The sequence below is a fragment of the Embleya sp. NPDC020886 genome, from assembly GCF_044333915.1.
In the GTDB taxonomy this organism is placed as follows: domain Bacteria; phylum Actinomycetota; class Actinomycetes; order Streptomycetales; family Streptomycetaceae; genus Embleya.
On record NZ_JBIRRX010000009.1, the window covers coordinates 55,430 to 113,100 of the forward strand.

Consider the following 57,671-nt stretch of genomic DNA (forward strand, 5'->3'; position numbering starts at 1 on the left):
GTCGAGCCAGGCGCCGCGCGCCGCGTCGGCCCGCATCGATTCCAGCGCGGCGAGCAGGCCCTCCGCACGGGCCGGGTCCACGGCGCCGTCGAAGCTGCGGATGTCCTCCACCGCCCCGTCGCGCGACGGGGTCACCGGTCCCTCCGGGCCACCATCCGGAGCCTGGTGCCAGGGCACCGTCTCGCGCAGGGCGAGCCAACGTCGGAGGTGGTCCGGCGTGGGCCCGGCGGAGCGAGTGCCGTCGCCCGGTCGCAGCGACCGGGCGAGTTGCTCGGCGATGTCGTCGACCACCACCGTGTCGGGGTCGGTCCAACTGTGGAACCGCCCGCCGACGGCCTCTTCGACCAGGTCGTGGGCGACGTCGGGGGCAACTCCCCAGCGGGCCAGGAACCAGGTGAGCACCTGATGGCAGTGCCCGTGCCAACCGCTGCCGCAGCCGGTGCGGTCGATCACCTGCAGGATCAGGTTGCGGGCGGCGCGGTCCCACAGAATGCGCTGGTCCTCGACGGTGGCCAGGTCCAGTGGGTACGCCTCGAACCACTCGGCGAGGTTCTCCAACCACCCACGCCATTCGCACAGCGCCGCGACGACCCGGGCGAGTGTTTCCTCCGGGGTGGTGATCGAGTCCCGCGGGCAGCACCAGTGTCCGATCGGCCCGCCGTCGAAGTCCCCTTCGTCGTGTGCCCAACGCCAACCCACGACCCAGCGGCCGTAGTGTCGGACGAGAGAGTGCGACATGGCGTCCGCCCAATGCCTGGCCTCTCCCCCGGCCCAGGCATTCATCGCCGGGTCGACGATGTCGACCTCGGGGCGGCGTGGTATCCGCCGAGCGGGGCCGAGCGAGTGCACCACCCGCGTCGCCGACGCCTGGTCGAAGGCATGGCGGCTGGGATCCACCTCGTCCCAACCCAGCCGGCCGGGGCTCAGTTCGGGAATCACCGGGTAAACCTGCCCGGTTCGTGCGAGGAGTCGCGTTCGACGCGAGTGCCGTATCGAGGTCTCGTCATGGCCGGCATGGCGGGTTCTGCCCCCGCGCCCTTCGGATCCGAAGTCCGATGCTCTGCTGCTGAGCTACACGCCGCTGTTGTTGTGCCCACAGGTTAGGGGGAGTCGAGGCCGAGGACAAACACATTATCGGGGGCCCGGCGGTATGGCCGACGTGTGGGAACGACACGACGCGAAGCCCCGACCGGGCAGCCCTCAGCCGGCCCGGTCGGGTTCGACAACGGTCGCGTGGGCCGTCTCGGTCGGCAACTGCGCCGGCTTGGGCGGGGTTTCCGTCTTGGTCGGCAACTGCGCCGGTATGGGCGGGAGTTCCGTCTCGGTCGGCAACTGCGCAGGAGTGGATGGGACTTCGGTCGCAGAGGTGGGCTGCGGCTCGGACTGCACCGCGCGTACGTCCGGCAGAAGCAGCAACCCCACGTTCGTGGCCACCACCAATACCGCGCCCACCAGCAGCGGCGTGCTCGTGCCGATCGACGCCGCGATCGGGGCGGCGATCGCCAGGCCCAGCGGGCGGGTGGCGAAGGAGATCAGCGCGTCGAAGGAGCCGACTCGGCCCAGCGCTTCCGGCGGAATGCGGTGCTGGAGCGTGGTTTCCCACAGCGGACTCAGCACGCCCAGGCCGAACATGGCCGCGAAGTACGCGGCGGCGACGATCGCCAGCGGCGCCCGCAGCGCGAGGGCGGTCAGCGGGAGACCGTACAGGGCGGCGCCGAACGACGTGGCCACCAGCGGGCGGCGGACCGGCAACCGGGACGCGCTCAAGGCCCCGAGCAGCACGCCCACCGTGCCGACCTGGGCGATGATCACCCACGAGCGGTCACCGCCGAGTCGGTCCACCGCGATGATCGGGCCGAGGGCGAGCAGGAAGCCGGCCGCCAGATGCCAGACGCCGTGCGCGGCGACATTGGCCAGGAACCAGGGATGGCGCCGGGTTTCCGTCCACCCCGCGCGCAACTCGCCCAGGAACGGACCCTGTTCCCTGGTGCGGACGACGCGTTCGGGGCGCATCCCGCCGAAGGTGGCGGCGGACGCGACGAACAGCAGGCCGGTCAGGAGCGAGGACCAACCGGGCCCGACGGCCAGCATCAGCGCGCCGGCGGCAGCGGGCGCCGCCACCTGGGCCAGGCCCTGCGCGACGCCGAGCCGGGCGTTGACCCGCAGGCGCTGCGACTCCGGCACCACCACGACCACCAGCGTGCGGATCGGCGAGATGCCGAACGCGACGGCGGCACCGGTGAGCGCGGACAGGATCGCCAGGTCGGCGATTCGCACCGGGCCCGCGAGCAGTTCGGCGCCGATCGCCAGTTGGGCGCCGGCCCGGACCAGGTCGGCCGCCAGGATGACCCGATGCGGGGGGAAGCGGTCGGCGATCACCCCCGCCACCGGGAGCAGCAGCAACATCGGCAGCAGTTCGCAGGCCAGCACCAAACCCAGCTCGGTGCCCGAGCCGGTGTGTACCAGGGCCAGGGTCAGGGTGGTGGGGATGAGGGCCGTCGCCAGGGCGGCGAAGGTACGGCCGAGCAGGAGCCGGCGCGTGGCCGGAGTCATGACGGCCGAGGCCATGGTGGCCGGCGTCACGGCGGCCGGGGGCACGGGAGCTGGGGTCATGGCACCGAATATATTTCGTCAGCGAATCATTCGTCAACGAAGTATTGCGAGTCCAGCATAATGGCCGCATGCACGGTGAGGGCCGGGAACAGATCGGGATCGAGTCGGACGGCGAGGCCGCAGCCGAGGTCCGAGCGTCGGCCGACGCGGCCGACGCGGACGGCTCCGTCGACGAGGACGACTCCGTCGACCGGCACATCGCGCGCTGGCGGCACATGGCGCCGTTCGACGAGCGCGTGGAGGGCATCGTCACCCGGATCCAGATGCTGACCAAGCACCTGGCCCAGGTCAAGGGGCGGGCCCTCGCCGAGGTCGGCCTCCAGCCCTTCGAGTTCGACACGTTGCACCGGCTGGCCTCGCGCGGCGTGCCCTACCGGGCCACGCCCTCCGAACTGGCCGCGGAGCTGATGGTGTCGCCGGCGGGAATCACCGGCCGACTGGACACCCTGGAGGAGGCCGGTTCGATCCGGCGCATCCGCGGCACCGAGGACCGTCGCCGGGTCGACGTCGAACTCACCGACTCGGGCCGTGCCCGCTGGACGGCCGCGATGAAACTGCTCGACCGAGCCGAGCGCGCGATGGTCGGACCATTGGGGGAGACGGACCAGGACGTGCTGCTCGCGCTGTTGAAGCGCATGTTGCTGCGAGTGGAGAACGGCGGCTGAGGCACGGCCGCGCCGGCGGCGCCGTGCACCGACCGGGCCGCTCCCGGACCACGCGCCGCGCCCCGGGCGCAGGGCGTGGTCCGGGAGCGGCCCGGGGACTCTGCGATGCGGTGCTCGTCCCCGGGAACTCCCGGTTCGGCCCCGTCAGTTCTTGACGGCCCGCAGGACCACGAACTTCGGGTCGCTCGCCACGATCTCGCAATTGCCGAACAACCGGCGCAGCTTCACGTGGTAGCCCAGGTGCCGATTGCCGATCACCCACAGTTCGCCGCCCGCGCGCAGCGCCGCGCGCGAACCGGCGAACATCCGCCACGAGATGGCCTCGGTGGTGGCCCGATGGGTGTGGAACGGCGGGTTGTTCAGGACCAGGTCGACGCTCTCGGGGGCCACGTCCGTCAGACCGTCGCCCACCATGAACTCGGCACCCGCGTCCGAACCCAGGTTCTCCTCGAACGTGGCCCGCGCCGACGCCACGGCCTGATGCGACTCGTCCACGAACAACACGTCCGAGCGCGGATTGGCCAGCATCACCGCCGTACCCACCACACCGTTGCCGCAGCCCAGGTCCACCACCCGGTCGCGACCGGTGCGGCGCGGGAGGTTGCGCAGCAGGAAACGGGTACCGATGTCGAGCCGGTCGGCGCAGAAGATGCCCGCGTGGTTGGTGACCACGATCCCGGATCCCGCGCCGACGTCGGCGGGCAGCGCGTAGCTGCGCGGCCACGGGCTCGCGGTCCGGGGGAGCGTGGGGTCGGGCGTGGCGAAGATCAGCCGCGCCTTCTTCACCGCGAGCGAGGTCCGGGTCGGGCCGATGAGGCGCTCGAACAGCTTGAGCGTGGAGGTGTGGATCTCGGTGGTCATCCCGGTGCCGACGACCACCGTGTCCGCGTGCACGCCCGGCGCGAGCCGGTGGAGCTGGTCCTCCAGCAGGGCCAGGTTCTTCGGGACCCGGACGATCAGCACGTCGATGCGCTCCGGCGGCGCGTCCCGGGTGGACAGCAGCTCGACCCAGTGCGGGTCCGCCTCGTTGCGCGCCAGGTTGGCGCGGGTGGCCTCCTGGCCGAGGAAGGAGTCGCTGATCTGTACCGGCCGGGACTCGGCCAGGGCGGTGACCAGCGCACCCCACCGGTCGCCCACCACCACGACGCGGCCGGACAGGTCCGTCGGCTTGTCGTCGTCGATCCCGGCGAGGTGCCGCAGCACGTACTCGTCGGCCGCGTCCCACGCGCGCAACAGGTCGCGGGGATCCTCGGGGTAACGGGTGAGCTCGAACTCGCCGGAAGGCGCAGAGAAACGGTTCATTGTCCACCCAGCCTAGCCGGGCCCGTCAGCGGCGTCGGACCGCGCCGTCGACGTCGAAGCGGCCGGCCAGCGCGGCGCCGGCTCGATCGAGCCAGTGCGCGGCCTCGGTCCGGGCCGCGGCCGCCGACCCGGCGAGGCGGGTCAGGTCGGTGGTGGCGACGACACCGGGCGGTGGCGGCACGGCGACCGAGCCGGCGACCAGGGCCACCGGGACGCCGGCCCCGTGGTGGGCGAGGTCGAGCACCGTGCCGACCACCTTTCCGTGCAGGGAGGTGGCGTCGAAGCAGCCCTCGCCGGTGATCACCAGGTCCGCGCCGGCGAGCGCGGCGGGCAGGCCGGCGAGCTCGGCCACCCGGACGGCGCCGGGGACGATCGAGGCGTTCCAGGCGGCGGCGAATCCGTACGCCGTGCCACCGGCCGCCCCGGCGCCGGGCGCGGCCGGGTCGCCGGCCAGGAGGGCGGCCAACCGCGCGAGGCCGGCGTCCAGGCCGGCGACGTCCTCGGCGGAGGCGCCCTTCTGCGGGCCGAACACGGCTGCCGCACCGGTCGGGCCCAGCAGCGGGTTGGTGACGTCGGTGAGGATCTGCACGCCGCCGGGCGGAGGGGCCGCCAGGCGGGTCGCGTCGATCGTCGCCAGGCGGGCCAAGGCCCCACCACCGTACGGGAGTTCTCGACCGTCGAGGTCGCGGAAGCGGGCGCCGAGCGCGGCCAGCGCGCCCGTGCCGCCGTCCGTCGAGGCCGAGCCGCCGACCGCGATCACCAGGGCGGAGACCCCCGCCCGCAGCGCCGCGCCGACGACCACGCCGAGGCCGGCGGTGTGCGCTCCCAGCGGGTCGGGCGCGGCCATCAGCGGCAACCCCGACACGGCGGCCAACTCGACCACGCCCACCCCGTCCGGCAGGCGCAACCACGCGGAGTCGACGGGCCGCCCGTCCGGACCGGGCGCGCCCGGCACCGGCATCCGCACGGCTGCGGGAACGGCCCGCGCCACGGCGTCGAGCGTGCCCTCGCCGCCGTCGGCCAGCGGCAGCCGTACGACGTCGTCGTCGGGCCGCACCCGCAGCCACCCCTCGGCCAGGGCGGCCGAGGCGACATCAGCCGCGACGGTGCCCTTGAACGCATCCGGGGCGATCACGATACGCATGACGTGTTCCACTTTCCTGGTCGGCGATTTCGGGGATGGCACCAACGACGGGCCGGCCGCCTCGACCGCCGCCGCCCACGCTCGTGGGCGGCGGCGGTCGCCGTTCTTCTTCGGAGCGCCCGACGTCAGCCGAGCACTTCCGTCACATAGCGGCGCTTCATGGTGTCCACCACCGCGTCGCCGTCCGCGGCCCAGACGTCCGCGTTGAAGATCTCCACCTCGACGTCGCCGGTGTAGCCGGCCGCGTCGACCGCCGCCGCCATGGTCCGGAAGTCGATCACGCCGTCGCCCATCATGCCCCGGGCGAGCAGATTGTCGGCCGGCAGCGGCAACACCCAGTCGCACACCTGGAACGAGGCGATCCGCTCGCCCGCCCGCGCGATCGCCGTGAACAGGTTCGGGTCCCACCACACATGGAACGCGTCCACCACGACGCCCACTTGCTCGACCGGATGCGGTTCGGCCAGGTCGATCGCCTGATCCAGGGTGGACAACACCGCCCGGTCGGCGCAGTACATCGGGTGCAGCGGCTCCAACGCGAGCCGGACGCCGTGTGCACCGGCGTAGGGCGCGAGTTCGGCCAGCGCCTCGGCCACCCGCTCCCGGGCGCCCGGCAGATCGCGGTCCCCGGCGGGCAACCCGCCCACGACCAGCACCAGGCAGGCCGCCTGCAACGCCGCGGCCTCCTCGATCGCCCGGCGGTTGTCCTCGATCGCCTCGGCCCACGCGCCGGGCTCACGCGCCGTCAGGAAGCCACCGCGACACAGCGACGACACCCGCAACCCGGCGTCGTGTACCAGCTTCGCCGACTCGGCCGCACCCGCCTCGGCCACCTTGTCCCGCCACAACCCGATGGCCGGCAACCCGGCCCGTACACAACCCTGCACCGCCTCGCGCAACGACCATGAGCGCGTCGTCCACTGGTTCAGCGAGAGCCGCGCCAATCGCGGGTCGCCGGCCTCGGGCGTGGGCGTGCCGGCGGGCTTGCCACCGGGGATGTCCACCGTGCTCATGTCGACGCTCCCGTCCTGGTACCGAAGCCCGTCCCCGCCCGGCTCCCACCGTCTGTCGGCCTCACCCGCGCACCCCCGCCACCGCGAGCAGCGCCCGCATGCGGTCGGCCGCCAGGTCGGCGTCCGGGAACAGCCCGGCCGCGTCCGCGAGGCGATACGCCTGCGCCAGGTGTGGCAGCGAACGGGCCGACTGGGCACCGGCGATCATGCCGAAGGCCGGCTGGTGACCGGTCAGCCAGGCCAGGAAGACGATGCCCGTCTTGTAGTGATAGGTGGGGGCGGCGAACAGATGCCGCGACAGCGCGACCGTCGGCGTGAACAACGCGTCGTATCCGGCCGTGTCGCCCGCGTCCAGAGCCCGCAGCGCGCCCGCCGCGACCGGGGCGATCGCGTCGAAGATGCCCAGCAACGCGTGGCTGAAGTGCCGGTCGTCGCCTCGGATCAGCTCCGGGTAGTGGAAGTCGTCCCCGGTGTAGAGCCGTACACCCGCCGGAAGTTCGGCGCGCAACCGGATCTCGTGGTCACGGTCGAGCAGTGAGACCTTGACCCCGTCGACGCGGTCCGCGTGCTCGCGCACCACGGCCAGGAAGACCTCGGTCGCGGTGTCCACGTCGGCCGATCCCCAGTAGCCGGCCAGCGCCGGGTCGAACACCTCGCCCAGCCAGTGCAGTACGACCGGACGTCGCACCTGGCGCAGCAGCGCCCCGTAGACGCGGCGGTAGTCCTCGGCGCCGCGCGCGACCGCGGCGAGTTGGCGGCTCGCCATCAGCACCACCTTGGCGCCCGACTCCTCGACCACCGCGACCTGTTCCGTGTACGCCTCGATCACCTGATCGATCGTCAGGTCCGGGTCGGCGTGGTCGGTGCCCGCGCCGCACGCGATCAGCGCGTACGGATCGCCGACCGTGGCGGCCTCGGCGGCGCTGCGCCGGATCAGCTCGGCGGTGGCCGACCAGTCCAGGCCCATGTTCCGCTGCGCGGTGTCCATCGCGTCCGCGACCGCGAACCCGTGCGACCACAGGTGGTGTCGGAAGGCGAGGGTGGCGTCCCAGTCCGGTACGGCCGGGCGCCCCGGGGTGTTGTCCGCGAGCGGGTCGGCCACCACGTGTGCGGCGGCGTACGCGGTGCGGGTTCGAAAGGCCGGGCCGCCGGGGGCCGCGCCGAGGTATACCCCGGTGGGCTCGTACGGTTCCAGCGCTCCGGCCGCGGTGGGCAACAACAGGCGGGCGGTCACGCGGACTTCCCGTCCAGGACCGGCAGCTCCACCCGACGGCCCTCGGCCGACGAGCGCAGCCCGCACTCGGCCAACTGCACGCCGCGTGCCCCGGCGAGGAAGTCGAAGGCGAACGGCTCGTCGGCCACCACGTGCCGGACGAAGTCCTCCCACTGCACCTTGAATCCGTTGTCGAAACCGGCGTCGCCCGCGTTGTCCGGCACCTCCTGCCACTGGTCCCGGAAGGGCTCGGTGACCGGAAGGTCGGGGTTCCACACCGGAGTCGGCGTCGCCGAGCGGTGCTGGACGCGGCAGCGGCGCAATCCCGCGACCGCGCTGCCCTCGGTGCCGTCCACCTGGAATTCCACCAGTTCGTCCCGGTTGACCCGGACCGTCCACGAGGAGTTGATCTGCGCGACGATTCCGCCCTCGAGTTCGAAGATGCCGTACGCGGCGTCGTCGGCGGTCGCCGGGTACTCGCGCCCGCGCTCGTCCCATCGGGTGGGTATGTGGGTGACCGCCTTCGCCGTCACCGCCTCGACCCGGCCGAACAGGTTCTCCAGCACGTAGGACCAGTGGCAGAACATGTCCACGACGATGCCGCCGCCGTCCTGGGCACGGTAGTTCCAGCTCGGACGCTGGGCGGGCTGCCAGTCGCCCTCGAACACCCAGTAGCCGAACTCGCCGCGCACCGAGAGGATTCGGCCGAAGAAGCCGCCCTCGATCAGCCGTCGCAGCTTGAGCAGGCCGGGCAGGAACAGCTTGTCCTGCACCACACCGTGCTTGACCCCGGCGGCGTCGGCGGCCCGGGCCAGGTCGAGTGCGCCGCTGAGCGTCTCGGCGGTGGGCTTCTCGGTGTACACGTGCTTGCCCGCCGCGATCGCCGCGTGGATCGCCTGCTCGCGCGCCGTGGTCACCTGTGCGTCGAAGTAGATCGAGTTGGCCGGGTCGGCCAGCGCGCCGTCCAGGTCCGTCGTCCACGCGGTGATCCCGTGCCGGTCGGCGATCGCGCGCAACTTCTCCGCGTCCCGACCGACCAGGACCGGTTCCAGCCGGACCCGGGACCCGTCGGCGAGTGCGACGCCGCCCTGATCACGAATGGCCAGGATCGAGCGGACCAGATGCTGGCGGTAGCCCATCCGGCCGGTGACGCCGTTCATCACGACGCCGAGGGTGTGGGTGGTCATGGGTGGGGCCTCTCAGAAACGCGAACGGGACGGAAGCGGGTCGGCCTTCCCGATGGGAAAGCGCTTTCCCGTAAGCTAGGCCGCCACGACGATCAGGTCAAGGGAATGGAGAGCACGCCGGGCTGTAGACAACCCGCAGAGGCCGGGCTCACCCCGGCCAGTCGGGTATCCGCTTTCCAATCGCTACCATGTGCGTATGTCCGCGCCCACGCCGATCCCGACCCCCGACGCGCCCCTGCCACGTCCGACGGGCCCGGTCACCCTTCAGCAGGTCGCCGAGCGTGCCGGCGTGTCCTCGGCCACCGCCTCCCGTGCCCTGCACGGCAGCAGCGGCACCCGAATCGTGGGGGAGGAACTGCGCCGCCGCGTCCTGGACGCCGCCCGCGAGCTGCGCTACGTCTCCAACGCGCCCGCCCAGGCGCTGGCCCGGTCGACGACCAGCGTGGTCGGCGTCGTGGTGCACGACGTGGCCGACCCGTACTTCGCCGCCATCGCCGCCGGCGCGATGGGCGTGGCCCGCGAACACGGCCTGCTCGTCATGCTCGCCGCGACCTTCCGCGACCCGGAACTCGAACTGGACTACCTGGCCCGCCTCCGCGCCCAACGCGCCCGTGCGGTGGTCCTGGCCGGCAGTGGTTTCGCCGATCGCGAATTCACCCGGCGGCTGGCCGCCGAGGTGGACGCCTACCGCGCCGACGGTGGCCACGTGGTCGCCGTCGGTGAGCACGGCATCGCCTCGGACACGGTCCGCCCCGCCAACCGGTCCGGCGCCGCGTTGGCCGTGCGGCACCTGCACGACCTCGGCCATCGCGACTTCGGCATCGTCTCCGGACCACGCGCGCTGACCACCGTGCGCGATCGCCTCGACGGCGCCCGCCGACAACTCCGCTCCCTGGGCGTGCCGTTGCCGCCGGCACAGGTGATCGACGGCGGCTTCACGCGGGAGCAGGCCCGCGTCGCCGCCCGCACCCTGCTGACCCGCGCCCCCGACCTGACCGCGATCGTCGTCCTCAACGACGTGATGGCCGCCGGCGTCCTGGCGGCCCTTCGCGACGACCTGGGCCTGCGCGTACCCGACCAGGTCTCGGTCGTCGGCTTCGACGACTTGCCCTTCGCCGCCGACCTCAACCCCCCACTGACCACGGTCCGCCTACCCCTGGCCGACATCGGCGCCCGAGCGATGGACATGATCCTCACGGGGCCCACCATCGAACCCCGCACCCTCGACCTGGACACGGAACTCATCCTCCGCAACAGCACGATGCCGCCGCGGTAGGTCGGCGAACCGGCTCGCCGCCGACCCCGCTCACTGCCGGCCTTCGGGGCGGCATTCGTATCCGAGCCCGCCTGGTGCCCGTATCGGTATCAGCGTTCGCCTCCGTCGCACGCCCGCACTCGCCTCTGCGTCGACCCGAACCGGCACTCGGGCCCGCGCACTCGTATGTAGGCCGAGGCTGCGAGACATTCGAACAGGGTTGCGGCGTACAGCGGCAGCGGGTGTTGGGCCGGGGCCAAGAGGGCGGTCAGGGTTGCGCCGAGGGCGAAGGTGGTGATCTTCAGGCTTGCGCCGGTGGTGAAGATGCGGCTGCGGAGGGGGACCGGGGCTTCGCGGTGGCGGATTGCGAAGAGGGCCGTGAGTTGTGGGCCTTCGCCGACGCCGACGAGCACCATCGCGGCGATCGTTGGGATCGGGCGGCCGGTCGCGGCGAGCAGGAAGGCGCCGGCCAGGAGCAGAGGGCTGCACCACATGACGGTGTCCGGGCGGACCGCGTGCGGGCGGCGGGCGAGGAGGGCGTTGGTGGTCAGGGCCGAGGCGGCGACGACCGAGAGCAGGATCGTGCCGTGGGCGGCGGAACCGAAGGTGCGTTCACCCGCCACCGGGCTGTACGCGACCAGGATGCCTTGGCCCACGCAGGACGACATCGACGCGGCCGTGGCCCGGGCCAGCGGCGGGGTGCGAAAGACCGCACGGAATCCGGCGGCCAGGTCGGTGCCGATCGACGTGGTCGGCGTCGCTCGCCGAGCGTGGTCTCGGGGCGGGGGCAACGCCCGGGCCGAAGGCAGCGCGAGGCAGATCAGCGCCGCCGAGGTGAGCACCGCGACGTCGGCGCCGGCCAGGCCGGCCACGATGCCGGCCAGGGCCGGGCCGGTCAGGCCGGCCAGGTTGAAGGTCATCGCGTCGAACGCGGTGGCGCGGGGCAGGCTTGCGGCCGGTACGACGCGGGGCAGTTGCGAGGTCCAGCCACCGGCCAGGGCCGGAGCCGCCAGGCCCGCCGCCGCCGCGATCACCAGGACGACCGGGAGCGGAACCGGCCCCAGAGACCACACGATCACCCCGAGCGCCGCCGCATAACCGGCCAACGCGCCGGCAAGCAACAGGCCGGGTCGCGCGGAGCGATCCAACAGCACGCCGAAGACCGGGCCGCCGAGGGGCGCGGTCGCGGTGACGCACGCGAGCAGCGCCGATCCCACGGCCGCCGACCCGGTGAGCGCGTACCCGGCCAGGAGCAGCGCCGGCCCCGACATCTCGTCGCCGGTGCGTGCGGCCGCCGCCCCCACCGTGTATGACCACATCCCGTAACGCTTTGTCATCTTGTGCACGTTACGCAGGTAACTCAATCCTCCACCAGATGCGTTACATTCTCCCCGTGCCCTCGTCCCCTCCGAACCCGAACCCGAACCGAAATCCGAACCCCGACCGATCCACCCGCCACTCGATCGAAGCCGTGGCCCGCCGAACCGTGGCCCTGGTCAACGCCCTCACCGGAGACGATCCGGCGACGGACCAGGCCCCGACGACGCCGTCGCCGGAGTCCCTCGCGGCGCTCCTGCGCGCCCACGGCGAACCCGATCCCGTCGAGCTGACCCCGACCGACGTCACCGATCTGCACGCCGCCGCGGTTCTGCTGCGCACGGTCTTCGTCGCCCAGGACGTCGACGCCGCCGCGTCCGCGCTCAACCGGCTGTTGCGCCGTGGTCGAGGGACTCTGCGGCTCACCTCGCACGACGGGCGCGGCCCCTGGCATCCGCACCTGGACGGGGACGACGATGCACCGTGGGGCGAGTGGTTCCTCGCCTCGTCGTGCCTGGCCCTGACCATCCTGGTGTGGGATCGACAACGGCCGCCCGGCGGCGTCTGTGCGTCCGGTACCTGCCGGCGCGTGTTCACCAACGAGGGCAGTGGCCGGCCCCGCCGCTACTGCTCTCGTCGCTGTGCCACCCGCGAGCGGGTGGCCGCACATCGGCGGGCCCACGCGTAGACGTACCGGCCGCAGCCACACCGCGACCGCAGCAGCAACACCGGCACCGGCAGTGGCGCCAACGCCGGCGCCAGTACCGGCAACCCTTCGACCCGACACGCACCCCTCCGTTTTTGTGACAATCGGGGAGTGACGTCACCACATCCGCTCGGAGAGTTCCTGCAAGCCCGCCGTGCCCGCCTCCAGCCCGGCGACGTCGGGCTGCCGGCGGCCATCGGCCTGCGTCGGACCCAGGGGCTGCGCCGGGAGGAGCTGGCGGCGCTCGCGGGATTGAGCATCCAGTACTACACGCGCCTGGAGCAGGGTCGGGAGAACAATCCCGGCGGTGCAGTCCTGGACGGTCTCGCGGCGGCGCTGCGGTTGACCGAGGAGGAGCACGCGCACCTGTACATGCTGGCCAACCACGAGGACGAGCGGGTGTCGGCCGAGGGTGCGCCGGCGGATCGGGAGACGCGGCCGGGAATCCTCGCCCTGCTGGAGCGGGTTCGACCCTGGCCCGCGTGTCTGCTCACCCGGACCGGCGACGTCCTGGCCGCCAACCCCGAGGCGTTCGTGCTGTTCCCGGGGTTGGCCCAGTGGTCGCCCGACCGGTGGAACATGATGCGGTATCTGTTTCTGCACCCGGCCGCGCGGGACCTGTTCGTCGACTGGGAGGGTGTCGTGTCGGGCGCCACCACCCAGTTGCGCACGCTCGTGGCGGCCGATCCCCGGGATCGCGCACTCACCGCCTTGGTCGAGGAACTCACGGCGCAGAGCCCGGAGTTCGCGACCCACTGGCAACGTTACGAGGTCCGGCGCGGGGACCTCGACCGGGCGACCTACCACCATCCGCAACTCGGCGAGTTCACCCTCGCGTTCGAGGTGTTGCGGATGGAGGGCGGCCGACGCCTCCTCATCCACCAGCCGGTGGAACAGAACGAGGCGGGCCGTCGGCTCCTGCGCGAACTGTCTCGCCTCGCCGCGACGAACGACCCACCCAAAATGCCCTAGCCACACCCGAGGTCCGCTTCGATGCCCTCGCGGGGGGCAGCCGACGGAAGCCCTCGTACAGTCCTGTCGCCCAAGCCGAAGCCCTCGCCCAGCCGCGCACCACCGACACCGAAGCTCCCCCACGTTCGAAGCCCTCGTACCCCCGAAGCCCCCGTACAGCCGCACCGCCCAAACAGCCGTACCGCCCAAGCCGCCGCACCGCCGTATTAGCGTAGGCCCATGACCAAGTCGCTCCCCACCACAGCAGCGCGCGGTCGGTGGTGGTCGGGCGCCGGGGTCCTCTCCCGTACGGGGCGGCAGACCCTCATCCGGTCGTTCTACCTGCTCACCGCGCCGGTGACCGCCGCGGCCGGCCTCCTGGCCGTCCTCGGCGGGGCGGTCGTCGCGACGCTCGGTCTGCTGCTGCCCGGTGGTTCGCCGGTCGTGGCCCGCGCGATGGCCCCGGCGCGCAGGTGCGCCGACCTGGAACGGTGGCGCATCGCCAAGGTGCGGCCCCCGACGCCGGAGCGCGAACACCTGGACCCGCCGCCGAAGCCGCAGGCCCGCGGCGCCGCCGGGTCCGGTGCCGGGGCGTGGCTCGATGCGGCGCACGCGGTGGTGGCGTTCCCGGTCGCCCTGGTCACCGCGACGGTGACCGCGCTGTGGTGGTTCGTCGCTTTCGCCTGCGCCACCTGTGCGCTGCGCTACGAGTACGCGCCGCCCGGGTCGCTGCAACCGTTGTCCCTGACCGCGGGCGGCACCGAGTCGCACGTCTCGGTGAGCCTGGGTCTGTTGTCGCCCACCGATCGGGTCGCCTTCGGGACCACGGTCGGCCTGCTCCTGCTGTGTGCGCTGCCGTCGGCGATCCGGGCGTGCACCACCATCCAGGCCGGCCTGGGGCAGGCGCTGCTCTTCGACGTGTCCGCGTTGCATCGCCGGATCAGCGGGTTGGAGCAGGAGCGCGACACCGCCCGCGCGCAGACCGTCGCCGCGGTGACGGCCGAGACGACCGCACTGCGCCGGCTGGAGCGCGACATCCACGACGGTCCCCAGCAACGACTGGTCCGCCTGGCGATGGAACTGGGGCGGGCCGAGCACTACCTCGACAGCCGGCCGGAGACCGTTCGGGCGGCCCTCGCCGACGCGATCGTGCAAACCCGCGAGGCGCTGGACGAGTTGCGGGCGTTGTCGCGCGGCATCGCCCCGCCGATCCTGGTCGACCGCGGCCTGAACGAGGCGCTCGCCGCCCTGGCCGCGCGCTCCACCGTCCCCGCCGAACTCGATACGGTTCCGCTGGAGCGTCGGCCCGCCGCCGGCGTCGAGACGGCCGCGTACTTCGTGGTCGCGGAGAGCCTGACCAACGTGGCCAAGCACAGCCACGCGCACCGGTGCACGATCGAACTACGCCACAGTGGGGGAAGCTTGCGGGTTCGGGTGACGGACGACGGGGTGGGCGGCGCGGCGTCGGCCAAGGGACACGGACTGCGCGGTCTGGACGAGCGGCTGCACGCGGTCGGCGGTCGGCTGGAGATCGACAGCCCCGCCGGCGGCCCCACGACGATCATCGCGGAGCTGCCGTGTTGCTGACCCCGGGCGACGCGGCGTCCGAATCCGCACCGGATGCCATGGTCCGCCGTTCGTTGCGGATCGTCGTGGCCGACGACTCGGTACTGCTGCGCGAGGGCCTGATCCGCCTGCTCGTCGAGGAGGGTCATCGGGTGTCGGCCGCCGTCGGCGACGGCCCCGCCCTGGTCGAGGCGGTCCTCGAACACCGTCCGGACGTGTCGATCGTGGACGTACGGATGCCGCCGACCCACTCGGACGAGGGCCTGCGCGCGGCGATCGCCGCCCGCTCGCAGCTCCCCGGAACCCCGATGCTGATGCTCAGCCAGTATGTGGAGGCGTCCTACGCCGGCGAGCTGCTCGCGGACGGCTCCGGTGCGATCGGGTACCTGCTCAAGGACCGGGTCGCCAGGATCGCCGAGTTCCTGGACGCGCTGGACCGGGTCGCGCAGGGCGCGACCGTACTCGACCCCCAGGTCGTCGCCCGGTTGCTCACGGAGCAGCGTCGGGACAGCCCGGTGAGGGCCCTGACCCCTCGCGAACGGCAGATCCTGGCGCTGATGGCCGAGGGCTGCTCCAATACCGCGATCGCTCGGCAACTGGTCGTCTCGGCCAGCGCGGTGGAGAAGCACATCGGCAACATCTTCGCCAAACTCGGCCTGCCGCCCGACGACACCCGACACCGCCGGGTCCTCGCCGTTCTCACCTACCTGAGCGGCTGACGGCGGTCCACGCGCCGCGCGTTCGATCCCCGGGGCGTGCGCTTCCCCCGCCTCGGGGGTGTGGCCTGCCATACCCCCGAGTGTCCGGCCTGCTCCGGTGACCCGGCGGCGCGGGTGCGAAACCGTGGTCGGCATGACAGCGACACCACCCGACGCGGACCCGCCACGACCTCCGGCAGCCCTCGCACGAATCGCAGGCGGCCCCGATCGCACACGCGCCGCACCCGCCACGCCAACCGCACCCGCCATGCGCACCTCACGCGCCACATTCGCCACGCTCGTCGCCCTCGCCGCGGCCCTGCTCGTCGCCCTGTTCCTCGTCCCGGGCCTGGTGGCGGCGAGCGGGTCGGGCGGCGACTCGCTCGACGAGGGCAACCTCGCCGCATCCTTCCGCGCGGAGTTCGTCCGGTACTGGAATGCCGGCAACCGGGACTTCACCCCCGGCATGGAGCGGGTGGTCGACTACTGGTTCCGCTATCACGCGGCCAAGGCCGTGGTCGCCGCGCTGCTGCTGATCGTGCTCGGTGTGCTCGGCGTGCTCCTCTGGCGGGCATTCCTGCGGGCCGACGGCCTCGGGGCGGGCGGGAGGGCGGCCCTCGGGTCGGCCGGCGTCCTCGTCGGGATGCTCACCTTGTTCGCGGCGGTGGTGCTGGTGGCCAACATCCAGGGCGCGGTGGCGCCTTTCGCCTCGCTGTTGGCGATGTTGCCGGCCGGCAAGCCGAAGGGGGAACTCGCCGTGACCCTCACCCGGATCAGGGAGCAACTGGCCGCGCCTTCGGGCACGGCGGGTACGGGGACGGGTACCGGTGCGCAAACCCCGCCGCCCCTCGACCTGATGATCGACGACTTCGCCCGATACCACGCCGCGATGGCCGTGCTCGGTGCGATCGTGGTGATCGCCCTCATCGGCCTGAGCGTGCTGTCGTACCGGCGGTTCGCGCGAACCAAACCGTCCGCCCGAACCAAGCCGTCCGCCGGAACCGACCCCGCCGCCCGAACCGACCCGTCCGCGCGGCGAACAAGGCGGCTGCTGGGCTCGTTCGGCGTCCTCGCGATGCTCGCGGCGCTCGTCGTGGTCGTCGTCGTGGTGGCGAACATCGGCAATGCCACCGACCCGAAGCCGGGGCTCGCGGCTCTGTTCGACGGCGGCTGGTGATCGACCTCCCGTCGTGCGGGTGAATACGGCTACCCGATCGCCGAGCCGAAGCGGTTCACCCACTCCGCCGCTCCGGGCAACACCTCGTCCAGCGGGGCCACCTCCGGATACCAGGCCCGCTCCCACTCCAGTGACACCCAGCCCTGCCACCGGTGTTCGCGCAGGGTGGTGCCGATGGTGGTGAGCGGTACTGACCCGGTGCCCAGCGGGACCGGCGTGGTGTCGGTGGCGGACGCGGCGTCCTTGATCTGGACGTAGCGCAGCAGCCCGGCCAGGGCCTCGGCCGTGTCGCCGGGCTGCTCGCCGTGCCGCCACGGGTGCAACGCGTCCCAGATCACCCCGACCGCGCCCGCGAACGGTCGGACCAGGGACGCGACCGCCGCGCCGGTCGGGTGCGAGTCGTGGGTCTCCACCAGCATGGTGACCCCGCGCGCGGTCGCCTCCGGCAGCAGCAGCGCGAGCCGGTGCCCGGCGCGTTCGGCGTCCCCGTCGCCGGTGCCGCCGGGGAAGATCCGCACGGCGGGCGCGTTCAGGTCGTGGGCCAGGTCGAGGAGTCGGCTGATCGAGGACACCACGATCGGGTCGGGCGTGGGCGCGCAGATGCCGGCGTAGCCCGCCAGGCACGGTACCGCGAGGTCGGCGTCGGCGATGCGGGCGCGGATCGCCCGGCGTTCGTCGACCGGCAGGTCCAGGTGTACGAACTCGTCCTGGTGTACCCGCAGTTCCAGTCCGGTACAGCCGTGCCGTCGGGCCCGGGCGAGGTGTTCGTGCAGGGGGCGGCCGGGTGCGCCGAGCGTGCTGAACGCCCACTGTTTGGCCTGCTCGGGTGTGCTCACGCGTCCTCGACTCCCTCGCCCGGCGCCACGCCACCGATCGGCCCGGCGGACCCGCCGCCCGGTAAGCGCTTTCCGTACGGAGGTTAGATCGCCGTCGGATTGCCGGTCAAGCACACCCCGCCCGACACACCGCTCGGAACCGCGCCCGTATCCGTACGCTCGTGTTCCGTCCGTCGCCGACTCCGGTGCCGGGCCCGGAGGTCGTCTCGACAGGGTCGCCAGGGTCGTCCGGCCCCGCATGCGACGACCACACACGACCGCCACACACAAAAAAGGGCGAAGGAACACGTGTCCCCCGCCGTTAACAACTTATAACGCACCGGGGGCCTTGCGGCAAGGCCCCCGTCGTACCGCAGAATCATCGACCTGAGCCCGAACATGGGCCGGAATCTGCGGATATAGGAGAGTCACTACGTGCGTGGGCATGCCGTGAACACCCCGACCACCACCATCGCCGGCAGCGCGTTCGACCTCCCCGACCGTCTCTCCGCCAAGGCCGACCCGGCGCTGATCGCCGACGACGAGTTGCACTTCGCGGCCATCGCGGAGTGCCTGGAAGAGTCCGTCGCCGAACTGTCCGCCCGCCTCGACGCCGAGCGCAAGTCCCCCGGCGGCAAGGGCCGGCAGGCGATGGACCGGGACATCGAGATCCACCGGCTGACCACCCGCCTGCGGGCCCTGCGCCGCTTCGGCCTGGACCTGTGCCTCGGACGCATGGTCGGCACGGACGACGCCGAGCCGGTCTACGTCGGCCGCCTCGGCCTCACCGACAGCGCCGGCCGCCGACTGCTGATCGACTGGCGCACACCGGCCGCCGAGCCGTTCTTCGGCGCCACCCACGGCAACCCGATGGGCCTGGCCGGCCGGCGCCGCTATCGCTGGACCCGCGGCCGGATCGGCGACTACTGGGACGAGGTGTTCGGCGCGGACGCCTTCGACGGGCACGCCGCGCTGGACGACCAGTCCGCCTTCATCGCCAGTCTGGGCGGCAACCGCTCGCCCCGGATGCGCGACGTGCTCGGCACCATCCAGGCCGACCAGGACGCGATCATCCGCGCCGGATCGCGCGGCGCTCTCGTGGTCGACGGCGGGCCGGGCACCGGCAAGACCGTCGTCGCCCTGCACCGCTCCGCCTACCTCCTCTACGCCTACCCTCGCCTGGGTCACCGGCGGGGCGGCGTACTGTTCGTCGGCCCGCATCAGCCCTACCTGAACTACGTCGCCGACGTGCTCCCCAGCCTGGGTGAGGAGGGCGTGCAGACCTGCACCCTGCGGGACCTCGTCGTCGAGGGCGCCGAGGCCGGGGTGGAGGCCGACCCGGAGGTGGCCCGGCTGAAGTCGTCCGCGGACCTGGTGCGGGCGATCGAGAAGGCCGTCGCGTTCTACGAGGAACCGCCCACCAAGGGGATGACGGTCACCACCCACTGGTCCGACATCCGGCTGACCGCCGGCGATTGGGCCGAGGCGTTCGACGCGGCGGAACCCGCCGCCGCGCACAACGAGGCGCGCGAGCAGATCTGGGAGGAACTGCTCACCATCCTGGTGGACAAGCACGACGACGACGAGGTCTCGGACGACCTGCTCCGCAGGTCCCTGTCGCGGAACCGGGAACTGTTGGCCGCCTTCAACGCCGCCTGGCCGCTGCTGGAGGCGACCGACGTGGTCGGCGACCTGTGGTCGGTGCCCGCGTACCTGCGGATGTGTGCTCCCTGGCTCGGCGCGGACGAGGTTCGTCGGTTGCAGCGCGGGGACGTCCGGGCCTGGACGGTGTCCGACCTGCCGTTCCTGGACGCGGCCCGGCTGCGGCTCGGCGATCCGGAGGCGGCGCGCCGCAAGCGCCGACACAAGGCCGCCGTCGCCGCCGAACGCGAGCACATGTCGCACGTGGTCGACGCGCTGCTGGAGGCCGACGACGACGGCGAGGGCGCGGTGACGATGCTGCGCGGCGAGGACTTCCGGGCGTCCCTGGTCGACGAGTCCGCCCAGCCCGGCGTCGAACCGGACCTGCTCGCCGGTCCGTTCGCGCACGTCGTCGTGGACGAGGCCCAGGAACTCACCGACGCGGAGTGGCAGATGTTGCTGCTGCGCTGCCCGTCCCGAAGCTTCACCATCGTCGGGGACCGTGCCCAGGCCCGGCACGGCTTCACCGAGTCGTGGCAGGAACGCCTCGAACGCGTCGGGCTCGACCGGATCAACCTGGCCTCCCTGGGCGTCAACTACCGGACGCCGGAGGAGATCATGACCGAGGCCGAGCCGGTCATCCGGGCCGTAATCCCGGACGCCAACGTGCCGACCTCGATCCGCAGCAGCGGTGTTCCCGTCGCGTACGGCTCCGCCGCGGAGCTGACCTCGATCCTGGACACCTGGCTCGCCGGCCATGCCGAGGGAATCGCCTGCGTCATCGGCGACCCCACCTTCCGGTCGACGCCCCGCGTCCGGTCGCTGACCCCGGAGCTGTCCAAGGGGCTCGAATTCGACCTGGTCGTCCTGATCGACCCAAAGGCGTTCGGCGGCGGAATCGAAGGGGCGGTCGACCGCTATGTCGCGATGACCCGGGCGACCCGACAACTCGTCATCCTCACGAGCGCCTGAGCCGGCCCGGAGGAACGCCCGCCCCGGCCGCGTCGAACGGCGGGGCGGGCCCGGGATTCGAGGGCAGGGGCAGGAACCGGGTCAGCGCCGCCGACCCACCGCGAGCGTCATGGCCCCACACAGTACGCCCGGCAACAGCAGCGCCCAGGCCAGGTCGTGCGGGTCGGCCGCGCCGTCGACGCTGACGAAGGCGCCCATCGCGGCGACGCCGACCGTCGCGCCGATCTGGCGGACCGCGTTGAGGAGGCCGCCGGCGGCGCCCGCCGTGCCCTCGGGGGCCGTGGTGATCACCGTGGTGACCAGCGCGGGGAGCGCGAAGGAGACGCCGAAGCCGGTGCACAGCAGGCCGATGGCCAGGACCGGGTAGGCCGACCCGGTCAGTACCGCCGCGGTGAACACGACGCTGCCCGCGGTCAGCAGGCCCAACCCGGCCAACATCGGCCCACGCGCTCCCGAGGCGGCCACGATCCGGCCGGTGAGCAGCGGGTTGACCGCGAACGGCAGGGTCATCGGCAAGAACGCGACGCCGGTCTCCAGCGGCGACATGTGCAGGTTCTGCCGAAACAGCAGCGGCAGGACGAACAGCAGCCCGGTCATGGTGAAGTTGACCGCCGCCCCCGCGAGCAACGCGGACACCGTGTTCCGCGAGCGCAGGATCGCCCGGGCCGGCACCGGGTCGGGGCTGCGCCGCTCGGACCCGGCGAACAACAGTCCCGCCGCCACCGCGCCCGCGCCCGAGGCGATCGCGTGGGTCGTGGCGCCGGAGCCCGCCGCGATCAGTGCGTCGGTGGCCAGTCCGAGGGCCACGCACGCGACGAGTTGGGAGGTCCAGTCGATCGGCCGGACACCCTTCGGGCAGCGCGCCGTTCGCCCGGCGGTCAGCGCGAAGGTAAGCGCGGCGAGCGGTACGTTGATCAGGAAGATGGCCCGCCAGCCGAAGGCGTCGACCAACACGCCGCCGGCGATCGGTCCCACCGCGAGCGCGGCGCCGCTGAGTGCGGCCCACACCGCGACCGCCCTGGCGCGCTCGGCCGGCACCGGATACAGCGTGGTGACCATCGCCATCGACGCGGGTACGCACGCGGCGGCGGCCACACCGAGCAATCCGCGCAGGGCGACCAGGGTCCACAGGTCCGGCGCCCACGCGCTGAGCAGCGAGCCGAGGCCGAACACGATGATGCCCACCCGGAAAGCCCGATGCGCACCGAACCGGTCGGCCACCGCGCCCGCCGTCAACAGCAGCGCGCCGAACACGACGGTGTACCCGGACACCACCCATTGCAGACCGGCCACCGAACTGCCCAGCGACCGGGCCAGATCCGGCTCGGCGACCGACAACACGGTCAGGTCGAGCAACACCATGAAATAGCCGAGCGCGATGCCGAGGAGGGCGACCGTACGCGAACGCGCCGTCGGCGTGGGCCGGGTGGACAGGGGTGAATCGACGACGGACATCGAGGTTCTCCAGGAATGGAAGGGGTGACCACGACCGAGAACACGCCCGAGGTGTCGGCGATCGGAATGGGGTCGAGGGCAACCACTGTGTGGGCGCGCCCGATTCGACTCGACCGGCTGGGCCGCATGCCCCGTTCGGAATATCCGAACGCCCGCCCGGGGTTGCCGGACCATGGAATTTCGGCAACTCCGCACGTTCGAGACGGTCACCCGCACCGGGACCGTCACCGCCGCCGCCAACGTGCTCGGCATCGCGCCCTCGTCGGTGTCGGAACAGATCCGGGTGCTGGAGAAGTCGGTCGGCGTCGCGTTGTTCGACCGAGGCCCCCGGGGCATGACGCTGACGCCGGCCGGGGAGCGCATGCGCGACTGGGCCCATCGTCTGCTCGACCAGGCCGAACAGGCGCGCCGCGAGGTCGCGGACGCCGCGCCGCTGTTGCGGCTGGGCGCGTTGGAGAGCATCGCCGCGACGCACGTGCCGCCGGTGCTGGCCCGGCTCGCCGCGCGTCGGCCCGACCTGCGGGTCCGGGTGGCTTCGGACCGAACGCGCGACGAGCTGCTGGGCGAGGTGGCCGCCGGCCGCCTGGATGCGGCGCTGGTCCTGGACACCGGCACCTGGCTCGGCGAGCTGGGCTTCGAACCGCCGCCGGCCGCCCTGGCGTTCGTCGACCTGGAGCCGGTCCCACTGGCCCTGGTCGCGGCGCCGGGCCACCCGCTCGGGGGCCGGGCCCGGATCGCCGGCGAGGATCTGCGCGGGCACCGGCTGCTGGTCAACGCGGCGGCCTGCTCGTTCCGCCTGGCCGGTGATCGACTCCTGGGCGCGGAGGTGGAACAGGTCCGGGTCGGCGGTGTGGCGGTCATCCGGGCCTGGACCGAACAGGGCCTGGGAGTGGCCCTGTTGCCGATCTTCGCGGTCGCCGACCAGCTTGCCGCCGGGAGCTTGATCCGGCTCGCCCTGGACGCCCCCGATCTGACCCTGCGTCTGGTCTGGCGCCCGGACCGGGAATCCCTCCCCGGCCTCCGCGAAGTCCTCTACGCGGCAGCGGCTCCCACTTCGAGTCCCGGCCCCGGCTCGGTTGCCGACCCGGCTCCCCACCCGGCTGCCGCCCCCGGCCCGGCCTCCGCGCCGACGCCCGCCCGCGCCGTCGCGACCACCACCACGGCGCTCCCGGCGCGCTGACCCGACCCGCACCGCCGTCCGGCCCGGCCCCCGTCCGGTGCGGCGACCGAGCCGGCGGCGTTTACGTTCCGGGGTTGGCGGTCACTGTCCGTTGCGGAGCCGGTGGGCGGTGGATGGGAGTGCGATGGTGCAGCGACGACGGGAAGTCCCTCGGCGCCGGGGTGGGGCGGCGTCATGGACCCGGTGACCGCCTCCCTGGTCGAGATCCACGACCGGCTCGGCGCCGTCACCGACGGCGAAGTCGCGGACTACATCCCGCAGTTGGCCTCGGCCGACCCGCGCACCTTCGGGTTGGCGCTGGTCAGCATGTCCGGCCACTGCTACCGCGCCGGTGATACCGACGACCCGTTCAGCATCCAGTCCGTGTCGAAGCCGTTCGTGTACGCGCTCGCGCTGTCCGAGCTGGGCCCGGCCGAGGTGAGCCGCCGGGTCGGCGCGGAGCCCAGCGGCGAGGCGTTCAACGCGATCAGCCTCGAACCGGGCACCGGCCGCCCGGCGAACCCGATGGTCAACGCCGGTGCCATCGTGACCACCTCACTGGTCCCGGCCGCGGACGCCCGGGATCGTTTCGAGCGCATCCGCGCGTGCCTGTCCGCGTTCGCGGGCCGCTCCCTGGACGTCGACGAGGAGGTGTACCGCTCCGAGGCCGACACCGGCGACCGCAACCGAGCCCTGGCCTACCTGATGCGCGGCGCGGGGTCGTTGTCCGGCGACGTGGACGAGACCGTACGCACCTATTTCCGCCAGTGCTCGATCCGGGTGCACGTCGCCGACCTGGCGGTGATGGCGGCGACACTGGCCAACGGCGGCGTCAATCCGGTCACCGGCGACCGGGTGGTCGCCGAACCGGTGGCGGTGCGGGCACTCGCGGTGATGGCCACGTGCGGCATGTACGACACCGCCGGCGAATGGTTGCTGCGGGTGGGCCTGCCCGCCAAGAGCGGGGTGTCCGGCGGCCTGATCGCGTGCAGCCCGGCGCGCTTCGGCATCGCCGTGCACAGCCCGCCACTGGACCGCGCGGGCAACCCGGTACGCGGCGTGATCGCACTCACCGAACTCTCCGAACGCTTCGCCCTGCACCTGATGCACCAACCGGGCCGGCACATCGCGACCGTCACCGATGTCACCACCTCGCTCGACCACCCCTCCTACCGGGCTCGCACCCCGGCCCAGCGGGCCGTCCTGGACCGCGAGGGGCACCGCATCGTGGTCATCCGCGCCCAGGGCATGTTGGAATTCACCGAGACGGAACACCTGCTGCACGCGCTGCGCGAGTCGGTGCCGCCGGCACCGGGTTGGATCGTGTTGGACGTGGACCGGGTCACCGGGATCGCGGTCGGTCCCGCCGCGATGCTCGGCGCCGCCCTGGCCGATCTGGTCACCGCCGGTCACGAGCTCGCCATCGCGGCCCGGGAACCGCTGCTCGACCCGATCGCCGAGCCGGCACCGTGGGCCGCGTTCCGCAGCCGCGAGGAGGCCGTGGCCTGGTGCGAGGACCGACTCCTGGCGACGGCGGCGGCACCACCGGCGGGGTGAGCGCGGTGGCCTTCGTCCCGGGAAACGCGGGCTATTGGAACTCGGGCCGCTCGTACGACCCGTACGTGGGCGCCCCGACCCGTTCGTAGGAGTCGATGACCACGCCGGTCCCGGTGGTGCGCGACTCGGTGAGGGTGAACGCGGTCGGCTGTAGATCGGGGGTGAACAGGCGCTTGCCCGTGCCCACGACGACCGGGAAGGTCAGCAGGTGCATCGTGTCGATCAGCCCGAGCCGGAGCAGCGCGCCGGCCAGGGCTCCGCTGCCGTGGATCTGCAGTTCACCGCCGTCGCGCTGCTTGAGCGCGGCGACCTCGCGGCCGAGATCGCCGCCGAGCAGCGTGGTGTTCGCCCAGTCGGCCGACGTCAGGGTGGCGGTGGGAACGTACTTGGGCAGTCTGTTCAGCCGGTCGGCGATCAGGTCGTCGGGGGCGGTCATCTTCGGCCAGTACGACGCGAAGATCTCGTAGGTGCGGCGTCCGAGCAGGAAGGCTTCCGCCCGGCCGATGACGTCGGTCATGAACCGCCCGAAGTCGTCGTCGCCGTAGGGCACCGACCAACCGCCGTGCTCGAACGCGCCGCTGGGGTCCTCCTCCGGCCCACCCGGCGCCTGGTAGATACCGTCGATGGTGAGGAAGGTGGTGAGGACGAGCTTCATGGCAGTGCCCTTCGTGGTTTCCGAGCCGTCACATGCTTCGACCGCCGGTCGGCCGGAAACTCATCGGTGCGGGAGGGATCCCTGCGAAGTTCCCACCACCCACGGCGGCAAACCACCTCGCGCGGCACCCACTCCGCGCGACCATCGGCGCACGAGGAGCCACCACATGTCGTATCCGATCTATCCCGAGGCCCGCTACCGGGGCGAGGGCGGCGAGGTCAGCGCCCGCTTCCGCCCCGCCGAGCATCCGCCCGAGCTGACCACGGCCGGGGCGACCTACCACTACCTGGCCACGACCGATTCCACCGACGGCGAGTACGGGCTGTACCGGGTGGACATGCACGCGGTACCCAGCGGCCCGAGCACGCACTTCCACCGGACCATCTCCGAGTCGTTCTTCGTGCTGTCCGGCACGATCCGGCTGTTCGACGGCGACGCGTGGCGCGACGCCAAGGCCGGTGACTTCCTGTACGTGCCGGTCGGCGGCCTGCACGCGTTCCGCAACGAATCCGGCGAGCCGGCCTCGATGTTGCTCCAGTTCGCGCCCGGGGCGCCACGCGAGACCTACTTCGAGGGCATTCCCGAGTTGGAACACCTCACCGACAAGGAACGCGCGCAGTTCTTCCTGCGCCACGACAACCACTGGGTGGACCTGGGCGGGTAGCGCGACGGCCACCGCATTCGCCGTCCCTACCACCGGGGCATCGCCGACCGTCGCCGGATCCGCGAGCCCGGCGCGGTGGCGATCAGGCTGCCGGCATGCCCGGTCAACGCCCGACACGTGCCCGGTTCCGCCGGCTCCCCGGCCAACGGGGCGAACTCCGCCGCCTCCGTCACCGGGAGCCGGGTGGACAACCGGCCGGCCCGATCCGCCGCGTACAACCTGCCGTTCATCGCGGTGAGCACGATCGCACCACCGGCGGGGCCCAGTTCGCGCCACGGCGGTGTCGCGTCCGGGTCGGCGGGCAACTCGGCCGCGTACACGTGCCGCAGCCGGTCGTCGGCGCACACCGCGAACAGGCCGCCGTCGCACAGCGCGAGCGCGATCGTGCCGGTCGGCAGCCGGGACACCCAGGTCCACGGCGCCGGTCCGGTCAGCGGCGGCCGCCGCAACAGGCGGCCGTCCGCCGTGGCCGCGTACAACACCAGCGGCAACGGGCCGAACGCCTCGCGCGCCGCTGCCAGTGCCACCACCGGTCGGGCCGTGTCGATCGTGCGCCACGGCAGGTTCTGCCCGCTCACCTCGCGGCACACCAGCGCACCCTCGGTGTCCACCGCGAACAGCACGTCCTCGCAGGCCGCCAGCGCCCGGATGTCGCCGGAGGGCCCGATCTCCTCCCACTGCGGCTGCCGGTCCGCGTCGAGCCGATCGAGCACGTTGCGGGTGACCCGGTCCACCACCGGATCGGCCAGCGCACTGCCCCAGTTGATCGTGCCCGCGTTGAACACCGTGCCCGCACCCAGCCGGAAGGTGCCCATCACCGCGTCCCCGCCCTGACCGTAGCGGGCCCAGTGCCGCAGGTCGGCGGTGGCCAGCACGACGAAGGACGGCGGCGTGCCGTCCCGGCCCGTGGCGCGAGGCACGCCGCCGCGCCACTCCAACTCGGTCGCGTCCGTCTCGTAGCCCAACGCGCCCTGGGCGAACTTGTCGCCGTCCGCGAGCCCGGTGCCCGCGAAGACCCAGTGGTCGGTGAAGCGGGCGATGTACGCCTCCTCCCGGATCACCTTCATGCCCTCGCCCCACGCGCCCGCGCCGCGGCGGAAACTCAGTCCGGTCATGCTGTTCTCCGGGCGGTACACCGGTGCGCTGGACCACTCCACGGTGACCCGCCCGGGATCGATCGCCGCCATCGGGTCGCTCACCGCGTCCCGATGGCACACCATGGTGCGCCCGTCGTCCTCCAGCCGCATCTGCCACCACGCGGTGTTGGCCGCGAAGATCGCCAGATTGCCACCGCGCCGGACGAAGCCCTCGACCGTGTCGCGTTGTTCCCCGGACCAGTACTCGTCGTGCCCGTTGATCACCAACAGCCGGTAATGCCGTAGCAGTTCGTCGCCGCCGTGCAGATCCAGACCGGAACAGAACTCGACCGGCCGACCGGTGGCCCGGAACCAGCGCAGCAGTCCCTCCTCCCAGCGCTCCGGCGGTGGGCCGCCGCCGGGTCGGTCGAAGGAGACCCGGGCGGCGCGGTCCGGCTGTTCGGCGTAGTACAGCCCCTGGCCCGGCACACCGGAGCGGTTGTACGCCTGCCACGTGGCGAACGGCACCGAGACCAGGATGCCCGCCGTGCCGCCCGGATCCGCCGCCCGCACCACGAACCAGACCTCGTGGTCCAGCGGTTCGACCCCGGCGAGCGGGGTGCCGTCGTCGAACACGGCCCGGTAGAGCGAGCTGGGCCAGTGCTCGGGGACGACCAACTCCCAGATCCCACCGTCGATCCGCCCGCGCGTGAGCACCCGGTCCGTGATCGCGTCCAGGACCGTGACCTCGCCGTGCACCGGGCCGCCGTCGGTATGGGCGAGGTGGAAGCGCAGCCGACCGCCCGCGACCACCGAGGTCGCGCCGGCATACGCCAGAATGCTCATGCGACCGGCTCCGCCACCCGCTCCGCGAAGCCGGTCAACGCGCCGATCGGCACTTCCCGGCCGCCCGCCGCGCGCACCAACAGGTCCTCCAACGCCACCAGATGCGCCTCCAACGCGTGTACCGGCAGATACGCGGTGTCACCGGTGACGCTGACCACCAGCGCGTCGCCCTCGGAGACCACGTGCATGCAGTACCGGCAGGCGATGAACTCGTGCCCGCCCGCCGGTTCGACCCGACTGTGGGTGCGCGCCGCGTCCAGTTCGGCGGTGGTCGGTGCCGGGCCGGTCGTGGCCGGCCGGTCCACCAGGCGCATGTCGTTGAAACAACAGAACGGCCGGATCGGCGTGCCGCGTTCGGCCGCGATCCGCTGCATCAACGCGTTCCACCGATCCGGGTCGTAGCCCGCGCTGCGATAGGCGCGCAGCGACGCCTGCCACGCGGCGGGCAGCAGGTCGGTGAAATGCGCGGCCGGGTCCAGGTCCAGGACGAACAGGCCCTCCTGGGACAGCGTGGTCACCAGATCGCGGCTCTCCGCCCGGAATCTATTGGCCACGATCGGCAACATCACCGCAGTGTCGCGACCACCGGCCCGCGCGGCCAACACGGCCGCGCCGGCCAGCAGTACGGCGGACGGGCTGATCCGGTGCCGCAGCGCCACCGCGTCGGTGGCCCGGGCCAGCGCCGCGGACACCAGCCGCACGGTGCGAAACCGCGGCGCGGCGGGCTCGGCGACCACGTCGGCGAACACCGTCGGCGCGATCCGCCGGTAGTGCGTCTCCCAATGCGCCAGCGCCGATTCGCCCCGGCGCAGTCCGGTCGCCGAGGACTGCTCGTGGGCCAGATCCAGCGGCCCGGCCGAGGTCGGCCCACCCGCCGAACCGCGCCGGATCAACAATCGCAGGTCGCGCACCAGCACCTCGACGCCGTGCCCGTCGGTGGCCACGTGGCACAGCGCGAGCGCCACATAGCGCACCCGGCCGCCGTGCACGATCAGCCCGGCCCGGATCGGCCACGCGCCGAAGTAGTCGAAGCGGGTCGCGCCGAGCCGCTCCGCCACCGCCGCGGCGACCGTGTCCGCGTCCTCGATCAGGGCCGCCTCGAACACCTGCACCGGCAGACTGCCCGCCGGGTGGCGCACCTGCCGGGGCTCGCCGTCGGCACTCACCAGCCGGGTGCGCAACGCGTCGTGCCGCTCCATCAGCCGGCCGAGCGCGGCACCGGCCTGCGCCACGTCCACCGGCCCGCCGCGATCGGCGATCGGCAACACCCGGGTCATGTTGAAGTAGTGGTCGCTGGGCGCGGTGCGTCGAATGGCCTGCCAGATCGCCCGCTGCCCCCAGGTCAGCGGCGCCTCCACCGGGCCGTCGACGGCCACCGCGAACGGCGCTCGGACCTCGTGCGGGACCTCGGTCGGAGCATCGGCCGCGACCGGGGTTCTCGCCGCGCCGCGCTCAGCCATCGCCCACCGCCACGCCCTGCCGGGTCAGCCGCTCGACCAGCGTGTCCAGGTCCTCGACGAAGTCGAGATCCGCGTCCAGGTCGAAGAACACGTCGAACTCGCCCTCCAGCGCGTCGATCAGCCGCAGAAACGTCAACGAGCTGACCCCGGCGGCCGTCAACGAGCCCTCGTTCGCCAGCACTTCACGAGCGCTGACCTCGCCGTCACTGACCTCGGCGATCAGCGTGGCCACCCGCTCGCGCAGTTGCTCGGCGCTCATGCCGCGTCCCCGGCCAGGCGCCGACGCAGGCTCAGCGGACGGATGTCCGGCCAGACACGGTCGATGTGCGCCGAGCACTCCTCGCGGGTGCCGACGAAGCCGGTGGGTACCCACCCGGCGGGCGGATCGGTGCGCAGCGGCCACAACGAGTGTTGTTCCTCGTCGTTGACGACCACGCGGTACTGCTCCACGGTGCTGTCCGTCTCGGTGCTCATCGTTGCTGCTCCTGGAGTTCGCGGATGGCGTCCGTGACGCCGGTGACGGTCGGGCTGTCGAAGAAGACGTCGAGCGGGACCTCGACGCCGAGCCGCTTGCGGATGCGCGCGGCGATCTGCGTGATGGTCAGGGAATGGCCGCCCAGGTCGAACAGGTCCTCGTCCGGACCGACGTCGTCCAGCCGCAACACCTCGGCCCAGATCGCCCGGACGGTCTCGGTGACCTCGTCGGCGGGCGCGCCCGGGGCCCCGGTGGGGTCGGTGGGGTCGATCGGTTCGGGGCGGGCCGGGGCCGGTTCGGGCAATCGGGCGCGGTCCAGCTTGCCGTTCGGGGTGAGCGGGAACGCGTCCAGGACGAGGAAGGTGTGCGGCACCATCGCGGCCGGCAGCGTATGGGCGAGATACGCCCGCAACCGGTCCGGTGCCACCGGGGGTTGCCCGGGTTCGGGGACCAGATAGCCGACCAGGCGGGCGTGTTCGGTGTCCCGGTCCAGCAGCCGGACCGCAGCCTGGGCGATGCCCGGGTGCGCGCCGAGCAGGCTCTCGATCTCGCCCGGTTCGATGCGGTGGCCGCGCAACTTGACCTGGGCGTCGGTCCGGCCGACGTAGTCCAGGCCGCCGCCGGGCGCGTGCCGGACCAGGTCGCCGGTGCGGTAGAGCCGGGCGCCGGGCGGCCCGAAGGGGTCGGCCACGAACCGCTCGGCGGTCAGCCCCGGGCGGCCCGGATAGCCGTGCGCCACGCCGTCGCCGCCCAGGAACAACTCGCCCGGCAGGCCCTCGGGCACCGGGTGCAGCCGGCCGTCGAGCACGTACGCGCGGGTGTTGGCCAGCGGCCGACCGATCCCGGGCGGCGCGTCGCCGCGTACCTCGGCGTAGGTGGACCACACCGTGGTCTCGGTGGGGCCGTACACGTTGACCAACCGGCCGACCGCGCGCCGCAGTTCGTCGGCCAGTGCACCGGGCAGCGCCTCGCCGCCGGTGATCGCGGTCAGTCCGGGGCGGTGCAGCCCGGCCGCGAGCAGCACCCGCCAGCCGCTGGGCGTGGCCTGCACGTGCGAGATCGCATGGCGCTCCAGGATGGCCAGTTGGGCGGGGCCGTCCCGGTGCCGGTCGTCGGGCACCAGCACCACCCGCGCGCCGGTGACCAGCGGCAGCAGCAGTTCGACGGTGGAGATGTCGAAGGACAGCGAGGTCAGGCCGAGCCAGCGGTCGCCCGCGGTGGCGCCGAGCCGATCGCGCATGCTCGCCAGCAGGTTGGCCAGGGCGTGGTGCGGGATCTCGACGCCCTTGGGCCGGCCGGTGGAGCCGGAGGTGTAGATGACGTAGGCGGGGTCCCCCGGTTCGGGCCGGGCCGGGGGTTCCACCGGGGCGGGTTCGGGCCCGAACAGGTCGGGACCGTACAGGTCGGGCCCGGTCAGCACCAGGACCTCGGCGGCGGTGTCGGCGGGGCGTTCGCCGCGCTCGGTGACCAGCGCCGCGATCCGGGCGTCCGCGCGGATGAAGGCGAGCCGCTCGGCCGGATAGCCCGGGTCCAACGGCAGGTAGGCGGCGCCGGCCGCGAGCACGCCGAGCACGGCGGCCACCTGTTCGCCGGTGCGGCCCAGTTCGATCCCGACCAGGTCGCCGGCGCCGATCCCGGCCGCGCCGAGCCGGCGGGCGAACACGTAGGCCGCGGAGGCCACCTGGCGGTAGGTCAGGAACCGGCCGGCGCACACCACGGCGACCGTGTCGGGGGCGGCACAGGCGCGCGTGGCGAACAGGTCGACCACGGTGTCCCGGGCCGGGTAGGGCGTGTCGGTGGCGTTGTCCGCGTGCAGCACCCGGACCAGTTCGGCCTCGGGCAGCAGCGGCAGATCGCCGATGGGCAGCTCCGGGTCGGCCAGGGCGGTGGTCAGCAGCGTGGCGAAGTGGCCCGGGATGCGCGCGGCGACGCCGGGGGCGAAGGCGCCGGTGGGCACGAGCAGCGCGCCGTCGATCCGGTCCCGGCCCTCGACCAGTTGCAGATGCGCGGTGTTGCGGGCGGTCGGCGGCAGCACGATCCACTCGACCCGCACCTCGACGCCGGGGAACACCGGTTCGATCGCGCGGGTGCGCCGCCGGTAGCTCACGGTCAGGTCGGTCAGCGCGGTCCTGGGACCGAGGCCGCGCACGGTGTGGCTGTAGGGCACGTCACGGAACGCGTAGACGGCCCGCAGTTCGGCGCGCAGTTCGCGGGCGAACGCGCCGAACTCCTGTTCCGCGCGCGGCCTGGAGGACACCGGCAACTCGTTGACGAACAGGCCCACGTGGCGGATGTCGGCCGGGGTGCGGGTGGACAACTCCAGGGCGGTGCGTACCCGGGCGTTGCCGTACCGGAACAGCAACGCGTGCCAGCCCGCGAGCAGCAGTTCGAAGTGGGTCACGCCCAGGCGCAGCGCCGCCTCGTCGAGCGCGGCCACCGTCTCGGGCCCCAGGGTGAACGGGATCGCGTTCCCCGGCGCCGGTTCGCTGCCGGCCCGGGTGCCCGGCGACAGGCCGGGCAACACAGCCCGGCCCGGTTCCTCGCGGTGCCTGGCCCACACGCTGGTGGCGTCCACCGGCGGCGGCCCGGACGTGGTCCCGGCCGCGTGGATCGCCTCCGCCGCCCAACGCGCCTCCGGGGCCGCACCGGTGGCGTTCGTGCCGTCCCGGGCCGCCCGATAGCCCCGGGCCAGGCCGGCCACCACGATCTCCTTGGACGTGCCGTCGAAGACCAGGTGATGGGCCGTCACCAACAGGGTGTGTCGGTCCGGCCCCAGGGTGAACAGCGTGAAGCGCGCGAGCGGCCCGACGGACAGGTCGAACGGGCGGGCGAGTTCGGCCCGTATCCGGGCGTCGATGTCGGCGGGGTCGGCGGCGGTCCGCCGCATCGGCGCGGACCCGACCGGCACCAGGGCGGGCACGCCGTCGGCCTCGCCGACCGCCGTCGCGAGCACCGGATGGCGCGCGACGGTGCTCGCACACGCCGCCGCCAGTGCGGCCACGTCCAGCGGGCCGTCGAAGCGCAGCAGCACCGAGAGGTGGTAGGCGGACTCGGCGGGCAGCGTGCGCTCGGTCACCCAGACGCCCAACTGGGCTGCGGACAACGGCGCGACGGGCGATTCGGCGGCGACCGGCCCGGTGTACCGGCCGCCCTCGCCCTCGGTCGTCGGGGGGATCTGATCGTTGGTGACAGTCATGGTCGGACCTCGTCGTCCAGGAGCCGGCGCAGCTCACGCTTGAGGATCTTGCCGCCCTCGTTGCGCGGCAGGGATTCCCGGAACAACACGTGCCCGGGCAGTTCGTGTGCGGCGAGACGCTCCATCAGGAACACCCGCAGCTCGGTCGCGGTGAGATTGCCAGTCGGTACCACCGCCGCGGCGACGGTCATCCCGAGCACGGGATGCGGCACCCCGAAGGCGGCCGCGTCGACGACCGCCGGGTGTTCGTGCAGGGCGTTCTCGACCTGGAGCGTGGAGACCTTGTACGCACCGGACTTGATCACGTCCCGCTCCCGGTCGACCAGGTACAGGAAGCCGTCCGCGTCCAGCCGACCCAGGTCGCCCATCCGCACCCAACGCCCGGAGAACACCGCGGTATCGGGTTCCTCGCCGTAGTAGGACCTGGGCATGGTCGGCGAGCGCAGCCACACCTCGCCGGTCTCGCCGACCGGCAACACCCGGCCCGCGTCGTCGGTCACCCGCAGGTCGCGCAGCGACGCCGGCCGCCCGGGGGAGTCGGGGTGTTCGGGGTCGAACAGCATCGTGGTCTGTGCGGGTGCGGCCTCGGTGGAGGTGTAGTAGTTGACGATCTGGGCCTGCGGGAACAGTCGGGACAGGCCCAGCGCGACGCTCTGCGGCAGGGCGGCGGCGGTGGAGCCGAGCAGCCGCACCCCGGAGAGGTCGCAGCGCCGCACCTGTTCCGTGCCGAGCAGTTCGATCGCCATCGCCGGGACCACGAACACGCTGCCCACCGCGTGCCGTTCGATCAGTCGAGCGAAGTGGCCGGGGGTGAAGCGCGGGGCGGCGATCGCGGTCGCCTTGGCGTCCAGCGCGTTGATCAGCATGGTCTGCCCGGCGTTGGTGCCGACCGGGAAGGCGTGCAGGAAGTGCGCCGAGTGCCCCAGCGGGCGCCGGCGCGCGTCCAACGTGCAGCCGTGCGCGAGGTTGGCGTGGGTGGCGGCCACGCCCTTGGGGGTGCCGGTGGTGCCGGAGGTGTACAGGATCTGGGCGAGGTCGCCCGCCGCGGGCGGCGGGAGTTCGCTGCCGGGGTAGGTCTCGATGTCCTCCACCGGCGCGGCCCAGGCGCCGGTGCCGGCGTCCGGCGGGGTCAGCTCGGCGCGATGCAGGACGGCCGCGGCGCCGCTGTGCCCGAGCAGCCGGCGCACCTCGGCGGGCGCGAGCCGATCCGACATCGGCACCGCGACCGCGCCGGCCCGGTGCACGCCCAGGTAGGCGGTCGCGTAGTCGATCCAGTCGCCGTTGCCGTACAGCAGCGCGACCCGGTCGCCGGCGCCGACGCCGCGCGTGCTCAACCCGGCGGCGACCGCGTCGGCGCGTTCGTGCCACGAGCCGAAGGTCAACTTCTCCCGGCCGCTGAGGATCGCCGGCCGCTCCGGCTCCAGTTCGGCGCGGTGCGCGAGCAGCGCGGACAGGCTCTCCGGCCCTCGGCGGCCGGCCGAGACCGGGCGGGGGCGGGCCGAGGGGCGGGTGCCGGTGCTCATCTCGACACCTCCGCGAGGGCCGGCTCGACCCGGTCGGCCCGGGCCCGGAGCCGGCGTTCGCGCTCCTGGATGCCGACCTCGTCGTCGGGCGGTGCGTCCGGCACGTCCCGGTCGAAGCGGGCCAGTACCGGAAGCCGCAGGCCGATCAGCACGAGTACCACCATCGCGGTGCCGAACACCAGGTACAACAAACCGATTCCGCGACCTTCGCCGTGTCCGATCACGGTGCCCACGGTGCCCGCGAGCGGTCCGTCGTCGGCCATCAACGGCTCGAACAACCGTGCACCCAACGGCGCGATGATGCCGTGTCCGATCGGCAGCGTGGACCACGCGACCAGCGTGTTCAGCGCGAACACCCGGCCGTGGAAACGTTGTGGCACCTTGACCTGGACGATGGTCGTGTAGACGCCGTTGACCAGGGACAACGCGCAGGACATCCCGAAGGCGCCGATGCCCACCACCCACAGGCTCGCATGCAGCCCGGTGAACGCGGACGCGCCGGCCAGGCCGGCCGCCAACCACAACATGCCCCGCAGCCGTTGCCGACGCGGGCCGCCCCAGAAGCCCATCGCGATGCCGCCGATGATCACCCCGGCGCCGGCCGCCATCGAGACCCGGGCGGCGCCGCCCAGTGAGTCGAAGGACAACACCAGCGGCGTGGTCAGCAGGAACAGCGGTGACAGGAACAGGTTCAACACCGCGAACCACAACAACATCGCCCGAAAGCCCCGGTGTCGCCAGGAGTAGGTGAAACCGTGCTTGATCTCCGAGGTCAACGATTCGCGCCTGCGCCAGGGCAGCGTGCGCGGGAACCGCACACACGCGATGATGGTGATCGCGATCGCGTAGCTGACCACGTCCAGGATCAGGATGCCGCGCAGCCCGATTCCGGCCATCAGTCCCACCGCGATCAGGGGAACCACGAACTGGGCCACCCCGCCCGCCATTTGCACGATGCCGTTGGCGTGGCCGAGGTATTGCTTGGGCACCAGTTGCGGTACCGCCGAGGCGTAGGCCAGGCGTTGGAAGGTGAGCGCCATCGACAACGAGCCGAGCAACACGTAGATGTGCCACGGGTGCAGGTTGCCGGAGGCCAGCAGCAACAACAACACCCCCTGGGTGCCGCCGGCGGCGATGTCGCCGGCCAGCATCACCTTGCGCCGATCCATCCGATCCACGATGGCGCCGGCCAGCGGGCCGATCAGGATGCCGGGAAGCATCCCGATCACCGCGTACAGGGCGAACCGGCCCATCGAGCCGGTCTCCAGGTAGATCCAGATCGGCAGGGCGAACTCGGTCAGCGCCGAGCCGGTGATCGACACGAGCTGGCTGAACGCGACCAGCAGGAACCGGCCCATGCCGGGCTGTGGTTCGCGGGTGTCGGTGCGCTCGGGCGGGCCCGGATCCGGCGGTGGCCCGGCGGCTCCGTGGAACCACCACGGGCCGTCCGCCTCGCGGGTGGGCAGGGCGTCGGTGTCCTGGGCGACCAGCGCGGGGTGTACCCGGGTGATCACCTCCGCCAGGTCGTCGGCGCGGTGTTTGAGGAAGAAGTGGCCGGCCTCGTCGAGCATCACCAGGCCGACCCGGTCGGCGATGGTGCGCCACTCCCGAAAGCGCTCCTGGTAGAAGTCGGCGGCCGGGTCACGGTCGCCCATCACCGACACGATCGGCGCGCGCAACCTGGGCCGTCGGTCGGACAGCGCCTCGGTGAAGTACTCTTCGGCGGCGACCGAGTCGCGGCGCATGTTCCCGATGATGAACTTCATCTGCTCGCCGTCCAGGTCCGCCATGTCGGCGCCCATCGAGGTCAGCCAGTTCGCGTAGACCCGGTCGCCGAGCAGCGGTTCGAGCGCGGCGATCCGGCTCAGCGTGCCGAGCACTCGGTTCTTCGGACGGGCGAAGGGGAACTGGGCGCCGATGTAGACGGCGGCCAACTCGCGGCCGGCTTGCTCCAGTTGCCGGGCCACCGCGACGATCAGCGCGCTGCCGACCCCGCAGTGCCCGTACAGCGCGATCGGCCCCTGGACCCGCTCCTGGATCTCGGCCACGATCCGCCGGGCGAGTTCGTCGAAGGGCAGCCGCTCCTGGGTGACGCCCACGTCGTGGCCGGGGATCGCCACCGACCACAGGTCGTGGGTGTCCGGCAGCGCGTCGGCGAGCGGCTGATAGACCACCGCACTGCCGCCCCCGTAGGGCACGCAGACCAGCGACAACGTGCGCCGCGCCGCCGGGACCGGCCCGGCGAGGCGGTACAGCAGCCGGGCCGGGCCGCGTTCGGCCTCGGACAGGCCGGCCAGCGCGGCGATCTCGCGGATCGTCTTGTGCGTGAACACGTCCATCACGCTGACCGCCTGCCCGCCGATCTCCGGGAGCTGCCGGCGGGCGCGGGCGACCACCTGGGTGGCGAGCAGCGAATGGCCGCCCAGGTCGAAGAAGTCGTCGTCGACGCCGACCTCGGGCAATCCGAGCACGTCGCACCAGATGCGGGCGAACAGCAGCTCGGCGGGGGTCGTCGGCGGCGCGTCGGCGGCGCCCTTGGAGCGGCGCGCGGCGGGCGCGGGCAGCGCCTTGCGGTCCAGTTTGCCGTTGGGGGTCAACGGCAGCGCGGGCAGCGCGACGAACGCGGCGGGCACCATGTAGTCGGGCAGCGTGCGCTTGAGCGCGGCCCGCACGTCGTCCGCGTCGAACGCGTCGGCCCCGTCGGCCCCGTCGGCCCCGAGCCTCGCCGGATCCTCGACCGGGACCACGTACGCGGTGATGCGCTTGTCCCCGGGGGTGTCCTCGCGCACCACGACCGCGGCTTCCTCGATCTCGTCGCGCCCCCGCAATACGGCCTCGATCTCGCCGAGTTCGATCCGCAAGCCGCGCAGCTTGACCTGTCCGTCGAGCCGGCCGAGGAAGGCGAGCGTGCCGTCCGGGCGCCACCGGGCCAGGTCGCCGGTGCGATAGAGCCGGGCGCCGGGCGGGCCGAACGGGTCCGGTACGAACCGCTCGCCGGTCAGCCCGGGGCGGCGGTGATAGCCCAGGGCGACCTGGACACCGCCCAGGTACAACTCGCCGGGCGTGCCCAGTGGCGCGGGCCGCATGGCGTCGTCGAGCACGTACACCCGGGTGTTGTGGATCGGTGCGCCGATCGGCACCGCCGCGAGCGGGCCCGCGCACTCCCACGCGGTGACGTCCACGGCCGCCTCGGTGGGCCCGTACAGGTTCGCCAGCGCGCAGTGCGGCAGCCGCTCGCGAAACGCCCGCGCGGTGTCCGGCGCGAGTTCCTCGCCGCTGCACACCACCCGGCGCAGCGTCGTGCAGTGTTCGACGCCCTCCTCGGCCAGGAACATCGTCAACATCGCGGGCACGAAGTGGGCGAGTGTGACGCCCTGTTCGGCGATCACGTCGCGCAGGTAGCCGGCGTCCTTGTGCCCGCCGGGCCGGGCCAGCACCAGCCGGGCACCGGTGCTCAGCGGCCAGAAGAACTCCCACACCGAGACGTCGAAGCTCGCCGGGGTCTTCTGCAACACCGCGTCGGCGCCGCTCAGTCGGTAGGTGTCCTGCATCCAGGCGATCCGGTTGACGATGCCGCGATGGGTGTTCGGCACCCCCTTGGGCCGGCCGGTGGAGCCGGAGGTGTAGATCAGGTAGGCGACGTCGTCGGGCGCGGGCCCGGCGCCCGACAGCGCGCCGGGAGCCGGGTCGGGCCAGTCGGCGAGGTCGTCCAGGTACAACACCCGGGCCGCGCGCTCGTTCGGCATCGCCGGGCCACGCTGCGTCAGCAACACCCGCGCGCCCGAGTCGGCGAGCATGAACGCGAGCCGCTCGGCCGGGTATTGCGGATCCAGCGGGGTGTATCCGGCGCCCGCCCGAAGCACCCCGAGCAGCGCCGCGACCAACTCCGGGGAGCGCTCGGCGCCGACCGCGACCAGATCGCCGGCGCGCACCCCCTCGGCTCGCAGGCGCTGCGCCACCCGATCGGCGGCGGCGTCGAGTTCGCGATACGTCAGGGTGCGCTCGTCGAGGGTGACCGCGATCGCGTCGGGGGTGCGGTCGATCTGCTCGGCGATCAGGCTCGCCAGGGTGGCCTCGGTCGGCACCGACGCGGCGGTGTCGTTCCACCGGGTCAACATCAGCTCGCGCTCGTCCGGATCCAGGCCGTCGAGCGTGGACACCGGGACGTCGGGTCGGTCCGCGAGCACCGCCAGCAAGCGGCCCAGATGTCGGCCCAGGCGCGCGATGGTCGCCTCGTCGAACAGGTCGGTGTTGTAGTTGAACGCGCCGCGCAGCCCGTCCGGCCACTCCATCAGGAACAGTTCCAGGTCGAACCGGGTGCCGCCGGCCCGGATGCCGAACACCTCCGCGGACAGTGCGGCACGGTCGCCGTCGGCGTTCGCGGTGGCGTAGTTCTGTACCGCCAGCACCGCCTGGAACACCGGCGAACGGGTCACATCACGCGGCACGTTCAGCTCGGTGACCAATTGTGCGAACGGCAACTCCTGGTGTGCGTACGCCTCCAGGCAGCTCTCCCGGGTGCGGTCGAGCAGTTCGGCGAAGGTCGGGTCGCCGTCGGTGCGCGCCCGCAGCGCGAGCACGTTGACGAACATCCCGACCAGGTCCTCGACCTCGGGATGCGGCCGACCGGCGACAGGGGAGCCGATCGCGAACGCGCGCTGCCCGCTGTGTCGGGCCAGCACCAGTTGGAAGGCGGCGAGCAGCACCATGTACAACGTCGCGCCGCGCTCGCGGGCCAACGACGTCAGCCGGTTCAGGAGTTCGCGGTCCACCTCGAACGCGTACCCGGCGCCGTCGAAGGTCTGCCGGGCCGGTCTGGGTCCGCGCGTGGGCAGTTCGAGCGGCTCGACGCCGGCCAGCTCGGTGCGCCAGTAGGCGATCTCGTGGGCGAGCGGGTCGCCGGTCAGCCGCTCTCGCTGCCAGATCGCGAAGTCGCCGTAGGAGACCGCCGGTTCGACGACCGGTGCGGCGCTGCCCGCGGTGTGCTCGGCGTAGCGGGTGAGCACCTCGCGGACCATGATCTCGCTGGACCAGCCGTCGCTGACGCTGTGATGCACGGTCAGCAGCAGGACGTGGTCGGTCGCGGCCGACTCGATCAGCAGGGCCCGGAACAGCGGGCCCTCGGCCAGGTCGAACGGCGTCGCGATGGCGGCCGTGATCAGGTCCGACACCCGGTCCGGGTCGGCGGCCCGGGCGCGGGCGAGTGGGACCGGCGCGGGCTCGGCGATGTCCAGGTGCGGCCGGCCGTCCTCGTCGACCAGGTAGCGCGAGCGCAGCGTCTCGTGCCGGGCGACCAGGTCGCTCAGCGCCCGGGTGAGTGCCTCGACGTCGAGCGCACCGCGCAGGCGACGCGCGATCGGGATGGTGTAGGCGGCCGTCCCGGGGGCGAACTGCTCCATGAACCACAGGCGTTCCTGGGCATGGGAGAGCGGCGGCACGGTGCCTTCGGGGCGGCGGGGGATGACCGGACCGGCGTCGGCGCGTCTGCGCAGCCGGCGGTCCAGGAGTTCGCGCTTGGTCGCGGAGAGGGTCGCCGCGCGTGCTGGGGATTCCGTGCTCATGGCTGCGGACGGTTCCTCTCCCGGGAGAGCTGCTGCTCGGCGGTGTCGTCGTCCAGGGCCTCCAGGTCGGCGACCAGGAGGTCTTCGACGGCGGCGGCGAACCCGGCGAGGGTGCGGTGGGTGAACAGCGTGCGCAGCGGCACGTTCAGGTCGGCGGTGGCGGCGATGCGGGCGACCACCCGGGTGGCGAGCAGCGAGTGGCCGCCGAGTTCGAAGAAGTCGTCGAGGACACCCGCCTTGTCCAAGCCGAGCACGTCGATCCAGATCTCGGCGATCAGCTCCTCGGCGGCGGTGCGCGGCGCGAGGTAGCCGTGGGTCTGTTCGGCGCGCCGGTCCGGGGCGGGCAACGCGCGGTGGTCGAGTTTGCCGTTGGGGGTCAGCGGCAGCCGGTCCAGGCGCACCAGCGCGTCGGGGACCAGGTGCGCGGGCAGCCGGCCGGCGAGGTCGGTGCGCAACTGCGGGACGGTGAGGTCGGCGTCGGTGACCACATAGCCCACGAGTGCCTCGTCGCGGGCGATCACCGCGGCCTGGAGCACGCCGGGGCGGGCCAGCAGGGCGGCCTCCACCTCGCCCGGCTCGACTCGGTGGCCGCGCACCTTGACCTGGGCGTCCAACCGCCCGAGGAACTCCAGGCGTCCGTCGGGGCGCAGCCGTACCCGGTCGCCGGTGTGGTAGCGGCGGGCGCCCGGCGGCCCGTCCGGGTCGGGCCGGAAGGCGGCGGCGGTGGCGCCGGGGCGGCCGAGATAGCCCAGGGCCACACCCGCGCCGCCGATCAGCAGTTCGCCGGTCACCCCCGGGGGCACCGGATTGCCGTGCGGGTCGGCGACGACGGTGTGCGTGTCCGCGATCGGCGTGCCGATCGGCGGGCGGGCGAGCGCGTCGGCCGCGCCCAGGTCCGCCGTGGTCGCGATGATCGTGGTCTCGGTCGGCCCGTACGAGTTGACCACTCGGACCCGGTCGCCGAAGCGGGCCCGCCACGCGGCCACCGCGCCGGGGCGGACCTGGTCCGCGCCCAGGATCAGCAGGCGCAGCGCGGGCGGCCAGGCGATGGTGTCGGCGCCGGTCTCGACCAGTTCGTGCCAGTAGGGCGTGGGCAGGTCGAGCACGCTCACGTCGTCCGCGCCGCCTTCGGCGAGCACGTCGGGCAGCGTGGCGTCGGGGGCGGGCAACACCAGCGTGGCGCCCGCGGCCAGGCACGGGTACACCTCCTCGGCGTGGGTGTCGAAGCTCAGCGACGCGCTCTGCAAGACCCGGTCCTCGGCGTGGATCCCGTAGCCGGCGCGCATCCAGCGCACCCGGGCGGCCAGCGCGCCGTGCGGGACCAGGACGCCCTTGGGCGTGCCGGTGGACCCGGAGGTGTAGATCAGGTAGGCGGGGTGTTGCGGTCCGGGGTCGACGGGGTCGGCCGGCGGGGGAGGGTGGGCGGTGTCGGCGACGTCCAGGGGCACGACGGTCACGTGCTCCGGCAGCCCGTCCGGGAAGGTGCGGTCGGTGACCACGACTCGGGTGCCGCTGTCGGTGATCATGAACGTGATCCGGGCGGCCGGGTATTCGGGGTCCAGTGGCAGATACGCCGCGCCCACCCGCCACGCGGCGAGCATCGCCACGATCGCCTTCGGGCCGCGCGGGCACAGGACGCCGACGAGGTCGCCGGGGCGCACCCCGGCGGCCCGCAGCCGGGCGGCCGACGCGTCCGTGCGCAGGCCCAGTTCGCGGTAGGTGAGGGTGGCGTCGGCAGCGCGCAGCGCGATCCGGTCGCCGGGCACCCGGGCGATCGCGGCGGGCACGCTCTCGGCCGGTTCGGCGGAGCCGCTCGGGGCGGTCCCGAACGTGGCCGCGTGCAACCGGGTGCGATCGGCGGCGCTCAGCAGCGGCAGCAGATGTACGGGGGTGTCCGGGTCGGCCAGAGCGGCGCGCAGCAGGATCTCCAGGCGCTCGGCGAGGCCCGCGACGCCCGCCTCGTCGAACAGCGCGGTGCGGTGGCCGAACACGGCGATCAGGTCGTCGCCGGCGCGTCGGATGTCCAGCGAGAGATCGAACTTGCCGGCCCGATGCCCGCCGTCCTCCTCGACCGCGACCAGGTCGGCGAACCGATGTTCGGGCCCGGTGTCCTCGTCCTGGGTGTGCACGGTCAGCAGGGTTTGGAACAGCGGTGCGGGAGCGGCCGGATCGCGGTCCACCCGCAGTTCGGCGAGCAGTTGCTCGAACGGGATGCGGTCGTGTCCGTAGGCGCCGAGCGCGGTTCGGCGGGTGCGCCGCAGGAGTTCGGCGAAGGTCGGGGTGCCGCGCAGGTCGGCGCGCAACACCAGGGTGTTGGAGAAGTAGCCGATCACCTGCTCGTGCTCGACCTCGGCGCGGCCGGCGATCGGTGCGCCGATCGCGAAGTCCCGCTGTCCGCCGTGCCGATGCAGCACGGCCTGGTAGCCGGCGAGCAGGATCATGAACGGCGTGCAGCGTCGGGCCCGGGCGACGGCGTCCAGCAGTGGTCCGATGCCGGCGAGCCGGCGGGTGTGGAAGGCGGCGGCCGAGCCGGTGTCGGCGGTGCGCGGACGGTCCAGCGGGAGTTCGAGCGCGGGCAGGTCGGCGAGTTGCCGGCGCCAGTAGTCGATCGCCCGGTCGGTGTCCGGGTCGGGTTCGCGTTGGCGTGCGGCGTACGCGGAGTAGCTCGGCAGCGGTGCGAACACCGGGTCGACGCCGTCGCGGTGTGCGCAGTAGCGCAGTTCGAGCTCGCGCCGGAGCAGGTTCAGCGACCAGCCGTCGGCCAGGATGTGGTGCAGCACCACGCACAACACGTGCTCGTCGGCGGCGAGCCGGATCAGGCTCACCCGCAGCGGCGCGGCGAGCGCGAGGTCGAAGCCGGCGTTGACCCGTTCGTCCAACACCCGGGCCAGGGCCGCCGGGTCCCGCCCGCTCAGGTCCAGGGTCTCGATCGGGACCGGCCCGGGTGGTTGCAGCACGGCGGTCGGGCGGCCCCCGTCGTCCGGGAAGCGGGTGCGCAGCGCGTCGTGCCGGGCGACGACGCCGTCGAACGCGGCGCGCAGCGCGTCCACCCGGAGCGGGCCGTGCAGGCGCAACAACCACGGGATGTTGTAGGCGGCGTCGCCGGGCTCGAACCGGTCGAGGAACCAAAGCCGTTCCTGCCCGAAGGACAGCACCCCGAAGCGCTCCTCGGAGCCCGGGACGTGGCTCGAAGCGGGGTCGGCGCCCGAGGCGGGGCCGGCCCCTGGGGCGGCGGGGCTCGACCCGATCCGCCCGACGCCGTCCGTCGGGGCGAATCCGGCCCCGGCCCGGGGCCGGGAAAGCGTTCGTTCGTCGTCCATGTCGACCCCCTCGCCGGCATCGCCCGAAGGACGCGACGCAGCGACCGAGCGGTCCTGCCGTCATCCCGTTCCCGGGAGTCGACGCGAGGTCGATTCCCGGCACGGCGGCGCGTCGTGCGACCTGCCGTCGCCCGATCGAAGTCCGCCCCCGTGGCGTGCGTCGGCCACGCTAGGAGTGCCATCGACAAGGTGTCAATGGTCTATACCAAATCGAATATTGGTCCAGACCTCGACACGGGCGGAACACGGACGACCGACCATGGAGACCAACCGGGTGTTCATCGTCGAAGGCCCGGTTCCACCCGGTGGGGCGGGCTTGTTCACCCCTTTCGGGCGGTGAGCAGATCGATCAGTCCGGTGTTGCCCTCGTCGCCGTGCCCGTCGGCGAGCCGACGCTCCATCAGGGCGAGGTAGGGGAGCAACAATTCGGTGCTGACCCCCTGCTCCGCCGCTGTGCGCAACAGGGTGGGTGCACCCGCGACCTGCATGGCCAGTGTCGAGGTCACCCCCGAGGAGTAGTCGCCGCTGTGCAACTGGGCCGCGGCCCGATGCGCGGCCGGCGCCATCGCGGTGAGCCATCCGGTGAGCAGCGACGCGAACTCCCGAGGGTCGACGTCCTCCTTCCGAATCAGCGCGAAGGCGTGCGAGATCCCGGCGAACATCGAGGTCATCGCACTGAGCAGAGCCACGTCCTGGAGCGCGGCGAAGCCGGGGTCCGCGCCCACGTAGCGGGTGGCCGCCGGCACCGCCAGGGTGTCGCGACGCGCCGCGAACAATTCGCCCGAGCCGCTGTAGAGGACCCGGCCGCCGGCGCCCGGCACCCCGATCATCGGCGGCACGGCGAGCACGCCGCCGGCCAGGAAGCGGGCCCCGTGCTCGGCCGCCCACGCGGCGCCTGCCCGGGCGTCGGCAGGGGTGCCGGTGGTGAGGTCGACCAGGTCCTTGCCGGTCGGGTCCACCCCGGCCAGCGTCGCGCCGACCGACGCGTGGTCGAGCAGGCAGACCACCACCAGCTCGGCCGAGGCCACCGCCTCGGCGGCGGTGTCGGCGACCGCGGCGCCGGCGGCGGCCAACGGCTCGGCCCGACCCGGGGTGCGGTTCCACACGGTCAGCGGGTGCCCGGCGGCCAGCCAGCTCCGGGCCAGTGCGCTGCCCATCGCGCCCAGGCCGAGCAGGGCGAGCGGGGTACGAACGGGAGTGTCGGAGGCGGGCGGAGCGACGGAAGGGGAGTGGGATTCCATGCCGATTAGGCTGGTCGCAGCCGCCGGGCCGGACAAGTACGCACTTCGAGGTGGGTACCCAGGGGCCGGGGGAGCAGCATCGAGAGGACGGGCGAGGACGGACATGGCGAGCGCACGCAGGCCCGGGGCGTATGTCTGCGGCACCGACGCGGCGATGGACGTGGTGGGTGGGAAGTGGAAGGTGCTGATCCTGTGGGCACTGGACGAACACCCGTGCCGATTCGGCGAATTGCGCAGACTGGTGCCGGGAGTCACCGAGAAGGTGCTCGCCTCGCACCTGCGCGAGTTGGAAGCGGACGGCATCGTGCACCGCGAGGAGTACGCCGAACTGCCGCTGCGCGTGGAGTACTCGCTCACCCCGCTCGGCACCTCGCTGAACGAGGCGCTGCGCCCGCTGGGCGCCTGGGGCCGGGCCAACCTGCTCGGCGACGGCGATGCGGGTGAGCGCGCCGGTGAACGCGCCGGTGGCGCGTCGCACCCCAGCCCCGCGGCGGACCGGCTGATCGTCTTGGCGGTGGTCGGTGCACACGACGAACTCGACGACTGTGAATGGGAGTTGCTCGCCCCGCTGCTCCCGGACCCCGGCCGCCCGGGCGGCCGATGGCGCGATCACCGACAGGTGGTCGATGGCGTGCTGTTCCGCTTTCGGACCGGCACCCGGTGGTGTGACCTGCCCGTGCGATTCGGCCCGTGGCGCACGGTCTACGCCCGGCACCGCCGTTGGTCCGCCGACGGCACCTGGTCGGGCCTGCCCGCGCTGTTGCACGAGCGACTCGCGGGCGCCGACCCGGACCAGGCCCGGGTGTTGCGCGGGCTGATCGGCCGAATCGGCGAGGTGGCCCGCCGCTCGGCGCCCACCCGGGGGTGACCGCGACTCACCCCTGGGCCATCGTGTGGTGGGCGAAGACCCGCTCCCGGGCCGTGGACACCGCCGTGGCGACCGCGCCCACCAGGACCGCCTCCTCGCCCAGGCCGCTCGCCGCCACCCGGGGCCGCAGCGGGGTGAGTTCGTGCAGCGCGGTGGTCATCGGACCCATCAGCAGATCGGCGTTCGCGCCGATCCCGCCGCCCAGCACCACGAGTTCGGGATCGAGCACCGCGGTGACCGCGGCCACCACGTGGGCCAGCCGCTGTGCCTCGTGCCGCACCGCGCTCGCGGCCGGCTCCACCCCGCGGCGCGCCGCGTCGAAGACGCCCTTGGCGGTGAGCGGTCCGGTCATGCCCAACGCCCGTGCGCCGCGCACCACGGCGTCGGCCGAGACCGCGTCCTCCAGCATGCCGCGGCGCGGTACCGGCGCGCTCGCCCCGTGCCCCACCCGGTCCGAGGGCCGCGGCGACAGCGGCAGGAAGCCGATCTCGCCGGCCGCGCCCGAGGCGCCGGGGAACAGCCGCCCGTCGGCGACGATACCCATGCCCAGGCCGGTCCCGACGGTGACGTAGACGAACAGCGGGCAGCCCACGCCGGCCCCGCTGTGGTACTCGCCCAGCGCCGCGAGGTTGGCGTCGTTGACGATGTCCACGGTGGTGCCCAGCGCGCTCTCCATCCGCCCGCGCAACCCCGGGCGACCCCATCCGGGCAGGTTGACCGCGTAGCGGATCCGGTCGGCCGCCCGGTCGTACACACCCGGACAGCCGATCACCGTGTGCACCACGGCGGTTGGTGCCAGGCCCGCGTCGGCCACCACGGTCTGTGCCAGGTCGGTTGCGGTGGCCAGCATGGTCGCCGAGGTCCGGGCCCGGTTGTGCCGGTCCTGCCGGGCCAGCAGTCGCCCGTCCAGGTCGGCGACCGCGACCCGGATCCAGGACCGCCCGACGTCGATGCCGACGACGTAGCCCGCGGTCGGATCGGGCTCGTACAGCAGCGCGGCCCGACCGCGCGCACCGGTTTCCAGACCCACCGGGCGCACCAGTCCGGCGCGTTCCAGCGCGTCCAGCGCGGTGGACACGGTGGGCTTGGACAGGCCGGTGTCGCGGGCGAGTTGGGCGCGCGAGATGGGCGCTGCGGCGCGTACCCGGTCGAGGAGTACGCGCTCGTTGATGCTGCGCAGCACGCCCCGGTTCCAGTGCGCCACGGCGGGCAGGTCGTTTTCCGGTGGGATCCCACCTGCGGTCATCGGGTCTCCGTCGGGGTGTCGAGGTGCTCGCGCCACTGTAACGGCCATGGAAGGGCAAAGATGTGGGCCGGATCCCGACGCACCCTTGACGGGGATTAGTTAAGGAATTTTACTTTACAAACCGGTGCCGCCGCGGGCCGGGTCGAACCACGAAGTCCCTTCCTCCGCACCCCCGTTCCGACACCCGGTGTCCCCCGGGTGTCCCCTGTTCTGGAGGTTCACGGTGAGCGCCGGCCCAAGAGCGACCACGCCGGACGGCGGATTCGTCCGCCGGATCGGCCTGTTCCAGGCGACCGCGATCAACATGAGTCAGATGTGCGGCATCGGTCCGTTCGTCACCATCCCACTGATGGTGGGCACGTTCGGCGGCCCGCAGGCCGTCCTCGGCTTCCTCGCCGGCGCGCTGCTCGCCCTCGCCGACGGGCTGATCTGGGCCGAACTCGGCGCCGCGATGCCCGGCGCCGGCGGTACGTACATCTACCTGCGCGAGGCGTTCCAGTACCGCACCGGCCGGCTGATGCCGTTCCTGTTCGTCTGGACCGCGATCCTGTTCATCCCGCTGATCATGTCCACCGGCGTGCTGGGCATGGTGCAGTACCTGCAATACCTGTGGCCCTCGATGTCGCAGACCCAGGGCGACCTGGTCGGGGTCGGCATCGTGCTCCTGGTGGTCCTGCTGTTGTGGCGCAGGATCGAGTCGATCGGCCTGCTGAGCACGATCATGTGGGTGGTGATGCTGATCAGCGTCGGCGCGGTGATCATCGCGTGCTACACGAACTTCGACGCGGACCTGGCCTTCAGCTACCCGGACGGCGCGTTCGACCTGGGCACCACCGGCTTCTGGCTGGCCTTCGTGGGCGGCCTCAACATCGGCATCTACGACTACCTCGGCTACAACACCACCGCCTACCTCGGCGCCGAGATCAAGAACCCCGGTCGGGTGCTGCCCCGTTCGATCGTCTACTCCATCGTCGGCATCATGGGGATCTACCTGATCATGCAGATCGGCGTGCTCGGGGTCACCGACACCGACACCATCTCCGGTTCCTCCTCGATCGGTTCGCTGGTCCTGGAGGAGGCGTGGGGCAAGGGCGCGGCCAAGACGGTGACGGTACTGATCCTGATCACCGCCTTCGCGTCCGTGTTCGCCGGCCTGCTCGGGGGTTCGCGGGTGCCCTACGACGCGGCCCGCGACCGGGTGTTCTTCAAACAGTTCGCCCGTCTGCACCCGCGACACCGCTTCCCGACGGTGGGCCTGCTCACCATGGGCGTGGTGACCGCGGCGGGCTTTCTGATCGGCAACCACACCGACTTCAACACGATCATCGTGCTGCTCACCGCGGTGATGGTGATCGTGCAGGCGGCCTCCCAGGTCGCCGCGCTGATCGTGCTGCGGCGTCGGCAACCCGGCCTGGACCGCCCGTATCGGATGTGGCTGTATCCGGTACCGGCCCTGGTCTCGCTGGTCGGTTGGATCGCGATCTTCTGCTACGCCGACAAGAACTCGCCCGGACGCCACCCGATCGAGTGGGCGCTGGCGTGGGTGGCGCTGGGCTGCGTCGCGTTCCTGGTGTGGGCCAAGGTGGAGCGGACCTGGCCGTTCGGGCCACGCGAGATCTCCGAGGTGTACCTGAACCGGTCCGACCGCGACGCGAAGTCCGCCGGTGCGGAGTCGGCCGGTGCGGGGACCGCCGGTTCGGGTGCCGGTCGCAACGTCGCGGAGCCCGCATGACGGCGCTGCACCGAGACCGGACCCCCGGTGCTCCGGACTCCGCGCCCGCGCCGGAGCAGGCATTCGTCTGCTCCGGCGCGGGCGCGGGCAAGGACTTCGTCTGCGGCATCGACTTCGGCGGCACCAAGATCGCGCTGGCCACCGCGCGGCCGGACGGCACGATACTGGCGAGCGAGCGGCTGATCACCGAGGCCCGCGAGGGCGCGGTCCAGGCGGTTCGGCGTGCGATGGCGGCCACCCGCGAACTGGTCGCGCACACCGCCGCGACCACCGGCGGACGGTGCGTGGCGGTCGGCGCGGTCAGTCCCGGCATCGTGCTGCCCGACCGGATCCTGCTCGCGCCCAACGTGCCGGGCTGGCAGGACCTGGCACTGGCCACGACGCTGTGCGAGGGGCTGGGCCTGGAGCCGGAACGGGTCGCCGTCGGCAACGACGCCAAGGCCGCCGCGCTGGCCGAATACCGCTGGGGCGCGTTGCGCGGCGCGGACCCGGCGATCCTGCTCACCGTCGGCACCGGGATCGCCGCCGCGATCGTGCTGGGCGGGCGGGTGCTCGGCGGCGCGAACGGCGCGGCCGGCGAGATCGGCTACCTGCTGCGGGGGCGGGGCGACACCGGATTCGGGGCCGGGCACGCGCCGTTGGAGGAGTACGTCTCGGGCATCGGGCTGGGTGCGCGGGGCAGCGAACTGCTCGGCCGCGAGGTGGACGCCGCCGCGCTGTTCACCGATCCGGATCCGCGGGTGCGCGTGCTGGTCGACGAGGCGTTGGACGAACTGGCGGTACACGTGGCCAACTTGGCGCTCACGCTCGACGTGGAGCGGATCGCGGTGACGGGCGGGCTGATGCGCTCCGCTTCGCGTGTGCTGGGGGCGATTCGGGCGCGGGCGCGGGTGGCTGTGCCGTTTCCGCCGGTGGTCGTGCGGGCGCGGTTCCTGCAGGATGCGGCGCTTCGTGGGGCGGTCTCGCTGGCCGCGGAGGTGTTGCTGCGGTCTCCGGGATCCGCCGACTTGGCCTCAAACGCCGGCCGGGCTTGAAAAGTGGCCTCAAACGCCGGCCGGGCTGAAGGGGCCGGCCTCAACGCGCCGGCCGGGCTGGACGGCTTGGCCTCAAACGCCTGCCGGGCTGAAGAGCTTGGCCTCAAACGCCGGCCGGGCTGAACGGGCTGGGTCGGGCGGAGGGTTTCGCCGCGGGCGCCGGCCGGGCTGATGGGGCCGGCTTGGGCGGAGGGCTTGGCCTCAAACGCCGGCCGGGCTGATGGGGCCGGCATGGGCCGAGGGCTTGGCGTCGAAGGCCGGGTGGGCCGGAGCGCTTGGCTCGGGCGGTGGGCTTGGGGTTGGACGGTGGTCGGGTCGATGGGTTTTGTTCGGGTCGGAGGGGCGGACCGGGCTTGCGGGGCCGGTTCGGGTGTGGTTCAGGTGTCGGGGGGACACGTGTGGCGCCGTGCGCCTCGGTGGTGGTCGAGGGGCACGGCGCCGGTGTGTTGCCGGGGCGTGACGGCGAGGCGTCGGTCTCGGCGGGTCGATCAAGAAGGACGCGTGGCGCCCGCGATCGGCATGGTGTTGATCGAGGAGATCTCGACCGGCTTGCGCGAGTTCGCGGCGTGCACCATCTTGCCGTCGCCGATGTAGATGCCGACGTGGCTGATGCCCGAGTAGAAGAACACCAGGTCGCCCGGCTGCAGGTTGGCGATCGACACGCGCGGGTCGGCGGCGAACTGGTCGTTGGTCACGCGCGGCAGCGAGATGCCGGCCGACTTGTACGCGGCCTGGACCAGACCCGAGCAGTCGTAGGCGTTCGGGCCGGTGGCGCCGTACACGTACGGCTTGCCGATCTGCGCCTTGGCGAAGGCCACGGCCTGGGCGGCCTTGCTGCTCGACGCGGTGGACGAGCCGCCACTCGGCGCCTGGTTGCCCTTCGAGCCGCCGGTGGCGGGCTTGGCGGGGGTCTTGGCGGCGGGCTTGACCGACACGTCGGCGGACGGCTTGCTCGCCGGCTTGGGGGTGGTCTTGCCGGGCGTGACGCCGGTCTTCGGCTGCACCTTGATGCTCGGCTGGGCCGGCGCGGCGGCCTTGGAGAGCACGGGGGCCGAGCCGGTCAGCCGGAGGGTCTGGCCGATCCGGATCAGGTCCGGGCCGGACCGGAGCACATCGCGGTTGATCTCGTACAGGCTCTGCCAGCCGCCGGTGACCTGGTTGGTCTGGGCGAGCCCGAACAGCGTGTCGCCGGCCTTGACCACGTAGCCGGCCTTGTCGGCGGGCGCGGCGGTCTCCGGCGCGGCGGGTGCGGCCTGGATCGGGGCGGCCTCGACCGCGGCGGTCGGGACCGCCGACAGCACGGCGGAGGCGCCGGAGGGGGCCTGCTCGGAGGTGGAGGGGGCCTGCGCGTGGGCCGTACCGGCAGTGGCGACCGGGATCACGACACCCATGCCGGCGATGCCCACCGCCGCGACGAAGCGGCGGACGTTGGTGGGTCGAGCGGCGCGATGACGAGCGTTTGCGGACAGCATGAAATGGGGTCCTCTCCTGTCGCCTACGAGGTGAGCTGTCGGATTCGGACTGGAGCAGCCCGGTCGCGCAACACGCGACTTCACCCCTAGCCGTCACCGGAACGATCCCGGCCACGGCGATTCACCTGGTTCCCCCGCTCCCGTCGGATTCTTCGATGTAGACCTCCCGCTGCCGGCGACGGGATTCGGCGTACCGGCGACAGGGTTCACCCGAAAGGTGAATCGGCGAGAAAGGTAGGCAATACGGATGCCGGATCACAACCGAAACGCCGAGTTTGCCTCCGGTGTAAAGGCGGAATAAGTGCGACATCTCGGCCGGCCCACCGGTCGATGCACCACTCATGACGAGGGGATATCTCGGAGAGTGGCGTGATCATTCGGTCACGGAAAATAATCGAGATTCATGCCGGGTCGCGGAAAATGAATTACCACCCGAAGTCGGCTAAGTAATTTATGTCCGTTTTATCCATGCGGCCTACATCACATTTCGGCCGGTTCGCGAAGCAAGGTGCGAGGGGGTTCCACCGGACGCGCCGGCGACGAGGCGGCACCGTGGTGCGCACGGGCGTGGCGCCGCGCCGCCGATCGCGAATACCGGGGGTGGGGGCATGATCGCCGCAGTGCGCGAGGGCATCGCCGCGGGAACGGCGCGGGCGTCGACGAACGGGCAGGCCGGCCGGGACCCGACCCACTGGTCCCTCCCGGCGGGCCAGGCCCGGTGGTACCTGCTCGTGTCCGCGGCCTGCCTCGGCTGGTTCGTGGTTGCCTGCCTGCTCCGGTTCGGGCGGGCGTACCGGTTGCGCAGGCGCCCGGCGCCGGCCACCGCCGAGCGCGTTCTCGACTTCCGGGAGATCGCGCTGCTCGCCGGCGGTTCGACCCGGTTCGCCCAGGTCGCGCTCGTGGCGATGCACCGCCGTCGGCGGGCGGTGATCGGTGCGGATCGTCGGATCAGCCTGCTCGCACCCGAGCCGGACGACCCGGTCGAGCGCACCGTCTTCGACGCGGTGGGCGCGGCCCGAACCGCCCTGATCGGGCCGATCGTGGACGCGGTCGCCCGGTCCGGGCCGACCGCCGGATGGCGACCGGCGCGGACCCGGTTGGAACAGGACGGCCTGCTGCCGAGTGAGCGGGACGTCGACCCGCGTGGCACCTGCGGCCTGTGTGTCGTCCTGTTCCTCGGCATCGGCCTCGGCGTCGCCGAAGGGATGACCGGTTCGCCGGGCTGCGCCACGGTGTCGGTCCTGGCGCTGATCGCCCTGGTACCGCGACTGTTCACCCGGCCGCTCGCCGCGCAGACCGTGGCGGGCCGGGCCCGGATCACCACGCTGCGTCGGATGCCGCCGACCGTGCAAACGGACTCCGACGAGGACGTGCCGACCCGGATCGCGATCTTCGGCCCGGAAGCCATCCCGGACCCGATCGTCCGCGCGTCCCTGATGCCCTCGCCGCCCACGCCGTCGTCCGGCCGACCGGGCGCAGGCCGGGCGCATCGGGGCCGGACGCGCATGCCGCGTCGCGCCGCTCAGCCCGTGAACGCCTCCACCAGGGACCAGATCGCCAGTCCGAGCATGCACACGCCGCCGATCCGCTGCACCGTCTGCAACGGGACCCGCTTGGCGATGAACCGTCCCGCGAGCAGCGCCAGCGCGGAGACCGACATCAGCGCCGCGGCCGAGCCGATCGCGGTGGACCAGGTGCCGTTGGTGGCCGCCAGGTTGGCGGTGGTGATCTGGGTGAGGTCGCCCCATTCGCTGATGAACACGGCCATGAACGCGGTGGAGAAGACCGGCCAGAACCCGGTCACGGTCTTGCCCGCGGTGTCCTCGTCGTCGTCCCCCGCCCCGCCGCGCAACAACATGAAGGCGCCGAAGCCGAACAGCGCGGCAGAGACGAGCTTGACGATCCAGCCGGGCAGCAGGCCGAGCAGACCGCCCGCGCCGACGGCGATCGCGACGTGCACGACGAACGCGGTCGAGGTGCCGAACCAGACGTAGAGCGGTCGCATGCGGGTGCCCATGGCAAGCGACGCGAACATCGTCTTGTCCGGGAGCTCGGCGAGGAAGATCAGCCCGAAGGCGGTCAGGATCGCCAGAGGGTCGAGGTGCATCCGGGTGGCTTTCTGCGAGAGCCGGGCCTCCGGGTCTTCACGAAGGCGCCGCTCGGCGACCGGAGGACCACTCGGCCCGGCACGACGGGTGCAGCCGCGTGGAACGCGGATGCGTCGGTACCTGGCCGAAGGTCTCGCCCGCCCGCCTGGAGCACGGGCCCGGCCACCGGGAGTCCGAGGACTCCAGCATGTCGACGACCGGTTTGCGGGGCTACTCCCCTTCGCTGTCGCCGACCCTACCGCACCGGGCCGGCCGGCCGACTACGACGGGGGCGCGGCCAGGACCCGTGCCAACGACCAGCGCAGTTGTGCCTCGTCCAGATCAGTGCCCAGCGTGAGCACCTGCAACATGGTGCCGTCCAACACCGCCAGCGCCGCCGCGGCCGCCTGCGCGCCGACCCGGGCGGACAGGAAGTCGCCGACCCCCTCGACCCACGCCACGGCGAACCCGCGCAGTTGTGGGCTGCGGGCCGCCGCCAGGTACAACTCGTATTCCACCAGCGCGCGCGGGCGGTCCGCGAGGTATTCGGCGGTGAGGGCGGTGAGCACCTCCGGCAGGTCCTCGGCATCGCGGGTTCGGCGCACCCACTGCGCCAACAGCGCCACCGTCTCGCTCGACGCGTGCGCGAGGGCCGCCGCGACCAGGTCGTCGAGCGACGCGAAGTAGTACGTGGTCGCCCCCAGCGGCACGCCGGCCCGGGCCGCGACCAGCCGATGCGTGGTGTTGCCCACCCCCACCTCGGCGATCACCTCGCACGCGCCGCGCACGATCCGCAGCCGCCGCCCCTCGGGATCGCGGGTCGTGGTCAATGCGCACCGCCCAGGTTCAGCACCACCACGCCCGCGATCACCAGCGCCATCCCGAACGCCTTGAGCAGCGTCACCGGCTCGTTCAGGAACACCGCCCCGACCAGCGCGATCGCCACGGTCCCGAGCCCGGACCAGATCGCGTACGCGGTGCCCACCTGCAACTGCCGCAACGACAGCGTCAACAGGTAGAACGCCCCCGCGTATCCGGCCAGACACGTCACGGTCGGCCACAACCTGGTGAACCCGTCCGTGCTCTTGAGCAGGCTGGTCGCGATCACCTCACACGAGATCGCCAACCCCAGGAACAACCAGGCCACGGCCCTCTCCCCTCCGAGTGGCACAGATGTACAAGTACAAATGTACAAGTCCCGGGCAGGGGTGTGTCCAGGGCGTCGGCGAGGAGAGTGGGCCGCGGGCTACGGGGTGGAGACGGCTTCCGGGACGGCTCGCGCGCCTCGGGAGTCACCCGATCCGCCGGGGCGCGGCCCGTGGGTCCGGCGTATCGCGTACGCGACGAGCACGACCGCGAGGCTGCCCAGGCTGGTGAACAGTTGGGTGCGCTGGTCGTCGATGACCGCCATCGCCACGAGCACGGCGACGAAGCCCGCCATCACGATCCAGGTGAGATAGGGGAACAGCCACATCTTCAGGGTCAGTCGCTCCGGAGCCTCACGCTCCAACCGGCGCCGCATCCGCAGTTGCGAGGCGCCGATCATGATGTACATGAAGATGGCGATCGCGCCGGAGGAGTTGACCAGATAGGTGAACACGGTGTCCGGCGACAGGTAGGCGAGCAATACCGAGACCCAGCCGACGACCGTACCGGCCAGGATCGCCCGCACCGGGACGTTGCGCCTGCTGGTCTTGACCGACCACTTGGGGGCGTCGCCGTGCGAGGCCAACGCGAAGAGCATGCGCGAGGACACGTACACCGACGAGTTGAGCACGCTGAGCACCGCGGTGAGGATCACCACGTCCATCACGGTGCCCGCGCCGGGCAGGCCGATGATGTCCCACGCGGCGACGTACGGGCTGGCCAGCACCTCGGCGCCGTCCCACGGGACGATCGTGACGACGAGGAAGATCGAGCCGACGTAGAACAGGATGATCCGCCAGATGATGCCGGTCGTGGCCCGCGCCACCGAACGCTCGGGCTCCTTGCTCTCGGCGGCGGCGATCGTGACGATCTCGGCGCCGCCGAAGGCGAAGATGACCACGACGATGGCGGAGAAGATCGAGGTGAAGCCGTTCGGCGCGAAACCGCCGTGCGAGGTGAGGTTGGCGAAGTCGAACGAACTCCCCGGCCACGCGCCGAACACATGCAGACCGCCGACGACGAGGAAGGCGATGATCGCGGCGACCTTGACCGAGGAGAACCAGAACTCGAACTCGCCGAAGGACTTCACCGACAGCAGGTTCGTCGCGGTCATCACCGCCATCAGGGCCATCGCCAGCACCCACAGCGGCAGGTCGAGCCAGGCGTGCAGGATCGCGGCGCCCGCGACCGCCTCGACGGCCACGATGACCACGTAGTAGTACCAGTACAGCCAGCCGATCGTGAAGCCCGCCCAGGGCCCGATGGCGGTGCGCGCGTAGTCCGAGAACGAGCCCGAGGACGGCCTGGCGACGACCATCTCGCCGAGCATCCGCATCGTGCACAACACCAGTGCGCCGGCGAGACAGTAGGACACGATCGCGGCCGGGCCGGCGGTCTTGATCACGCTGCCGCTGCCGACGAACAGACCGGCCCCGATCGCCCCGCCGATCGCGATCATGGCCATGTGTCGGTTGCGGAGCGAACGGCTGAGTCGGGGTTGCTCGGTCGGGGGTGTGGGTTGCGACATGGAGACTCCTGCATGGCGGGGAACGGGGGAGGCAGGGGGAGACGGCGGCCCCGGAGTGTGGTGGCGCGCCGGTTCGGGCGATTGCCCGGGGGAGGGGCCGGTCAGGTCCAGTCGCCCTCGCGGCCGGCGCCGATCACCCAGGTCAGGGCCCGGAACCGGCGCAGCGCCTCGCGGGCGTCGGGGGCGTCCAGCCGGACGGTGCGCGGGCCGACGACGTCGACCCCGGCCGCCGCGCTCGCGCGTTCGGCGAGGTAGGGGCTGTCCAGGTCGACCTCGACCACGTGCGGGGCGGCCGGCTTCGCGGTGGGCCGCGCCGGCGGGACCGCCAACGCGGCGGCGGCCTCGCGGCGGATGTCGGTCGCCGTCGCCGCAGGGGTGCGACAGATCGCCGCGTGGCGGGAGATGGCCGTCTTGACCGTGACCGTACGGCAGCCCGGGGCGTAGCGGGCGGCCCGGGCGCAGGTCGGGTCGTCACCGGTGACCAGCACCACCGGGACCCCGGCCTCGGCCGCGACGAGCGCGTTGAAGCTTCCCTCGTCGACCGGGCGCCCGTCGACGCGGACGGCGAGCACGCTGTGCGAGAGGTAGGTGTGGGCGAGCACGCCGGCCTCGCCCGCGCCGGTGTGGTAGCCGACGAACGCCAGTGCGTCCACGCCGAGTTCGAGCCCCTGGAGCATGCCGAGGGGTTTGTTGCGGCCGACGATGAGCAGCGCGCGCGGGTCGAGTTCCTCCAGGAGCACGTTGTCCATGCCGCAGTGCGCGTCGTTGACGATCACCTCGTCGGCACCGCCGTCCAGGAAGCCGGCCACGGCCGCGTTGACGTCGCCGGTGAGCAGGCGCCGGAAACGTTCGTAGCGCGGGTTGCCGGCGGTCACGTCGGCCGGCAGCACCGTGCCGGTGGCGCCTTCCATGTCGGCGGAGATCAGCACGCGGGTCATACCGCCACCTCCTCGGGGTCGGGACGGTCGGGCTGGGACTCGTTCCCCGAGGAGTTCGTGGCCAACAGGTCCACCAGGGCGTGCACCTGCGCCGCGCCGCTCTCCCGGACCACCTCGCGCACGGTCTGCGCCTCGCGGACGGTGGCCAGGTGCACCGTGTCGTCCACCACGCGGTAGCCGTACACGGCCGGTCGGGGCAGCGAGTTGTAGGCGAAGTGGGACGAGAAGTAGTAGGCGCCGGTGTCGTACAGCGCGACGACGTCGCCCGGTTCGAGCAGCGGCAGAGCGCGGCCGACGGCGGTCAGGTCGCCGGCGAAGCAGCACGGGCCGGCGACGTCCTGGATCTCCTGCGGTGCGTTCTTGGGCCGGCCGTGCGCGTCGAAGGCGCCCACCCGCAGCGGCCACGCCTGGGGCATGAACACCGTGCGGGTGGCCACCTGTGCGCCCGCGTGGGTGATCGCGATCCGTCGGCCGCCGGCGCTCTTGGTGTATTCCACCAGCGAGGCGATCGTGCCGTTCTTGGCGAGCAGGGAGCGGCCGAACTCGGTGACCAGTTGGTAGCGGCCGTCCAGGAGTTCGGGCACGGCCGCGCGCAGTTCGGCGACGTAGTCGGTGAAGGTCGGGTCGTCCTCGTCGCCGGCGAAGTTCACCGGCAGGCCGCCGCCGATGTCCAGGCCGGTGATCTGTCGGCGGCCCAGGACGGTGTTGATGTGCTCGGCCAGTTCGTGGGTGGCCCGCAGGCCGGCGGCGATCAGCGACAGCGGGCAGCCCTGGGAGCCGACGTGCGCGTGCAGCCGGTTCAGCCACGGCCGGCGGGCGAACGCCTCGACCACGGCTTCGACGGCTCCCGGGTCGCGCAGCGCGATGCCGAACTTGGAGGTGCTGGTCGCGGTGCTCATCGCGCCGATCGCGCCGGCGCCGACCTGCGGATTGACCCGGATCCCGATCGGTCCGGCGGGCGGGCGCTCGGCCACGATCGCGTCGATGCGGGCCAGTTCCTGGAAGTTGTCGACGTTGACGGCGATGCCGTGCGCGAGGGCGTGGCGCAGCTCCTCGACGGTTTTGGCCGGACTGTCCAGGACGAGCCTCTCGGGGGTGAATCCGGCCGCCAGGGCCTGCTCCAGTTCGCCCGGCGAGGCGACCTCGCAGCCCATCCCCGCGTCGGCGAGCAGGCGCAGGACCGGGACCAGGCCGCAA

The 57,671-nt window shown here is 72.6% G+C and carries 41 protein-coding genes, 1 tRNA gene, 3 pseudogenes and 1 riboswitch (2 of these 46 running past the window's edge); of the genes and pseudogenes, 16 read left to right on the forward strand and 29 right to left on the reverse strand.

Annotated features, from left to right (window positions below; all coding sequences use genetic code 11):
- From ACH4U8_RS28625 to ACH4U8_RS28635, 3 genes are all read right to left on the reverse strand, one after another.
- Positions 1–939, reverse strand: the 5' portion of a protein-coding gene (locus tag ACH4U8_RS28625; RefSeq protein WP_395781099.1) for a Fic family protein. 567 nt of this gene lie to the left of the window's left edge; 939 of the gene's 1,506 nt are visible here — the first part of the coding sequence; the start codon lies at positions 937–939; the stop codon falls past the left edge of the window.
- Positions 940–1,006: 67 nt separating this feature from the next.
- Positions 1,007–1,081 (reverse strand) — tRNA-Arg (locus tag ACH4U8_RS28630).
- A gap of 119 nt (positions 1,082–1,200) precedes the next feature.
- Positions 1,201–2,613: an MFS transporter gene (locus tag ACH4U8_RS28635; RefSeq protein ID WP_395781101.1), complete on the reverse strand. Its 1,413-nt coding sequence runs from the start codon at positions 2,611–2,613 to the stop codon at positions 1,201–1,203.
- Positions 2,614–2,681: 68 nt separating this feature from the next.
- Here ACH4U8_RS28635 and ACH4U8_RS28640 point away from each other — a divergent pair, with 68 nt between their 5' ends.
- Positions 2,682–3,278, forward strand: a complete 597-nt coding sequence (locus ACH4U8_RS28640) for a MarR family winged helix-turn-helix transcriptional regulator (RefSeq protein ID WP_395781103.1) — start codon at positions 2,682–2,684, stop codon at positions 3,276–3,278.
- Between the two features lie 144 nt (positions 3,279–3,422).
- On the opposite strand, the gene ACH4U8_RS28645 is transcribed toward ACH4U8_RS28640, so the two are convergent.
- The 5 genes from ACH4U8_RS28645 to ACH4U8_RS28665 all read right to left on the reverse strand — a co-directional run bounded on the left by ACH4U8_RS28645 (position 3,423) and on the right by ACH4U8_RS28665 (position 9,137).
- Entirely contained in the window at positions 3,423–4,580 is a 1,158-nt protein-coding gene (locus ACH4U8_RS28645) for a methyltransferase (RefSeq protein ID WP_360310967.1), read from the reverse strand.
- A 25-nt stretch (positions 4,581–4,605) separates the two neighbouring features.
- Positions 4,606–5,724 (reverse strand): glycerate kinase, encoded by a 1,119-nt coding sequence (locus ACH4U8_RS28650; protein WP_395781105.1) that lies wholly within the window; start codon positions 5,722–5,724, stop codon positions 4,606–4,608.
- 125 nt (positions 5,725–5,849) lie between these two features.
- Positions 5,850–6,737, reverse strand: a complete 888-nt coding sequence (locus ACH4U8_RS28655; RefSeq protein ID WP_360310971.1) for a sugar phosphate isomerase/epimerase — start codon at positions 6,735–6,737, stop codon at positions 5,850–5,852.
- 61 nt (positions 6,738–6,798) lie between these two features.
- Complete coding sequence (locus ACH4U8_RS28660) at positions 6,799–7,971, reverse strand: dihydrodipicolinate synthase family protein (RefSeq protein ID WP_360310973.1); 1,173 nt, start codon at positions 7,969–7,971, stop codon at positions 6,799–6,801.
- Entirely contained in the window at positions 7,968–9,137 is a 1,170-nt protein-coding gene (locus tag ACH4U8_RS28665) for a Gfo/Idh/MocA family protein (protein ID WP_395781107.1), read from the reverse strand. The genes ACH4U8_RS28660 and ACH4U8_RS28665 overlap by 4 nt, the downstream gene beginning before the upstream one ends.
- Before the next feature lie 196 nt (positions 9,138–9,333).
- Here ACH4U8_RS28665 and ACH4U8_RS28670 point away from each other — a divergent pair, with 196 nt between their 5' ends.
- Positions 9,334–10,413: a LacI family DNA-binding transcriptional regulator gene (locus ACH4U8_RS28670; RefSeq protein ID WP_395781109.1), complete on the forward strand. Its 1,080-nt coding sequence runs from the start codon at positions 9,334–9,336 to the stop codon at positions 10,411–10,413.
- 89 nt (positions 10,414–10,502) lie between these two features.
- Here ACH4U8_RS28670 and ACH4U8_RS28675 read toward each other — a convergent pair whose 3' ends face one another.
- The gene (locus ACH4U8_RS28675) at positions 10,503–11,729 is read right to left on the reverse strand and encodes an MFS transporter (RefSeq protein ID WP_395781111.1); all 1,227 of its coding nucleotides are present in this window, start codon (positions 11,727–11,729) and stop codon (positions 10,503–10,505) included.
- Between the two features lie 38 nt (positions 11,730–11,767).
- On the opposite strand from ACH4U8_RS28675, the gene ACH4U8_RS28680 reads away from it, so the two are divergent.
- The 5 genes from ACH4U8_RS28680 (at position 11,768) to ACH4U8_RS28700 (ending at position 16,807) form a co-directional block, all read left to right on the forward strand.
- The gene (locus ACH4U8_RS28680; protein ID WP_395781113.1) at positions 11,768–12,397 is read left to right on the forward strand and encodes a CGNR zinc finger domain-containing protein; all 630 of its coding nucleotides are present in this window, start codon (positions 11,768–11,770) and stop codon (positions 12,395–12,397) included.
- Between the two features lie 129 nt (positions 12,398–12,526).
- A complete protein-coding gene (locus ACH4U8_RS28685; RefSeq protein WP_360310983.1) occupies positions 12,527–13,387 on the forward strand; it encodes a helix-turn-helix transcriptional regulator in 861 nt (286 codons plus the stop codon).
- Between the two features lie 219 nt (positions 13,388–13,606).
- Positions 13,607–14,953: a sensor histidine kinase gene (locus ACH4U8_RS28690; RefSeq protein WP_395781115.1), complete on the forward strand. Its 1,347-nt coding sequence runs from the start codon at positions 13,607–13,609 to the stop codon at positions 14,951–14,953.
- 53 nt (positions 14,954–15,006) lie between these two features.
- A complete protein-coding gene (locus ACH4U8_RS28695) occupies positions 15,007–15,651 on the forward strand; it encodes a LuxR C-terminal-related transcriptional regulator (RefSeq protein ID WP_395781494.1) in 645 nt (214 codons plus the stop codon).
- A 247-nt stretch (positions 15,652–15,898) separates the two neighbouring features.
- On the forward strand, positions 15,899–16,807 hold the full coding sequence (locus tag ACH4U8_RS28700) for a hypothetical protein (RefSeq protein WP_395781117.1): 909 nt from the start codon (positions 15,899–15,901) through the stop codon (positions 16,805–16,807).
- Positions 16,808–16,836: 29 nt separating this feature from the next.
- Here the strand turns inward: ACH4U8_RS28700 and ACH4U8_RS28705 are convergent, their stop codons facing one another.
- Complete coding sequence (locus ACH4U8_RS28705) at positions 16,837–17,643, reverse strand: sugar phosphate isomerase/epimerase family protein (protein WP_395781119.1); 807 nt, start codon at positions 17,641–17,643, stop codon at positions 16,837–16,839.
- 414 nt (positions 17,644–18,057) lie between these two features.
- Here ACH4U8_RS28705 and helR point away from each other — a divergent pair, with 414 nt between their 5' ends.
- Positions 18,058–20,235, forward strand: coding sequence for an RNA polymerase recycling motor ATPase HelR (helR, locus tag ACH4U8_RS28710; protein ID WP_395781121.1), 2,178 nt, complete (start codon positions 18,058–18,060; stop codon positions 20,233–20,235).
- Between the two features lie 81 nt (positions 20,236–20,316).
- Here helR and ACH4U8_RS28715 read toward each other — a convergent pair whose 3' ends face one another.
- Positions 20,317–21,690, reverse strand: a complete 1,374-nt coding sequence (locus tag ACH4U8_RS28715; protein WP_395781123.1) for an MFS transporter — start codon at positions 21,688–21,690, stop codon at positions 20,317–20,319.
- Positions 21,691–21,862: 172 nt separating this feature from the next.
- On the opposite strand from ACH4U8_RS28715, the gene ACH4U8_RS28720 reads away from it, so the two are divergent.
- A complete protein-coding gene (locus ACH4U8_RS28720; RefSeq protein ID WP_395781125.1) occupies positions 21,863–22,870 on the forward strand; it encodes a LysR family transcriptional regulator in 1,008 nt (335 codons plus the stop codon).
- A gap of 174 nt (positions 22,871–23,044) precedes the next feature.
- Positions 23,045–24,406, forward strand: coding sequence for a glutaminase A (gene glsA, locus ACH4U8_RS28725; protein ID WP_395781127.1), 1,362 nt, complete (start codon positions 23,045–23,047; stop codon positions 24,404–24,406).
- A 31-nt stretch (positions 24,407–24,437) separates the two neighbouring features.
- Here glsA and ACH4U8_RS28730 read toward each other — a convergent pair whose 3' ends face one another.
- On the reverse strand, positions 24,438–25,061 hold the full coding sequence (locus ACH4U8_RS28730; protein ID WP_395781129.1) for a dihydrofolate reductase family protein: 624 nt from the start codon (positions 25,059–25,061) through the stop codon (positions 24,438–24,440).
- A gap of 166 nt (positions 25,062–25,227) precedes the next feature.
- Between ACH4U8_RS28730 and ACH4U8_RS28735 the strand changes: the two genes are divergently transcribed.
- Positions 25,228–25,725, forward strand: a complete 498-nt coding sequence (locus ACH4U8_RS28735) for a cupin domain-containing protein (RefSeq protein WP_360311001.1) — start codon at positions 25,228–25,230, stop codon at positions 25,723–25,725.
- 26 nt (positions 25,726–25,751) lie between these two features.
- Here the strand turns inward: ACH4U8_RS28735 and ACH4U8_RS28740 are convergent, their stop codons facing one another.
- The 9 genes from ACH4U8_RS28740 to ACH4U8_RS28780 all read right to left on the reverse strand — a co-directional run bounded on the left by ACH4U8_RS28740 (position 25,752) and on the right by ACH4U8_RS28780 (position 44,423).
- Positions 25,752–27,647 carry a N,N-dimethylformamidase beta subunit family domain-containing protein gene (locus ACH4U8_RS28740; protein ID WP_395781131.1) on the reverse strand — a complete coding sequence of 632 codons (1,896 nt, stop codon included), beginning with the start codon at positions 27,645–27,647 and terminating at the stop codon, positions 25,752–25,754.
- Positions 27,644–29,107 carry a condensation domain-containing protein gene (locus ACH4U8_RS28745; RefSeq protein WP_360311005.1) on the reverse strand — a complete coding sequence of 488 codons (1,464 nt, stop codon included), beginning with the start codon at positions 29,105–29,107 and terminating at the stop codon, positions 27,644–27,646. The genes ACH4U8_RS28740 and ACH4U8_RS28745 overlap by 4 nt, the downstream gene beginning before the upstream one ends.
- Positions 29,100–29,366: an acyl carrier protein gene (locus ACH4U8_RS28750; protein ID WP_360311007.1), complete on the reverse strand. Its 267-nt coding sequence runs from the start codon at positions 29,364–29,366 to the stop codon at positions 29,100–29,102. Before ACH4U8_RS28750 ends, ACH4U8_RS28745 begins: the two co-directional genes overlap by 8 nt.
- Positions 29,363–29,581, reverse strand: a complete 219-nt coding sequence (locus ACH4U8_RS28755; RefSeq protein WP_360311009.1) for an MbtH family NRPS accessory protein — start codon at positions 29,579–29,581, stop codon at positions 29,363–29,365. Before ACH4U8_RS28755 ends, ACH4U8_RS28750 begins: the two co-directional genes overlap by 4 nt.
- Positions 29,578–32,778: an amino acid adenylation domain-containing protein gene (locus ACH4U8_RS28760; RefSeq protein ID WP_395781133.1), complete on the reverse strand. Its 3,201-nt coding sequence runs from the start codon at positions 32,776–32,778 to the stop codon at positions 29,578–29,580. The genes ACH4U8_RS28755 and ACH4U8_RS28760 overlap by 4 nt, the downstream gene beginning before the upstream one ends.
- Entirely contained in the window at positions 32,775–34,301 is a 1,527-nt protein-coding gene (locus ACH4U8_RS28765; protein WP_395781135.1) for a class I adenylate-forming enzyme family protein, read from the reverse strand. The genes ACH4U8_RS28760 and ACH4U8_RS28765 overlap by 4 nt, the downstream gene beginning before the upstream one ends.
- Entirely contained in the window at positions 34,298–39,862 is a 5,565-nt protein-coding gene (locus ACH4U8_RS28770; protein ID WP_395781137.1) for an amino acid adenylation domain-containing protein, read from the reverse strand. The genes ACH4U8_RS28765 and ACH4U8_RS28770 overlap by 4 nt, the downstream gene beginning before the upstream one ends.
- Positions 39,859–43,182 (reverse strand): amino acid adenylation domain-containing protein, encoded by a 3,324-nt coding sequence (locus tag ACH4U8_RS28775; RefSeq protein WP_395781139.1) that lies wholly within the window; start codon positions 43,180–43,182, stop codon positions 39,859–39,861. The genes ACH4U8_RS28770 and ACH4U8_RS28775 overlap by 4 nt, the downstream gene beginning before the upstream one ends.
- A 320-nt stretch (positions 43,183–43,502) precedes the next feature.
- The gene (locus tag ACH4U8_RS28780; protein ID WP_395781141.1) at positions 43,503–44,423 is read right to left on the reverse strand and encodes an NAD(P)-dependent oxidoreductase; all 921 of its coding nucleotides are present in this window, start codon (positions 44,421–44,423) and stop codon (positions 43,503–43,505) included.
- 154 nt (positions 44,424–44,577) lie between these two features.
- Between ACH4U8_RS28780 and ACH4U8_RS28785 the strand changes: the two are divergent.
- Positions 44,578–44,784: pseudogene (locus ACH4U8_RS28785) on the forward strand (winged helix-turn-helix transcriptional regulator); the annotation flags it as partial.
- Between the two features lie 153 nt (positions 44,785–44,937).
- A pseudogene (locus ACH4U8_RS28790) lies at positions 44,938–45,165 on the forward strand (transposase); the annotation flags it as partial.
- 133 nt (positions 45,166–45,298) lie between these two features.
- On the opposite strand, the gene ACH4U8_RS28795 reads toward ACH4U8_RS28790, so the two are convergent.
- Positions 45,299–46,537 carry an ROK family protein gene (locus ACH4U8_RS28795; protein ID WP_395781143.1) on the reverse strand — a complete coding sequence of 413 codons (1,239 nt, stop codon included), beginning with the start codon at positions 46,535–46,537 and terminating at the stop codon, positions 45,299–45,301.
- A 223-nt stretch (positions 46,538–46,760) separates the two neighbouring features.
- Between ACH4U8_RS28795 and ACH4U8_RS28800 the strand changes: the two genes are divergently transcribed.
- Positions 46,761–48,269 (forward strand): APC family permease, encoded by a 1,509-nt coding sequence (locus ACH4U8_RS28800; protein ID WP_395781145.1) that lies wholly within the window; start codon positions 46,761–46,763, stop codon positions 48,267–48,269.
- Entirely contained in the window at positions 48,266–49,303 is a 1,038-nt protein-coding gene (locus ACH4U8_RS28805; protein WP_395781147.1) for an ROK family protein, read from the forward strand. Before ACH4U8_RS28800 ends, ACH4U8_RS28805 begins: the two co-directional genes overlap by 4 nt.
- Positions 49,304–49,791: 488 nt before the next feature.
- Here ACH4U8_RS28805 and ACH4U8_RS28810 read toward each other — a convergent pair whose 3' ends face one another.
- Positions 49,792–50,775 carry an NlpC/P60 family protein gene (locus tag ACH4U8_RS28810; protein WP_395781149.1) on the reverse strand — a complete coding sequence of 328 codons (984 nt, stop codon included), beginning with the start codon at positions 50,773–50,775 and terminating at the stop codon, positions 49,792–49,794.
- A gap of 6 nt (positions 50,776–50,781) precedes the next feature.
- A riboswitch (cyclic di-AMP (ydaO/yuaA leader) is annotated at positions 50,782–50,976 on the reverse strand.
- Between the two features lie 407 nt (positions 50,977–51,383).
- Here ACH4U8_RS28810 and ACH4U8_RS28815 point away from each other — a divergent pair.
- Positions 51,384–52,172 (forward strand): annotated as a pseudogene (locus ACH4U8_RS28815) (TIGR04222 domain-containing membrane protein); the annotation flags it as partial.
- A 125-nt stretch (positions 52,173–52,297) separates the two neighbouring features.
- On the opposite strand, the gene ACH4U8_RS28820 reads toward ACH4U8_RS28815, so the two are convergent.
- From ACH4U8_RS28820 to ACH4U8_RS28845, 6 genes are all read right to left on the reverse strand, one after another.
- Positions 52,298–52,882: a TMEM165/GDT1 family protein gene (locus tag ACH4U8_RS28820; protein WP_379992411.1), complete on the reverse strand. Its 585-nt coding sequence runs from the start codon at positions 52,880–52,882 to the stop codon at positions 52,298–52,300.
- Between the two features lie 261 nt (positions 52,883–53,143).
- The gene (locus ACH4U8_RS28825; protein WP_360311035.1) at positions 53,144–53,692 is read right to left on the reverse strand and encodes a TetR family transcriptional regulator; all 549 of its coding nucleotides are present in this window, start codon (positions 53,690–53,692) and stop codon (positions 53,144–53,146) included.
- Positions 53,689–54,009, reverse strand: coding sequence for a multidrug efflux SMR transporter (locus tag ACH4U8_RS28830; protein WP_360311037.1), 321 nt, complete (start codon positions 54,007–54,009; stop codon positions 53,689–53,691). Before ACH4U8_RS28830 ends, ACH4U8_RS28825 begins: the two co-directional genes overlap by 4 nt.
- Positions 54,010–54,108: 99 nt before the next feature.
- Positions 54,109–55,536 (reverse strand): amino acid permease, encoded by a 1,428-nt coding sequence (locus ACH4U8_RS28835; RefSeq protein ID WP_395781151.1) that lies wholly within the window; start codon positions 55,534–55,536, stop codon positions 54,109–54,111.
- A 101-nt stretch (positions 55,537–55,637) separates the two neighbouring features.
- On the reverse strand, positions 55,638–56,474 hold the full coding sequence (locus tag ACH4U8_RS28840; RefSeq protein WP_360311041.1) for a M55 family metallopeptidase: 837 nt from the start codon (positions 56,472–56,474) through the stop codon (positions 55,638–55,640).
- Positions 56,471–57,671, reverse strand: partial view of a diaminopimelate decarboxylase gene (locus tag ACH4U8_RS28845; protein WP_395781153.1) — the 3' portion only. The gene runs 194 nt beyond the window's last position; 1,201 of the gene's 1,395 nt are visible here — the last part of the coding sequence; its start codon lies off the right edge, out of view; it ends in the stop codon at positions 56,471–56,473. Before ACH4U8_RS28845 ends, ACH4U8_RS28840 begins: the two co-directional genes overlap by 4 nt.

Bases quoted from the DNA above. Each gene is read 5' to 3' on its own strand.
- ACH4U8_RS28700 (WP_395781117.1), top strand. From the start codon at position 15,899: ATGCGCACCTCACGCGCCACATTCGCCACGCTCGTCGCCCTCGCCGCG.
- ACH4U8_RS28655 (WP_360310971.1), bottom strand. From the start codon at position 6,737: ATGAGCACGGTGGACATCCCCGGTGGCAAGCCCGCCGGCACGCCCACG.
- ACH4U8_RS28730 (WP_395781129.1), bottom strand. From the start codon at position 25,061: ATGAAGCTCGTCCTCACCACCTTCCTCACCATCGACGGTATCTACCAG.
- ACH4U8_RS28690 (WP_395781115.1), top strand. From the start codon at position 13,607: ATGACCAAGTCGCTCCCCACCACAGCAGCGCGCGGTCGGTGGTGGTCG.
- ACH4U8_RS28670 (WP_395781109.1), top strand. From the start codon at position 9,334: ATGTCCGCGCCCACGCCGATCCCGACCCCCGACGCGCCCCTGCCACGT.
- ACH4U8_RS28770 (WP_395781137.1), bottom strand. From the start codon at position 39,862: ATGAGCACGGAATCCCCAGCACGCGCGGCGACCCTCTCCGCGACCAAG.
- ACH4U8_RS28780 (WP_395781141.1), bottom strand. From the start codon at position 44,423: ATGGAATCCCACTCCCCTTCCGTCGCTCCGCCCGCCTCCGACACTCCC.
- ACH4U8_RS28640 (WP_395781103.1), top strand. From the start codon at position 2,682: ATGCACGGTGAGGGCCGGGAACAGATCGGGATCGAGTCGGACGGCGAG.
- ACH4U8_RS28750 (WP_360311007.1), bottom strand. From the start codon at position 29,366: ATGAGCGCCGAGCAACTGCGCGAGCGGGTGGCCACGCTGATCGCCGAG.
- ACH4U8_RS28720 (WP_395781125.1), top strand. From the start codon at position 21,863: ATGGAATTTCGGCAACTCCGCACGTTCGAGACGGTCACCCGCACCGGG.
- ACH4U8_RS28740 (WP_395781131.1), bottom strand. From the start codon at position 27,647: ATGAGCATTCTGGCGTATGCCGGCGCGACCTCGGTGGTCGCGGGCGGT.
- ACH4U8_RS28820 (WP_379992411.1), bottom strand. From the start codon at position 52,882: ATGCACCTCGACCCTCTGGCGATCCTGACCGCCTTCGGGCTGATCTTC.
- ACH4U8_RS28755 (WP_360311009.1), bottom strand. From the start codon at position 29,581: ATGAGCACCGAGACGGACAGCACCGTGGAGCAGTACCGCGTGGTCGTC.
- ACH4U8_RS28745 (WP_360311005.1), bottom strand. From the start codon at position 29,107: ATGGCTGAGCGCGGCGCGGCGAGAACCCCGGTCGCGGCCGATGCTCCG.
- ACH4U8_RS28795 (WP_395781143.1), bottom strand. From the start codon at position 46,537: ATGACCGCAGGTGGGATCCCACCGGAAAACGACCTGCCCGCCGTGGCG.
- ACH4U8_RS28810 (WP_395781149.1), bottom strand. From the start codon at position 50,775: ATGCTGTCCGCAAACGCTCGTCATCGCGCCGCTCGACCCACCAACGTC.
- ACH4U8_RS28840 (WP_360311041.1), bottom strand. From the start codon at position 56,474: ATGACCCGCGTGCTGATCTCCGCCGACATGGAAGGCGCCACCGGCACG.
- ACH4U8_RS28835 (WP_395781151.1), bottom strand. From the start codon at position 55,536: ATGTCGCAACCCACACCCCCGACCGAGCAACCCCGACTCAGCCGTTCG.
- ACH4U8_RS28760 (WP_395781133.1), bottom strand. From the start codon at position 32,778: ATGACTGTCACCAACGATCAGATCCCCCCGACGACCGAGGGCGAGGGC.
- ACH4U8_RS28715 (WP_395781123.1), bottom strand. From the start codon at position 21,690: ATGTCCGTCGTCGATTCACCCCTGTCCACCCGGCCCACGCCGACGGCG.
- ACH4U8_RS28665 (WP_395781107.1), bottom strand. From the start codon at position 9,137: ATGACCACCCACACCCTCGGCGTCGTGATGAACGGCGTCACCGGCCGG.
- ACH4U8_RS28675 (WP_395781111.1), bottom strand. From the start codon at position 11,729: ATGACAAAGCGTTACGGGATGTGGTCATACACGGTGGGGGCGGCGGCC.
- ACH4U8_RS28805 (WP_395781147.1), top strand. From the start codon at position 48,266: ATGACGGCGCTGCACCGAGACCGGACCCCCGGTGCTCCGGACTCCGCG.
- ACH4U8_RS28650 (WP_395781105.1), bottom strand. From the start codon at position 5,724: ATGCGTATCGTGATCGCCCCGGATGCGTTCAAGGGCACCGTCGCGGCT.
- ACH4U8_RS28680 (WP_395781113.1), top strand. From the start codon at position 11,768: ATGCGTTACATTCTCCCCGTGCCCTCGTCCCCTCCGAACCCGAACCCG.
- glsA (WP_395781127.1), top strand. From the start codon at position 23,045: ATGGACCCGGTGACCGCCTCCCTGGTCGAGATCCACGACCGGCTCGGC.
- ACH4U8_RS28735 (WP_360311001.1), top strand. From the start codon at position 25,228: ATGTCGTATCCGATCTATCCCGAGGCCCGCTACCGGGGCGAGGGCGGC.
- ACH4U8_RS28645 (WP_360310967.1), bottom strand. From the start codon at position 4,580: ATGAACCGTTTCTCTGCGCCTTCCGGCGAGTTCGAGCTCACCCGTTAC.
- ACH4U8_RS28635 (WP_395781101.1), bottom strand. From the start codon at position 2,613: ATGACCCCAGCTCCCGTGCCCCCGGCCGCCGTGACGCCGGCCACCATG.
- ACH4U8_RS28775 (WP_395781139.1), bottom strand. From the start codon at position 43,182: ATGGACGACGAACGAACGCTTTCCCGGCCCCGGGCCGGGGCCGGATTC.
- ACH4U8_RS28765 (WP_395781135.1), bottom strand. From the start codon at position 34,301: ATGAGCACCGGCACCCGCCCCTCGGCCCGCCCCCGCCCGGTCTCGGCC.